The sequence below is a fragment of the Cupriavidus sp. GW821-FHT02F09 genome, from assembly GCF_059421605.1.
Map to the genome: position 1 here is coordinate 1 of NZ_JBWKVH010000003.1, position 55,951 is coordinate 55,951.

The 55,951-nt window shown below is 65.8% G+C and carries 50 protein-coding genes, 1 tRNA gene and 1 pseudogene; 21 read left to right on the forward strand and 31 right to left on the reverse strand.

From position 1 onward, the window contains the following. A partial coding sequence (locus AC07XB_RS04515) for a hypothetical protein (protein ID WP_494752786.1) occupies window positions 1-235 on the reverse strand: 235 nt, incomplete at its 3' end. 5 nt (window positions 236-240) lie between these two features. Continuing rightward, a complete protein-coding gene (locus AC07XB_RS04520; RefSeq protein WP_492826759.1) occupies window positions 241-2,301 on the reverse strand; it encodes a hypothetical protein in 2,061 nt (686 codons plus the stop codon). 294 nt (window positions 2,302-2,595) lie between these two features. Here AC07XB_RS04520 and AC07XB_RS04525 point away from each other — a divergent pair, with 294 nt between their 5' ends. After that, window positions 2,596-2,796: a DUF6566 family protein gene (locus AC07XB_RS04525; RefSeq protein WP_492371160.1), complete on the forward strand. Its 201-nt coding sequence runs from the start codon at window positions 2,596-2,598 to the stop codon at window positions 2,794-2,796. Between the two features lie 138 nt (window positions 2,797-2,934). Next, window positions 2,935-3,010: transfer RNA gene (locus AC07XB_RS04530), tRNA-Met, on the forward strand. 65 nt (window positions 3,011-3,075) lie between these two features. Here the strand turns inward: AC07XB_RS04530 and AC07XB_RS04535 are convergent. The 6 genes from AC07XB_RS04535 to AC07XB_RS04560 form a co-directional block, all read right to left on the reverse strand. Continuing rightward, entirely contained in the window at window positions 3,076-3,261 is a 186-nt protein-coding gene (locus AC07XB_RS04535; RefSeq protein WP_492371161.1) for a hypothetical protein, read from the reverse strand. 250 nt (window positions 3,262-3,511) lie between these two features. Continuing rightward, the gene (locus AC07XB_RS04540; protein ID WP_492826757.1) at window positions 3,512-4,837 is read right to left on the reverse strand and encodes a CsgG/HfaB family protein; all 1,326 of its coding nucleotides are present in this window, start codon (window positions 4,835-4,837) and stop codon (window positions 3,512-3,514) included. A 37-nt stretch (window positions 4,838-4,874) separates the two neighbouring features. Then, window positions 4,875-5,549, reverse strand: coding sequence for a hypothetical protein (locus tag AC07XB_RS04545; RefSeq protein WP_441631495.1), 675 nt, complete (start codon window positions 5,547-5,549; stop codon window positions 4,875-4,877). Window positions 5,550-5,629: 80 nt separating this feature from the next. Then, window positions 5,630-6,703: a hypothetical protein gene (locus AC07XB_RS04550; protein WP_441631497.1), complete on the reverse strand. Its 1,074-nt coding sequence runs from the start codon at window positions 6,701-6,703 to the stop codon at window positions 5,630-5,632. Beyond that, a complete protein-coding gene (locus AC07XB_RS04555; protein ID WP_492371163.1) occupies window positions 6,694-7,854 on the reverse strand; it encodes a hypothetical protein in 1,161 nt (386 codons plus the stop codon). Before AC07XB_RS04555 ends, AC07XB_RS04550 begins: the two co-directional genes overlap by 10 nt. 312 nt (window positions 7,855-8,166) lie before the next feature. Next, complete coding sequence (locus tag AC07XB_RS04560) at window positions 8,167-8,817, reverse strand: TetR/AcrR family transcriptional regulator (protein ID WP_492371164.1); 651 nt, start codon at window positions 8,815-8,817, stop codon at window positions 8,167-8,169. A 192-nt stretch (window positions 8,818-9,009) separates the two neighbouring features. Here AC07XB_RS04560 and AC07XB_RS04565 point away from each other — a divergent pair, with 192 nt between their 5' ends. Both AC07XB_RS04565 and AC07XB_RS04570 read left to right on the forward strand, forming a co-directional pair. Beyond that, window positions 9,010-10,581, forward strand: a complete 1,572-nt coding sequence (locus AC07XB_RS04565) for a flavin-containing monooxygenase (protein ID WP_492371165.1) — start codon at window positions 9,010-9,012, stop codon at window positions 10,579-10,581. Between the two features lie 66 nt (window positions 10,582-10,647). After that, the gene (locus tag AC07XB_RS04570) at window positions 10,648-11,586 is read left to right on the forward strand and encodes an alpha/beta fold hydrolase (protein ID WP_492371166.1); all 939 of its coding nucleotides are present in this window, start codon (window positions 10,648-10,650) and stop codon (window positions 11,584-11,586) included. A gap of 41 nt (window positions 11,587-11,627) precedes the next feature. On the opposite strand, the gene AC07XB_RS04575 is transcribed toward AC07XB_RS04570, so the two are convergent. Next, on the reverse strand, window positions 11,628-12,605 hold the full coding sequence (locus AC07XB_RS04575) for a tripartite tricarboxylate transporter substrate binding protein (protein ID WP_492371167.1): 978 nt from the start codon (window positions 12,603-12,605) through the stop codon (window positions 11,628-11,630). Between the two features lie 193 nt (window positions 12,606-12,798). Here AC07XB_RS04575 and AC07XB_RS04580 point away from each other — a divergent pair, with 193 nt between their 5' ends. Beyond that, window positions 12,799-13,056, forward strand: coding sequence for a hypothetical protein (locus AC07XB_RS04580; RefSeq protein WP_416052717.1), 258 nt, complete (start codon window positions 12,799-12,801; stop codon window positions 13,054-13,056). Between the two features lie 26 nt (window positions 13,057-13,082). Here the strand turns inward: AC07XB_RS04580 and AC07XB_RS04585 are convergent, their stop codons facing one another. The 4 genes from AC07XB_RS04585 to AC07XB_RS04600 all read right to left on the reverse strand — a co-directional run bounded on the left by AC07XB_RS04585 (window position 13,083) and on the right by AC07XB_RS04600 (window position 15,318). Continuing rightward, window positions 13,083-13,289, reverse strand: a complete 207-nt coding sequence (locus AC07XB_RS04585) for a hypothetical protein (protein WP_492371169.1) — start codon at window positions 13,287-13,289, stop codon at window positions 13,083-13,085. A gap of 187 nt (window positions 13,290-13,476) precedes the next feature. Continuing rightward, the gene (locus AC07XB_RS04590; RefSeq protein WP_492371170.1) at window positions 13,477-13,998 is read right to left on the reverse strand and encodes an MFS transporter; all 522 of its coding nucleotides are present in this window, start codon (window positions 13,996-13,998) and stop codon (window positions 13,477-13,479) included. A 132-nt stretch (window positions 13,999-14,130) separates the two neighbouring features. Then, window positions 14,131-14,886 carry a hypothetical protein gene (locus AC07XB_RS04595; RefSeq protein ID WP_492371171.1) on the reverse strand — a complete coding sequence of 252 codons (756 nt, stop codon included), beginning with the start codon at window positions 14,884-14,886 and terminating at the stop codon, window positions 14,131-14,133. Between the two features lie 255 nt (window positions 14,887-15,141). Next, entirely contained in the window at window positions 15,142-15,318 is a 177-nt protein-coding gene (locus tag AC07XB_RS04600; RefSeq protein WP_492811863.1) for a hypothetical protein, read from the reverse strand. A 312-nt stretch (window positions 15,319-15,630) separates the two neighbouring features. On the opposite strand from AC07XB_RS04600, the gene AC07XB_RS04605 reads away from it, so the two are divergent. After that, the gene (locus AC07XB_RS04605) at window positions 15,631-17,055 is read left to right on the forward strand and encodes a DUF1254 domain-containing protein (protein WP_492811865.1); all 1,425 of its coding nucleotides are present in this window, start codon (window positions 15,631-15,633) and stop codon (window positions 17,053-17,055) included. 74 nt (window positions 17,056-17,129) lie between these two features. Here AC07XB_RS04605 and AC07XB_RS04610 read toward each other — a convergent pair whose 3' ends face one another. Both AC07XB_RS04610 and metE read right to left on the reverse strand, forming a co-directional pair. Next, a complete protein-coding gene (locus tag AC07XB_RS04610) occupies window positions 17,130-19,238 on the reverse strand; it encodes a TonB-dependent receptor family protein (protein ID WP_492826753.1) in 2,109 nt (702 codons plus the stop codon). 258 nt (window positions 19,239-19,496) lie between these two features. Further along, window positions 19,497-21,884 (reverse strand): 5-methyltetrahydropteroyltriglutamate--homocysteine S-methyltransferase, encoded by a 2,388-nt coding sequence (metE, locus tag AC07XB_RS04615; RefSeq protein ID WP_492826751.1) that lies wholly within the window; start codon window positions 21,882-21,884, stop codon window positions 19,497-19,499. A 153-nt stretch (window positions 21,885-22,037) separates the two neighbouring features. Between metE and AC07XB_RS04620 the strand changes: the two genes are divergently transcribed. Further along, the gene (locus AC07XB_RS04620) at window positions 22,038-22,961 is read left to right on the forward strand and encodes a LysR family transcriptional regulator (protein ID WP_006156332.1); all 924 of its coding nucleotides are present in this window, start codon (window positions 22,038-22,040) and stop codon (window positions 22,959-22,961) included. A 10-nt stretch (window positions 22,962-22,971) separates the two neighbouring features. Here AC07XB_RS04620 and AC07XB_RS04625 read toward each other — a convergent pair whose 3' ends face one another. Both AC07XB_RS04625 and AC07XB_RS04630 read right to left on the reverse strand, forming a co-directional pair. Further along, window positions 22,972-23,901, reverse strand: a complete 930-nt coding sequence (locus AC07XB_RS04625) for a diacylglycerol kinase catalytic domain-containing protein (RefSeq protein ID WP_150984653.1) — start codon at window positions 23,899-23,901, stop codon at window positions 22,972-22,974. A gap of 80 nt (window positions 23,902-23,981) precedes the next feature. Further along, on the reverse strand, window positions 23,982-25,013 hold the full coding sequence (locus AC07XB_RS04630) for an SPFH domain-containing protein (protein ID WP_492826749.1): 1,032 nt from the start codon (window positions 25,011-25,013) through the stop codon (window positions 23,982-23,984). A gap of 227 nt (window positions 25,014-25,240) precedes the next feature. On the opposite strand from AC07XB_RS04630, the gene AC07XB_RS04635 reads away from it, so the two are divergent. After that, window positions 25,241-25,954: an NUDIX hydrolase gene (locus tag AC07XB_RS04635; protein ID WP_492826747.1), complete on the forward strand. Its 714-nt coding sequence runs from the start codon at window positions 25,241-25,243 to the stop codon at window positions 25,952-25,954. A 53-nt stretch (window positions 25,955-26,007) separates the two neighbouring features. Here the strand turns inward: AC07XB_RS04635 and AC07XB_RS04640 are convergent, their stop codons facing one another. Further along, window positions 26,008-26,328: a hypothetical protein gene (locus tag AC07XB_RS04640; protein WP_416052705.1), complete on the reverse strand. Its 321-nt coding sequence runs from the start codon at window positions 26,326-26,328 to the stop codon at window positions 26,008-26,010. A gap of 172 nt (window positions 26,329-26,500) precedes the next feature. On the opposite strand from AC07XB_RS04640, the gene AC07XB_RS04645 reads away from it, so the two are divergent. Beyond that, on the forward strand, window positions 26,501-26,971 hold the full coding sequence (locus tag AC07XB_RS04645; RefSeq protein WP_045240794.1) for an Lrp/AsnC family transcriptional regulator: 471 nt from the start codon (window positions 26,501-26,503) through the stop codon (window positions 26,969-26,971). 16 nt (window positions 26,972-26,987) lie between these two features. Here AC07XB_RS04645 and bluB read toward each other — a convergent pair whose 3' ends face one another. From bluB to AC07XB_RS04680, 7 genes and pseudogenes are all read right to left on the reverse strand, one after another. Next, a complete protein-coding gene (gene bluB / locus AC07XB_RS04650; protein ID WP_492371180.1) occupies window positions 26,988-27,665 on the reverse strand; it encodes a 5,6-dimethylbenzimidazole synthase in 678 nt (225 codons plus the stop codon). Window positions 27,666-27,786: 121 nt separating this feature from the next. Continuing rightward, window positions 27,787-28,206 (reverse strand): annotated as a pseudogene (locus AC07XB_RS04655) (type II toxin-antitoxin system VapC family toxin). Continuing rightward, the gene (locus tag AC07XB_RS04660) at window positions 28,203-28,448 is read right to left on the reverse strand and encodes a FitA-like ribbon-helix-helix domain-containing protein (protein WP_492371182.1); all 246 of its coding nucleotides are present in this window, start codon (window positions 28,446-28,448) and stop codon (window positions 28,203-28,205) included. Before AC07XB_RS04660 ends, AC07XB_RS04655 begins: the two are co-directional and overlap by 4 nt. Window positions 28,449-28,505: 57 nt before the next feature. Beyond that, on the reverse strand, window positions 28,506-29,723 hold the full coding sequence (metC, locus tag AC07XB_RS04665; protein WP_492826745.1) for a cystathionine beta-lyase: 1,218 nt from the start codon (window positions 29,721-29,723) through the stop codon (window positions 28,506-28,508). A gap of 105 nt (window positions 29,724-29,828) precedes the next feature. After that, a complete protein-coding gene (locus tag AC07XB_RS04670; RefSeq protein ID WP_492371184.1) occupies window positions 29,829-30,836 on the reverse strand; it encodes a Bug family tripartite tricarboxylate transporter substrate binding protein in 1,008 nt (335 codons plus the stop codon). Window positions 30,837-31,121: 285 nt separating this feature from the next. Beyond that, entirely contained in the window at window positions 31,122-32,762 is a 1,641-nt protein-coding gene (locus tag AC07XB_RS04675) for a rhodanese-like domain-containing protein (RefSeq protein WP_492826743.1), read from the reverse strand. A gap of 145 nt (window positions 32,763-32,907) precedes the next feature. Continuing rightward, the gene (locus AC07XB_RS04680) at window positions 32,908-33,495 is read right to left on the reverse strand and encodes a cysteine dioxygenase family protein (RefSeq protein ID WP_492826741.1); all 588 of its coding nucleotides are present in this window, start codon (window positions 33,493-33,495) and stop codon (window positions 32,908-32,910) included. Window positions 33,496-33,632: 137 nt separating this feature from the next. Between AC07XB_RS04680 and AC07XB_RS04685 the strand changes: the two genes are divergently transcribed. Further along, window positions 33,633-34,499 (forward strand): LysR substrate-binding domain-containing protein, encoded by an 867-nt coding sequence (locus AC07XB_RS04685; RefSeq protein WP_492826739.1) that lies wholly within the window; start codon window positions 33,633-33,635, stop codon window positions 34,497-34,499. A 50-nt stretch (window positions 34,500-34,549) separates the two neighbouring features. Here the strand turns inward: AC07XB_RS04685 and AC07XB_RS04690 are convergent, their stop codons facing one another. Next, window positions 34,550-36,106, reverse strand: coding sequence for a methyl-accepting chemotaxis protein (locus tag AC07XB_RS04690; RefSeq protein WP_492371274.1), 1,557 nt, complete (start codon window positions 36,104-36,106; stop codon window positions 34,550-34,552). 245 nt (window positions 36,107-36,351) lie between these two features. Here AC07XB_RS04690 and AC07XB_RS04695 point away from each other — a divergent pair, with 245 nt between their 5' ends. Then, the gene (locus AC07XB_RS04695) at window positions 36,352-37,893 is read left to right on the forward strand and encodes a methyl-accepting chemotaxis protein (RefSeq protein WP_492371188.1); all 1,542 of its coding nucleotides are present in this window, start codon (window positions 36,352-36,354) and stop codon (window positions 37,891-37,893) included. 264 nt (window positions 37,894-38,157) lie between these two features. Then, window positions 38,158-41,151 carry a transglycosylase domain-containing protein gene (locus tag AC07XB_RS04700; protein WP_492826737.1) on the forward strand — a complete coding sequence of 998 codons (2,994 nt, stop codon included), beginning with the start codon at window positions 38,158-38,160 and terminating at the stop codon, window positions 41,149-41,151. A 23-nt stretch (window positions 41,152-41,174) separates the two neighbouring features. Here the strand turns inward: AC07XB_RS04700 and AC07XB_RS04705 are convergent, their stop codons facing one another. The 3 genes from AC07XB_RS04705 to AC07XB_RS04715 all read right to left on the reverse strand — a co-directional run bounded on the left by AC07XB_RS04705 (window position 41,175) and on the right by AC07XB_RS04715 (window position 42,933). Beyond that, window positions 41,175-41,354, reverse strand: coding sequence for a hypothetical protein (locus AC07XB_RS04705; protein WP_492371190.1), 180 nt, complete (start codon window positions 41,352-41,354; stop codon window positions 41,175-41,177). Between the two features lie 123 nt (window positions 41,355-41,477). Beyond that, complete coding sequence (locus tag AC07XB_RS04710) at window positions 41,478-42,620, reverse strand: DUF1275 domain-containing transporter (protein ID WP_492371191.1); 1,143 nt, start codon at window positions 42,618-42,620, stop codon at window positions 41,478-41,480. Window positions 42,621-42,645: 25 nt separating this feature from the next. Further along, window positions 42,646-42,933 carry an HPr family phosphocarrier protein gene (locus tag AC07XB_RS04715; protein WP_494752787.1) on the reverse strand — a complete coding sequence of 96 codons (288 nt, stop codon included), beginning with the start codon at window positions 42,931-42,933 and terminating at the stop codon, window positions 42,646-42,648. A gap of 220 nt (window positions 42,934-43,153) precedes the next feature. Here AC07XB_RS04715 and AC07XB_RS04720 point away from each other — a divergent pair, with 220 nt between their 5' ends. Then, window positions 43,154-44,521: a M20/M25/M40 family metallo-hydrolase gene (locus AC07XB_RS04720; protein WP_492371193.1), complete on the forward strand. Its 1,368-nt coding sequence runs from the start codon at window positions 43,154-43,156 to the stop codon at window positions 44,519-44,521. A 41-nt stretch (window positions 44,522-44,562) separates the two neighbouring features. Here AC07XB_RS04720 and AC07XB_RS04725 read toward each other — a convergent pair whose 3' ends face one another. After that, entirely contained in the window at window positions 44,563-47,130 is a 2,568-nt protein-coding gene (locus tag AC07XB_RS04725) for a sensor domain-containing protein (RefSeq protein ID WP_492371194.1), read from the reverse strand. Between the two features lie 242 nt (window positions 47,131-47,372). Here AC07XB_RS04725 and AC07XB_RS04730 point away from each other — a divergent pair, with 242 nt between their 5' ends. The 8 genes from AC07XB_RS04730 (at window position 47,373) to AC07XB_RS04765 (ending at window position 54,961) form a co-directional block, all read left to right on the forward strand. Next, window positions 47,373-48,062 carry a cobalt-precorrin-7 (C(5))-methyltransferase gene (locus AC07XB_RS04730; protein WP_492371195.1) on the forward strand — a complete coding sequence of 230 codons (690 nt, stop codon included), beginning with the start codon at window positions 47,373-47,375 and terminating at the stop codon, window positions 48,060-48,062. A 164-nt stretch (window positions 48,063-48,226) separates the two neighbouring features. Beyond that, a complete protein-coding gene (locus AC07XB_RS04735; RefSeq protein ID WP_492826735.1) occupies window positions 48,227-49,078 on the forward strand; it encodes a universal stress protein in 852 nt (283 codons plus the stop codon). Window positions 49,079-49,174: 96 nt separating this feature from the next. Next, complete coding sequence (locus tag AC07XB_RS04740; RefSeq protein ID WP_492371197.1) at window positions 49,175-49,495, forward strand: metalloregulator ArsR/SmtB family transcription factor; 321 nt, start codon at window positions 49,175-49,177, stop codon at window positions 49,493-49,495. A gap of 14 nt (window positions 49,496-49,509) precedes the next feature. After that, window positions 49,510-49,944 (forward strand): YeeE/YedE family protein, encoded by a 435-nt coding sequence (locus AC07XB_RS04745; RefSeq protein ID WP_492371198.1) that lies wholly within the window; start codon window positions 49,510-49,512, stop codon window positions 49,942-49,944. A gap of 8 nt (window positions 49,945-49,952) precedes the next feature. Beyond that, complete coding sequence (locus AC07XB_RS04750; protein ID WP_492826733.1) at window positions 49,953-50,417, forward strand: DUF6691 family protein; 465 nt, start codon at window positions 49,953-49,955, stop codon at window positions 50,415-50,417. A 35-nt stretch (window positions 50,418-50,452) separates the two neighbouring features. Then, on the forward strand, window positions 50,453-51,403 hold the full coding sequence (locus tag AC07XB_RS04755) for a cation diffusion facilitator family transporter (protein WP_174425909.1): 951 nt from the start codon (window positions 50,453-50,455) through the stop codon (window positions 51,401-51,403). 151 nt (window positions 51,404-51,554) lie between these two features. Next, window positions 51,555-52,979, forward strand: a complete 1,425-nt coding sequence (locus AC07XB_RS04760; protein WP_492826731.1) for a DHA2 family efflux MFS transporter permease subunit — start codon at window positions 51,555-51,557, stop codon at window positions 52,977-52,979. A gap of 269 nt (window positions 52,980-53,248) precedes the next feature. Beyond that, on the forward strand, window positions 53,249-54,961 hold the full coding sequence (locus AC07XB_RS04765; RefSeq protein ID WP_492826729.1) for an ABC-F family ATP-binding cassette domain-containing protein: 1,713 nt from the start codon (window positions 53,249-53,251) through the stop codon (window positions 54,959-54,961). Between the two features lie 16 nt (window positions 54,962-54,977). Here AC07XB_RS04765 and AC07XB_RS04770 read toward each other — a convergent pair whose 3' ends face one another. Then, the gene (locus AC07XB_RS04770; protein WP_150984633.1) at window positions 54,978-55,922 is read right to left on the reverse strand and encodes a LysR substrate-binding domain-containing protein; all 945 of its coding nucleotides are present in this window, start codon (window positions 55,920-55,922) and stop codon (window positions 54,978-54,980) included. Window positions 55,923-55,951: the final 29 nt, after the last annotated feature.

Consider the following 55,951-nt stretch of genomic DNA (forward strand, 5'->3'; position numbering starts at 1 on the left):
CGTGTGAAAGTAGGTAATCGCCAGGCTCTCCCTTGAAACCCCTCAGTACGAAAGTACTGGGGGGTTTTGCTTTTGCGCGATCGAAAGTGTGACGGAAAGTGCGACGGAAATCGCGATGAATTGCCGAGATGGAGATATCCAGATCATTCCAGATCATTCGTGATGAAAAAGGCCGGCAAGCGCCGGCCTTTTTCCATGCGTAATCGCCGCTGACAATTGTCAGCGGCGATAGCATCTCAGTTACCGCACCGTACCAACAATACGCACGAACTTCTGCGTGTCGTCCGCGGTCGTGGATCGGATTTCGACAGTGCGCTGGTCGCCCGCCAGGCCGAATGCCGGGAATACCGCGGTGTTGCAGGGCGTCAGCTGCGCGCTCGATGCCGAATTGGTTGCACTGACCGTATCGCTGCGAGCGGACCGCGCGACAGGCAATCCCTGAATCAGCACGCGCTTTGGCAGTGGCAGCGCACTCTGCAGGGAGCCAAACGCCAGGGCGCGGTCGACCGTCTCCGCGTTTTGCGTCCAGCTGATCTGCGTGCCGGACTGCGCCGCAGTTTTGCTGCCCCCCGTGGTGACAAAGTCCAGGCTGCCTTCGTCGATGCTGTTCCAGGTCTGCCGCGCCAGTACCGACGGCGTGAGCACGCTGCCCGACGTAGTCACGTAGAACGTATCGTCAGCCGCTGCCAGGCTGGTTTTGTAGCTGGAGTTGAGGTTGCGGTTCCACACCTCGAACTTGTAGCGGCCATAGGCCGGAAGGCTCTCGATGGCGGAGTCCGACAGGGCTGCAGGCAGGTACGTGTTGCCGCCGGTGGATAGCCCGCCCCACTTTACTGCCTGGTTGCTATCGATTGCCGTGGCCGCCAGGACCACGGTGCTGCTCGATTGCCCGCTGTCGCCGATGATCTGGTTGGGCATCACAGGATCGTCTGTGGCGTAGGTCAGCGATCCGGCCAGATTTTGTACCACCAGATTGCTGTAGCTGCCGCAAACGCGAGAGCGCGAGAGGATAATGCCCACAGCCGGCAATCCCGGGCCCGTCACCCGTACCAGTTGCACATTCATACCTGCGCCCCGGGCGGGGTTGAACAGAAAACGCAGCGAACTCTCATAGCGCGATACGATCCCCTGCGCCGATAGCGGATTTAACTCAGTGACCTTGCTGATTCGCCGCGTGACCGCAGCTTCGTAGCTGCGCTGGTTGCCCGTCAACTGCCAGCCGGCGGGCGCACGGTTGGTGACAATGCGTGTGATGTGGTCGGTGGATTTGTCGGCGCGAACGAAGGGCAGGCGTACCAGCGCGGTTGCCTGGTTCTGGGCATTGGTCGAATTGAACAGGACAACTGGCGCCTCGAACTTCGCGCCCTTCATGTCGCTCGCTGCCAGCAGGGTGAACATGTCGTCGCGAGCGGTATAGCTGTTGTTCAGGTAATCGCTCGAGAATGCGGTGCTGCAAGCGCCAAGCACGCTGGTGCCATCCGCGCGGGCCGTGGGATCCAGCGCAAAACAAGCCTGAAGGGCAGCACGGATGCCTTCAAACGTCGCGGCATTGGTTTTGACTTCAGGCTTGGGCAACGCGGGCGGAGGCGATGTCAGCGAGTCCGCTGTCAGGATGACTTCGTGTGCGGCATTGTTGCCGGCGATCACGGAGCCGGTACTTGTCAGCTTTGCGCCACTCGTTGTCAGCGTGACCCGGATGACGTCGAGAACGCTATCGGCACCTTCCCCCTGTTTGCTGAGTGGCGTGGAAATCGGATCAAACGCGGCGGGGTCCAGTCCCGCATCGCTCGTGACATTGGCAAGCACGGAGCGCAGCAAGCTGACGAATTGCTGCACCTGGGCGCTGCTTGCTTTGCTGCCAAGCACCGACGGCTTCGTCAGGTCCAGGGGGTTGCCACCAACCAAGAGCGCAGCAACGGCAGTCGTCAGTGGCGTGACATTGACGGTTGCAGAGCCATTTGTTGGCTTGGTCGCCAGCACCGAGACATAGGTCTGCTGGTCGCCGCCGCTGCTGCCCGTTGCGACAACCGCAAACGGTGCACGGAAGGCGGTGACATCGAATTCAAAATGGCCACTGCCATCTGCCGTGTTGCTGCCCACGACTTTTCCGTCAGCGTCATAGACGGTGACCAGGGCATTGGCCATAAAGGCGCCGCTGGCTGCCGTGCCTTGCAGCGTTACCTTGGCAGCCTGGCTCGCCGGGGTCGTCGCCGTGCCGCCGTCTCCACCTCCGCCACACGCGCTCAATACGGCAAGCGTGATCGCTGCCACTGCGGGCGTTAGCAGGGTGCGGCGATTCATCCCCGACCTGGATTTCCCTCTAATACTCATTGGATTTTCCTTTCCTTATTATCTGTAGATACAGCGGGTTTTCGAGTCCCTGACCACGCTGCGCATGCAGATTACAGGAAGAGACGTCGAAGGCACCCCCCCCGGCGGTGGGGTGATTCGGCAATTTTGCAAAAAATGACAATTGGCATTTCGTGTCGGGGATACGCCGGTGCTGATGTGAATGAAAAACCCTGCGCGTGCTAGGATCCAGCGAGATTTCGACGAGAAGCATGCAGGGGAGCCAGGACACCGATGGAAAGCGGCATGACAGAGTACAAAGGGTACGTAGTCCACGTCTTCTGCAAGACGATCAAGGACGGTTTGCACATCGCGTCATGCGCGATCTGGGAGGACGGGGCGGTAGTGCAGGATTCCAAATCCATCGGCCGCAATCACGCCACCGCAGCCGACGCAAAAATCGCGGCTTACGAGTGGGCGAAGCAGTGGATAGATGGAAATAGCTGAGTGGCGCTGGCGCGGCTGCGTGCACTCGCGAGCGTACATGGAGCGGCCGCCGCACGCCAAAAGAATGGGCGCTAGCACTTTTCAGTTCTTTTTGTATTAAGGCTATCCAGATGCCGCCAATCCGCGTATATTCTCATTCGCGGGGTGGAGCAGTTGGCAGCTCGTCGGGCTCATAACCCGAAGGTCGCAGGTTCAAGTCCTGCCCCCGCAACCAAATTCCAAAAGCCCGTCCGGTTCAAGCCGCACGGGCTTTTTGCATTGTCGCCTTGCCGTTGTGCGCTAGGCGAAATCACCCGGCGGGTCGTCCGGGATGGTCCACTTGATCGGCTTTTCTTCAGTGGCCGGTGGCGGCTTCTGCGATCGCGAAAGGGGTTGGGGCGCAATCTGAGACAGGAGTTGAGCGGACGATACATTGACGGTTTCCTCATCGCCGTCTTCTGACCAATACCTGAGCGTCACTGACATGTTCCTCTCCGGTAAGTGACTCAAAGAACCCCAACTGCCAGTCGCGCAGGAGGGGGCCAACTCTTACCTTAGGACCATTTCGCGTGCTTGCCTGTCGTCAATGGCGATGGCGATGGCGATGGCGATGGCATGCGCAGGCGGCGCCCAGAATGGACAAAGCCGCACGCCAGGATGGCGTGCGGCTTTGTAGTGCGAGCCGTTCTTCAGCCCGGCTGGCGCTAAGGCTTCAACAGATCACCCGATCACCCGATCACCAGTTCGAGTCGCTCTTGGGCGGGCCCAGGGACTCTTCCTTGCGCGGTGCTGCCTTCTTCTTGGGCTTGGTATCAGCCGCCGGCGCAGGCGGAATTTCCGCGCGCAACTGCAGGGAGCCAGCTGGAACATCGTCAAGCTTTACCTTGACGTCTTCCAGATGCCCGTACGACAAGGAGGGCGTGACCCGGTCCACCACCACGGTGCAGCATTCCTGCTCGGTACGTCCGAGCGAGCGGCCGGTCTGCGGATCGCGCAGCTCGTTGCCCAGCATGACGACCTGATAGGCTGTGCCGCTGCTCACCGACTGGCCACCCTGGCTCAGCACCACGTTGTGGCCATCGCGGGAGGCTACGCTGACCGGGTAGAGGCGCACCAGGATGTCGGCTACCACCTTGGAGACGACGGCGCCTTCCATGGCTTCCACGCGCTCGCCTGCCGCGCGGCCGGCGTCGCCCTTGGCGGTATTGCTGAACAGGACTTCGCTGGTGGTCACGTTGACGAACTTCTGCGAGACCGACCAGTGCCCTGGCACGCTGCCCTCGCCATCTGCATTGGCGCGGCGTCCCGGCTCGAAGGCATTGACGCGGCCAAACCAGATCAGGTCCGCGCCGAGTCCCTGGCCGAGCTTGGCGAACTGGTCCGCCGAGGTCTGGCCGTTCGAGATGCGATCCATTTCGTCACCGAGCTCCGGCGCAACATCGCGCTCCAGCACGGTGAAGCGTCCGCTCTGCGTCAGCGCGTCCATAATGCGCTGGCGCAGCTCGGCGGCGATGCGCACGGTGTCGCCGCCGGCGCGGCTGTCCACGCGCAGCGGGGCGATGGCGATGCGCAGCTTGCCTTGGTCCGCCGGCGCCTTGTACTTGGCCACATTGGCTTCGATGGTGGCCTTGATCATGCGCTCGGTCAGGCCGGGCTCGCTGATCTCGATCACCTTGAAGTTGCTGATGGCGCCACGGCTGCTCTGGCTCACCAGCTCCGCGAAGCCGGCCGAGCTCAGCGTGAGCGGATCGCGTCCCACGGCCAGGCCCAGCACCGACTTGAACTGCGTCGACGACTGCTCGATGGTCATGCCATTGACCTGCATGACGGCCTGGCGCAGTGCCTGGTCGATGGCTTCGGCCGGCGTATGGCCAAGACCGGTGGTGGTGACCCGCACCTTTTCGACCTGGCCCACGTCGGGTGCGCCACTGCCGCTTGCCGCCGGCGCGGAAGCGCCGGCGGATGCGGCGGCAGGTGGCGGCTCTGCGTCACGGCCTTTGCAGCCAGCCACCGACACCGTCAATGCGAGGCCGCAGACGGCCAGCGCACGATGCCATTTCATGGGGAGTGTTCCGCTCTGGTTCACGATGGCAACAGGCTTAGAACTTGGCCGAGAGTGCCGCAGTGGCATCCTTCGGCACGGGGATTTCGTTGCTCTTCGCGTAGGCCGTGGCAGCCTGCAGCGTGCTGCCCAGGCGGGTCACGTGGCCCGGTGCTTCGCTAGCGATGTAGGTGCCCGTCGACAGCTTGTTGGTCAGCGTCAGCTTTTCCATCACCGATGCGCTGGTGAGTTGCGACTGTGCGGCATCCTTGAAGGCGATCAGGCTGGGACGCAGGCCCACATAGCGCAGCACGCCCAGGCCAAGGTGCTTCATGCCTTCGACGTACGATTGCTTGCCGGCGGCGTCGATCTTGGTGTTCGAGTCTTTCAGCTTGGCTTCGATGGCGGCCGAGGCTTCGCTCTGCAGCTTGTCGGAGTCTTCCAGGTTGCCCTTGGTGGCGCCGTCGGTCAACGCGTCAGCCGTTGCCTTTGCCTTGGCCGACAGTTCCTTCAGGCCAACCGCGTCCGCCAGGTGGGACTGGGCCACCAGCACTTCGCGGCCGGCAGCGACGTAGGCCTTGGACAACTGATCTTGCGCGCCGCTTGCGTCGGCGGTGGCGCCGCTGCTGGACGAGGACGAACCACCCGTCAGGCTGCCCAGCGAAGGCAGGGCGTGGGCCTGGCCAGCGGCCAGCAGGGACAGTGCAGCGATCGAGATGACTTTCTTCAACATGTTTGTTCTCCAGGGAAAGCAAAGGGGTAGGAAGGCCGGCCCTACGGCACCGTGACGCGCTTGCGCCGGCCTGGGAGCAATTAGCGGACCTTGGCGTTGTTCAGTTGCGCCGCCAGTTCGCGTGCCGCAGAATCGGCCGCGCGCTTGAGCGCGTTGGTCTGTGCCACGCTGGCGTCCGGGCCGGTGCCGGCGTACTGGACCGGGCCGACCGACGACACCGTGCGCGGGAAACGCGTGGTCACGTCAAGCAGCTTGGCCGTTACCGTCACGTACACGCGGGTCAGGCCGGTGACCGGGTCGCTGTCCTGCATGCCGATGTCGAGCGTGCCGAGCGCCAGGTAAGGGACCTGGGCGGTCTGCAGGCCCAGCACGGCCTCTCGCATGGTGGCGGGTTGCAGGTCGTTGCCGCTCTTGTAGTCGTTTTCCAGCGCGCTGATGCGCAGGTGCCCACCCGAGGAGGGCTCGACATAGGCGGCTTCCACCACCTGGAAGCCCGACTGCGCGAACACGCCGGTGAACACCGAGTTCAGGTTGCCCGACGGCACCAGGCGCCAGCTCACGTCATCCGCTTTGCGGGTGCGGCTGCCGCCAGTTTCGACGGAGACGGAGGCATTGGCCGAATAGCTGTTGCGGGTCGACTTCTCGTTGACGTTTTCTTTCATGTCCGCGCGCTTGTAGACGCGCGTATCGAAGGACTTGACGGAGTCCTGCTGGCGCGCCACGAACAGGAAGGTCAGCGGGGATTTCTGCGCGTCCGAGGCGGTGGCCACAGCCGCGCCGCCCTTGACCGCGTTGCGCAGCTTGGCGACGTTGATGTCGACGCGGACCACCACCGAATACTGGCTGGCGTCCTTCTTGTCTTCCTCGCTGATGATGGTCGCGCCCAGCACGAACTTGTCGAGGTTGGCCGCGACCTTGTCGCGGATGCTGTCGAAATTCTCGGCTTGCGACTCACCGCTCTCGGCGTAGTAGCGCTCGATGGCGTTGACCTGCGCGGTCTTGAAGGCGCGGTCCTTGTCCTCGGCGCTGGCCTTGCTCGAGAACACCGAGCTGTCGTACTTCACGTTTGCCATGCCCTTGGATGACACCACCTGTGCCGACGCCAGGCTGCACGCGAACAAAAACAGCCAACAGAGCTGACGGATTACTTGCATGACTTGACCACTCCTCTTGTGACATCTACTTGTTTACCAACGTTATCGCCCGACGATGCCGCAGCCAGCCAGTCGCTGTCCTGGCCGCCCAGCGAACTGGACAGCTTGGTGAACAGGCCTCGCAGGGAATCCGCGTATGCCGGGAAATCGTCGATCTCTGATTGCGTGACGGGGACGGCTTTCACTTCGCCGTTCTTGAAATCGGCGTCGAGGTACTGCTTGCCGGACATCGGCTCGCCCAGCTTGACGTGGCTGTACACCGCGTAGATGTAGCTGGTGCCGGCCGCGGAGCTGCCGTACTCGACCCGCTTGAAGCCCTTCAGGTCCACCTGGATGGTGTAGTCGGGCTCAGGCAGCTTGAGGTTGAAGACCTCGCCGTCGGCAAAGCGCATCGCCATCGCATTGCCAATGGCATAGCCTTTGGTGAACGGCAGGATCGGTACGCCAGCCTTATCCAGCAGGGCTTCGCCGAACATGTCGGCGAGCCAGCCTTCGGCCACGCCGGAGCCCGACTTCAGGCCTTCGGGCAACTGGGCCAGCGCTTCGGGCGCCACGTTGACTTGCGACACTTGCAGGTAGCGGGTGCCCGACGACGGCAGCTTCGCGCCCGACAGGACCTGAGCGTAACGATCGAACAGGCCCGGCTTGTCGCCGCCGAGCAGCAGGCGCTTGACGCGGTCGCGCTTCTCACGCTCGCTGGGCTGATGGTCGAGCACGTCGAGGTAGGTCACGTTGATCGGGTAGGCGCGCAGCACCGTCATGGCCTTGAAGTCGAACACCAGGGCTTGGCCACGCACGTTGGCCAGCACTTTGTACAGGCGGCCGAAGCGCTCGGACGAGATAGTCTCGCTGGTTACCACCAGTGCGGTGGCGAGAGCCTGGTCGCTATTCTTCAGGCTGGCCATGCCGTCGCTGGACAGCGTGAAATTGGCGGGCGGGCGCGCGGCCAGGGACCGGCTGATGGCCTTGTTCGGCGCGCTGCCGGAGGCGGTCAGCTCGGCCTCGACCTGTCGCGTAACCGGGAAGCGGGCCGCGATCTGCTGAGCGTCGCCGGCATAGGCAAAGCCAGCAAAGGCGACGCTGTCGGCAGCGGCTGCCTGGGTCGCCGCGAGGGCAGTAAACAGCAAAACGACAAGTCGGAAAGCTTGCATGGGCAGAGTCAAAAATGAAGGGAGGGCAGCGAGAGATGCAAGGTGCCGCGCATTCAAGCGAACGCGCTGGCCTATGAACATTGGCGGGTATTCGGAAATGTCTTAGGACTCAATCCGAAATGTCTTAGGACTCGCGCGCTCGCAAGGCCGGGATTCTACTGTAGAAAAACAGCAAAAATGACTTTAGTGGCTTTTTTTAGAAAAATTGAGAATTGCCTTATTGACTTCTGTGTGCCTTTAATGGCATGCCATGCTGGCGTTGGCAATTAGAGGGCGGTGGAGAATTGCCTCTCAAGGTCGCGGCGCGCTGCGTCAGCCTTCGCTTGGCTGGATATTCAGCAAGCCGGTGCCGGCCTGCGTGAGGAATGGCGAGAACAGGCTCATGACCTGCGACGCGCCCCAATTGATGTGTTCGCGCTTGATGGCATCGATGCCATGGCGTGACCGCAGGTAGTCGATCCAGTAGGTCGATACGATCCACGTGTTGACGACTAACTGGTCAAGTTGCTCGGGCGTGGCGCGCAGCAATCCTTGCGCTTGCATGGCGCCGAACACCCGACGGACATGGTGCTGTCCGTCGTTGGCCAGCGCTTCGGTGCGCAACCTCAGCGTTGGCGCCAGGCCGCGGATGGACGCCGCATCGCGATAGAAGAAGCGCCACTCCCACATCAGGTTGAACCAGCCGCTCAGGTAGCCCGCGAAACGGTTGGGGGCATCGCCTTGTGCCAGATCCGCAACCGAGGTGTCGCGCAGCGCCCTCTCGAAGTTGTCGAACAGGGCATCGAGGATCTGTTCCTTGCGGTGAAAGTGATAGTAGAGATTCCCTTCCTGTATGCCGACCGCCGAGGCGATCTCCGCGGTGGTTACGACGACTGGCCCGCGCTCGTTGAACAGGCTCAGGCAAGCGTCAAGGATGCGCTCGCGCGTTTTGGGGCGCCGGGCTGGCGCGATTTGCACCGTCATGGCTGGTAACTCCCTGCATATTCCGTTATCTGCATGTTTGCACGACAGATGGTTAGGGGTAAGCCCTAGTTTTGGCAATCTCGGTTGATTAATTAGGGTGAACACCCTAGTCTAGTCTGAATACAGCACGGATGCACCGTCAGAATTCGACGCGACAAGCGCCGGCTCGGTTTGGCCAACAGGAGACGATCAATGCTTTCAGGCAATGCGAAGCACCCGCATCCCGACGTTCACGACGGCACAGCGGCGCCGGAGCGCCAGGACGAGCAGGCGCCGGGGCAGGCAGCGGCGCAGCACATCGATGTGCTGGTAGTCGGGGCGGGGCTTTCCGGCATCTGCGCTGGCTACCATCTGCAGACCAGTTGCCCGGGCAAGACTTACGCGATCCTGGAAGGGCGCGACGCCATCGGCGGGACATGGGACCTGTTTCGCTACCCCGGCGTACGGTCCGATTCGGACATGTACACCCTGGGCTTCAGCTTTCGCCCATGGCGAAGCGAAAAATCCATTGCCGATGGTGACTCGATCCTCGAATACATCCGCGGCACGGCGAAGGAATTCGGCATCGAGCGGCACATCCGCTTTGGCCATCGCGTATCGCGTGCGTCGTGGTCGTCCGAGACCGCAAGGTGGACGGTCGATGCCACGGTAGGCCCGCAAGGCACGCCTGCCCGTTTTACCTGCAGTTTTCTCTACCTGTGCAGCGGCTACTACGACTATGCGGACGGCTATATGCCCGGGTGGCCGGGCATGGAGCGCTTCAATGGCCGTATGGTGCACCCCCAGCACTGGCCGGCGGACCTGGCGTACGACGGCAAGCGGGTGGTCGTGATCGGCAGCGGCGCCACGGCCGTCACGCTGCTGCCGGCGATGGCCGAGCGGGCGGCCCACGTGACCATGCTGCAGCGCTCGCCAACGTACATCGTGGCGCGCCCGTCCAGCGATCCTGTCTCCGCATGGTTGCAGCGGCGGCTGCCGGCGTCCATGGCGCATCGGGCCACGCGCTGGAAGAACGTGCTCCTGGGCATGTATTTCTACAATCTCTCGCGCAAGAAGCCGGACCTGGTCAAGAGCAAGATCCTCAAGGGGGTGCGCGCGCAACTTGGTCCGGACTACGATATCGACAAGCATTTCACGCCGTCTTACAAGCCATGGGATCAGCGGCTCTGCCTGGTGCCCGACTCGGATCTGTTCAAGTCCATCCGCTCAGGCAAGGCTTCGGTGGTCACAGACCAGATCGAGTCGTTCACCGAGACTGGCCTGCTGCTGCGCTCCGGCGAGCGGCTCGACGCGGATGTCATCATCACGGCTACCGGGCTTCAGTTGAAGGTGGCCGGGGGGATGAAGATCGAGGTGGACGGCACCCCGATGAACCCGGCGCAGGCCTTCATGTACAAGGGCATGATGTATAGCGACATGCCGAACCTGGCGGTAGCCATGGGCTATGTCAACGCTTCCTGGACGCTGAAGGCCGAGCTCTCGTCGACCTACGTGTGCCGCCTGATCAATCATATGGACGCGAAGGGCCATGCCTGGTGCGCGCCGCGCCGCACAGATCCGGCATCCGATGAGGAGCCTTCGCTCTCGCTGAGCTCCGGCTATGTCCAGCGGGCCAGCAACATCTTGCCCAAGCAGGGCTCCAGGCGGCCGTGGAAGGTGCATCAAAACTACCTGTTCGACCTGATGGCCCTGAAGTTCGGCAAGGTGGAAGACAGCGAGATGGCCTTCGGCCGCGCGGGCACGGCTGCCTCGGTGGATGGCTAATGGATAATGCTTGAACGTCAAGGTTGAACGTCAAGGTTGAATTTCAAGGGTGAAGGTACATACACAATGACCATATTGATTGCCTGCGTCGCCGTGGGCGCCGTCGTTCTGTTTGGGTTGGTGGCATTCTCCGGCCTGATTGCGCGCAAGGTGGAAAATGCGCTGCCGCCCAAGGGGAAGTTCATCGAGATCGATGGCGCCCGCCTCCATTACATCGACAAGGGCGAGGGCCCGGCCATCGTGATGGTTCACGGGCTGGGGGGGCAGACCGGCAATTTTTCCTACGCGCTGCTTGAAAAACTGACCGGCCGGTTCCGTGTGATCCTGGTCGACCGGCCCGGCTCGGGCCATTCGACCCGGCCATCGGCGATGTCGGCCCGCCTGAGCGTGCAGAGCACCGTCGTGGCCAAGTTCATCCGTGCGCTAGACCTGCAGAATCCGCTGTTGGTCGGGCACTCCCTGGGTGGCGCGGTGGCGCTTGGCGTCGCGCTCGATCATCCCGGCACGGTCGGCGGACTGGCGTTGATTGCACCGCTGACGCATCCGGTGGAGGGCGTGCCGCCCATGTTCCGTACGCTGTCGATTTCCTCAGCCACCATGCGCCGTGTGATCGCGTGGACGTGGGCGATCCCACGATCTATCTTGCGCGGCAAGACCATGGTTGAACTGGTCTTCAGCCCCGACCGGCCGCCGCAGGATTTCGGCACCGTAGGCGGCGGCCTTCTCAGCCTGAGGCCGCGCAGCTTCTATGCCACATCGACGGATATGGTCAGCGTGGAGGAGGACCTGCCATCCATGGCGCAGCGCTATGCCTCGCTGGCCTTGCCGATCAGCATCCTGTACGGGACCGGGGATGCCGTGCTCGACTGGCAGGCGCAGGGCAAGGCGATGAAGGACAAGCTGCCGGCGCTGGATCTCGAACTTGTCCCTGGCGGCCATATGTTGCCGGTCACATTTCCCGACCAGACCGCGGCCTGGCTCACGGCGGCTGCCGCGCGGCTCTGACGCGGCACCGACGGGGCGCACGGCAGTCGCCGCGCTGCCGGTCAAGCGTCGATGGTGAATCCGATCTCCTTGATGAACTCGCCCCAGCGCAGGTAGTCCGCCTTGACCTGCGCGGCGAAGGCGGGCGGCGTGATGGCCTGCGGCGGTAGCACGCCGACCGCGAACAGCCGCTTGTGATAGGCCGGGTCGGCGAGCACCTTCTGGATCGCCGCCGAGACCGCGCCAACCACGTCCGCCGGCATGGCCTTGGGGCCGAACAGCGCGAAGTAGCCGCTCAATTGCTCCATGCCCGGAAACCCCAGTTCGCGGAACGAGGCGACGCCCGGCGCCATGTCGGAGCGTTCGGGCGTGGTGATGGCCAGCGCCTTGGTCTTGCCCGACTGATAGAGCGGCACGGCGGTGGTCAGCCCGTCGATCATTACCGGCACCACGCCACCCACCAGGTCTTGCGTGGCAGGAGCCGAACCCTTGTACAACACCGGCTCGAGCCGGCTGCCAGATAGCTTGTTCAGCAGCAGCGGGCCAAAGTGCGACGATGTGCCCGGACCATACGAGGCCGAATGCAGCGGCGACTTCGCGCTCTTGGAGTAGGTGATCATCTCCGCCAGCGTGGAGAAGGGCGCGTTCCTGGTGGCGACCAGTAGGACGGGTGCCCGTGCGGCTTCGGCCAGCGCGGTCAGGTCGGTGAGCGGGTCGTAGGGAACCTTGTTGATATGGGCACCCGAAGTGGCCGAGGAGCCGAGCGTCATCAGCAGCGTGTGGCCGTCCGGCTTGGCGCGGATCACGTCGAGCGTCGCGGGAATCGTCGCGCCGCCCGGCTTGTTCTCGACCACGACCGATTGGCCAAGGGCCTTGCCAAGGAAGTCCGCGAACAGCCGCGCGACCACATCGGTGCCGCCGCCAGCAGGGTAGGCCACGACCAGGCGCAGTGGGCGGCTTGGCCAGCCATTGGCAAAGGCGGGGGCTGCGCCGAGCGCGGCGGCTGCAACCGCGGTGGTAAGGAAATGACGACGATCCATGCTTTTGTCTCCTGGCGGTGATGCACATTCATGTGCTCTTTAGTGCGCAAGGAAGATACTCATGGAAGAGGGGATGGTCATGGAATCGGGCGATACCCTTCCCATGACGGCGTGCATGGACGCCGATTGTGCATCTCGATCGCGCGGAGTCGCTCATGCTACGATCCAGCCTCCGAATCAACGTGAGCTAACGATGTCGACAGCCTTCCTGATACTCAATCCGGCCCCGTCCGACGATGGCGAGCAAATCGGTTTTTCCATTGTGGCAAACGGCGTGGACAGCAGCGGCTTTGTTTCGCGCTCGGCGCTGGATGAACTGGCTCAGGGCCAGATTGGCAGCCACCTGGATATTTTCGAGCGTAATCTCGACCGCATCCAGGAAGTGGCCTTGCAGAAGTGGTCTGCGGACCCGTCTATTAACCCCGTCATGCTGGGGGACCACGATTTCTGATTGGGTCACGCGGCCCGCCGCACGCGCTACGCCTGCGAGAACGAGCGGACCAGCTTGGATTTCAGGGGCCAGGGGCGTGAGGCGAGAATCCAGATGCACAGCAGCGGCCCGATGAACGGCAGCAGCGCCAGATACGCGTAGAGGGGACCAAAATGGGCAGCCTTGAATACCTTCCTGAACGGGAAGAACCACAAGGCTTCGAAGAATAGGAATCCGAGTAGATAAAGCGTCATGGTTGTGCTTCCTGTGCGGCTCGCCTGGCGAAGCGTATGCCCCGCGCAGCCGCATTGTAGAACCCATTCGTTCGCTCACAATCCCGCCACTTCGGGGGATTTTTGCCGGTCCGGCATCCATACTTACGTCGCAATTCCGTGCGCCGCTGAGTCCTCCGCCCCCTCCCGCCACCTTCTTTGAAGCGGCTTAGCGCAGCGCGCGCTGCGCTAAGCCCATGCCCAGCAATATGACGGTCACCCAATCCATGCCGCCGGCGTTGAAGCCCAGGAAGAGGGGCCGGCGCTCTTCACGGGCGGCTGCCAGCTGGATGATGATGCGCGACGCGGTGAACAGGCCACCCGCGCCAAGACCCTGCACCGCGCGCGCCAGGCTCAGTTCGAGCGGTGTATTGCAGACGGCGCAAAGCGCGGCGCCCACGGTGGCGATGAGCAGGCCGAGCAGGGTAAATCCGCGATAGCTGATGTCCTGCGCGATGCGCCGCAGCACCAGGTTGGCAACGGTGGCCGCGGCGGCATAGGAGGTGAGGCTCCAGAGAAAGTCCTCAGGCGAGGCGTGAATGCCACCCCGGATATGGGTGCCCGCGACGCCCATCATGGACGACGCCACGAAGTCCACGCCGGTGGTGCAGCCCAGGGTAAAGGCGAAGAGATAAACCTGCGCAGCCGACAGGTCAGGGTGCTTGCCCAGCATCGCACTGCCAGTTGCCATGACGGTCCCATCGATCGCGTAGATGCAATTCGCAGTCTGGCGCCGCTGGGGCGACGACCCGCTTACCCAGTATCGGCGAAATGATCCGGGCGCCCAAGCGGAACCGATGGGGGATGACAGGAGGGCGTGGCTTCAGGCCCGCGGCCTGGTGTGCTGGAACGCGTCAAGCAGCCGGTCGCGCAACGCGCGCCACGCGCGCGGCACCGTGCTGAGCCCGGCGGTCAGGCCGGGATCATAATAGTGGACGATCAATGAGCGGCGCTCGCCCGCCTCGGCATGCAGGTTGGCATGCAGCGTGACGAAGCCGTTGAACGCATAGACATTGCCCGGCACACAGGCGATGCGGTCGCACTGGTGCTCGGCAAGATGGCGGAAGGTCTGCGCGCGGCGGATGACGAACGGCAGGTTACGCAACAGAATCAGCCGGATCTTCGCAACGATATTCGACATGGCCGTCACCGCATGGCGCTGGCGCCGGTAGATGATCAGGTCCCCGTTTTCCTGGGTGGCCTGCGCCTCTTGCAGCGGAATCAGCAGCGTCAGGATATGGGAGTCGTAATGCCGCAGATGGCTCTGGGCGGGCAAGCCGCTATTGACACAGCGCAGCACGCACAGTGGCGGCTCGCCGTTGAGCTCCCAGCCGGCCTTGCGTGCCCATCGTCTTGAGATCTCGCAGGCCTGCCGTTCCGCCAGTTGAAAGCCTTCGTTTTGCCGCAGCATGTCTGCAAACTGCACGGCTGCCTGCGTGGCGCGGCGGCCATCCGCCGGCCGCCACGTTTCCCGGCTGGCGTCGATTGCCGCATTGATCTCGTCGAGCAGATGTCGAGTCACGACGCCTTCGAATACCTGGAGCCCGGGCGGCTCCGCGTCGATGTCGTAGTCATGCATCGCATGTTGCTCCGCTTCCCGCTCCACTCCGGCCAGTGCAAGGGCCGGGAAGGGGGCGATATGTTGCGGCCGGCCACAAATGGCCCGCCGCTACCGGACGAGGCGCGGCTCGCGTTGCCGGCCTTCCTCCTGATGATCTTGCGCAGGCCGCCGCTGGCATCGATTGGCGTTGCCAGGGAAGAAAACGCGGGCGGTCCCATGTCCGGTGTTATGAATCTACGGCTTCCGAGCGTTACCGAACGGACAAAACTACTTTCAGATCCGCCAGACGACACAATCCGAGTCGCTTCGCTTGTGCGCTTTGTCATGCACTTCTGGATGTTGCGCGTACGGGTGCGCGCCGCAGCCCCACGCGCTCAGGCTCCGGCTTTGCCGGGCAGCGATCCAGGCCGAATATGTTGGGAAAATAATGGATTCCAGGGGCTTGGTCATATTAATTTCATCAGACGGCTCTTATCGGTAAGATAATCATCAAGGTAATCGCCAAGGTAATTTCCAAGATAAGCGCAGCCGTAATGAGAGGCTGCACCGGACCATCAGCTTTCCAGTCAAATGCATTGCTTGGGGGCAGCGTTGGTGGGCGTTGGTGCGTTTGCCCTCACTGCTTACCGTTGTTCAATTGACAACTCCGGTTGCCGGGAACATCATCGCTCGGGAAAATAGACGCGCCTCTGTGCAACGATGTCGCCCGTTCGTCGGCGAAAATTGCATGGAAGGTAGCCATTCCGACGAGGAACCGGGGTCATGATTATTTCGCTACGCCGAATTGCGAGCGCGCTTGCGCTCGGTCTGCTGTTGTCTGCCTGCGCCGCGGGCCCGCAAACTTCCGCGGCGCCGCAGCCAGCTTCGCCGCCGTCCGATGGGGCGATCAAGGCTTTATCTGCCCGGATTTTTGTCTACGCCTATCCGCTGGTGCTGATGGATGTCACGCGTGAGGTCATGAGTGCCCGCGTGCCGGCCAATACCTTTTCGCATAAGCGCAGTTTCCCGGATGCCACCTTCACCGACGTGGTCAGCCCGAATGCCGATACGCTCTATTCGACGGCATGGCTGGACTTGTCCGGCGGCCCGGTGATCCTCTCGCTGCCCGACACGCACGGGCGTTATTACCTGATGCCGCTGATGGACGCCTGGACCAACGTCTTCGCGTCGCCGGGCAAGCGCACCGCGGGCACCAAAAAAGCGGTCTACGCCGTAACGGGGCCGATGTGGAACGGCACCTTGCCGCCAGGGGTCACTGAAATCCGCTCGCCGACCGAGATGGTGTGGCTGATCGGCCGTACGCAAACCAATGGCAAGCAGGATTACGCAGCGGTCCGCCGCCTGCAGGACCAATATCGCCTGGCGCCGCTCTCCGCCTTGCAGCGTAGCGGCAAGGCGCGGCCCAAGCCCGCCGAGGCGATGCTGCCCGAAGCGGTTCCGGTGGATGTGGAAACGCCGCCCGTTGAGCAGGTGGCGGCGATGGACGCGCAGGCGTTCTTCACCCGTTTCGCCGAACTGCTGCCGGCCAATCCTCCGGCCGCGGCCGATGCGGCCATGGTGGAATCGATCAAGCAGTTCGGGATCGTTTCGGGCATGCCCTTCTCCGTGACCGCGCTGGAGCCATCGACGGCCCGCGCGGTGCAGGAGGGCGCCACCGCTGCCCTGGCGGGTATCGTGGCCATGGCCAAGCGCGGTGGCGGCGAAGGGGACGGCAAATGGACCGTGCACCGGGATCTCGGCAACTACGGCACGGCCTACGGCAAGCGCGCGCTGGTGGCCTGGGTTGGGCTTGGCGCCAACCTGCCGGCGGACGCGCTGTATCCCAGCACGCGGGTCGACGCCGCCGGCAAGCCGTTGAACGGGGCAAACCGCTACGTGATGCATTTCAACAAGGGCCAGATGCCGCCGAGCATGGCCTTCTGGTCACTGACGCTCTATAACGACAAGCAGGCGTTTGTCGCCAATCCGCTCAACCGCTATGCCATTGGGGACCGCGACCGGCTGCGGTACAACCGTGACGGCTCGCTCGATATCTATATTCAGAATGCGCGCCCAGCGGGCAAGCGGGTGGTCAACTGGCTGCCGGCGCCGCCTGATGGCTTCAACCTGATGATGCGGGTGTATTGGCCCCGGCAGGTGATGCTGGACGGCACTTGGAGCGCGCCGCCGGTGATGCGGGTGGAGTGATTGCGGGCCCCAAGCCGCGCGCTGAGATGAAAAAAACCCGCCGAGGCGGGTTTTTTTCATGACAAGGCGCAGGCTCAGAACTTGTATTTGACGCCGGCATAGAGCGCGCGGCCTGAACCGGGATAGAACACCGCGGTGTTGGCTGTCCGCGCATCGGCCACGGTGCTGAAGTCGCTCACATAGCGCTTGTTGCCGAGATTGCGCGCATCCAGGAACACCGTCACGCCGCGCTGGAATTCGTAGCTGGCCTGCAGGCCAAACAGCACGTAGCCAGGCGTACGCAGCGTGTTGGCGTAGTCGACATAGGCGCCGCCCGGCACCCAGTCGATGGTGCCGGCAACGCGCAGCCCGGCCGCGCGGCTGTAGGCAACGGTAGTGCGCAGCACGTGCTCGGGTATGCCGGCGATGCGGTTGTTGCCGTACTGCGGATCATTGTCGAAGCGGAAGTCGCTGTAGTTCCACAGTTGCGACAGCGTGAGCTTGTCGCCGGAGCCGAACAGGTTCTGCAGCACGTCGCCGCTGACGCCGAGCTCCACGCCTTGCAGCGTGGTGCGGTTGGCGTTGAAGGTAGCGGCCGGGATGTTCGGGTTGGTGGTGTATTGCAGCAACTGGTCGCGCACCAGCGAGCGATAGGCCGTCACGTCCCAGGAGAACCGCTCGCGCGTGCCCCGCGTGCCCAGCTCAAGCGTCCAGCCGCGCTGCGCGCTTAGTGGCACAAAGCGGGTGGTGGTGGCCATGGTCTGGCTCAGGTCGGTAAAGTCGGGTACGTCCGCGCTGCGCGTGATGTCGGCAAATGCCTGCACGTCAGGCACCGGCTCCCACAGCACGCCGAATTTCGGGTTCACGCCGCTGTAGGTGGCGCTATCGGACTTGGCCGTGGGATTGGCCGGCAGGCCACCGTAGTCCTGATAGCGGCGGACATTGCGGTAGGCCTTGGCACCGGCCATTAGCGCGATGGTGGGGGTCACGTAAAGGCGGTCTTCGAGATAGGCCTCGTAGTTGTACGCATCCTGCGCGGCGTTAAGCGTCTGCGCGCCGCGGTTGCCGGCGTTGTTGACGTACTGGCGCGCATCGTTGTTGCCGCCGAAGAAGCGCGCGCCGACGATGAGCTGGTTGCGCAGGCCGCCGATGGTCTGGGTGCCGGTGTAGCGCGGCGCGAAGCCATAGGTCCAGTAGTCCTGGTCGATGACCTGGAAGATCGGGTGGTACAGGCTCTTGTGGATGACCCAGGTGCTGAAATCGAGCTGTCCGCTGTCGAGCTTGACGGTGGTGACGTTGGCCACGCGCTCGGTGCGCGTGTTGCGCGCCTGGTCGCCGGACAGCGCGGCTGGCGCGGCCTTCTTCGGATTGTTCAGCGCATCGGTGAGCGACAGCGCGCCGGGCAACTGCTGGTCGACGATATAGGCGCCCAGGTAAAAACGGGTTTCCACCGCCGGGCTGAACCGATAGCCGAAGTTGGCGTTGAACTGCTCGTACTGGCCGCGCTCGTGCGCACGGAATCCGTCTGAGTGGTTGACGCTCAGGTTGGCGAGAAAGTCGAAGGCGCCGATCTGGCGCGAGACCTGGCCGCTGGCGCGCGCCGTGCCGAAGCTGCCGCCATCGACGCGCACCTGGTTGGGCGCATCGGCGGTGAGCGCGGTGGGCGTGGTGAAGTTGATTGCACCGCCCAGCGTGGTGGTGCCGTAGGCCAGCCCGTTGCCGCCCTTGTAGATCTCCGCCGCGCTCAGGCCGAGCGGGTCGATCTGGTAGTAGTCGCCGCTGCCGTCGGCAAAGTTGGTGGGCACGCCATCTTGCAGGAGATCCAGGCCACGCGCGTGATAGCCGCGCGCAACGCCCGAGCCGCGGATCGACAGGCGCAGTTCCTGGCCGTAGCGCTCCTGCACGTACACGCCGGGTGCATCCTTGAGCACGTCGCGCAGATTGCTGGCGTAGGTGTCGCTGTAGGACACGGCGTCGACAAAGCCGACCGAGCCGGCCGTCTGATCCAGTGCCTGTTGTTGCTGCTGCACGTTCGGCGCGGTGAGCGAGCCCGGGGCCTTGGCCGTGACGGTCGCCGCAGGTAACGTGACAACTGCATCGGGTGTGGCGGGCGCGCTGGCCTGTGCGAGCGCGGCGGTGGTGAATGTGGTGAAGGCGGCGGCGGGCAGGGCGGCGCGCTGCTTCCAGTGTCTGGCTCGTTTCATGATTTCCCTTGTGGCGCCAAGCCTGCTTTGGGCCGCGCCTTTTAACCGTGCTTGGATAGCCGCGTACGATACGGAGGGAAGCCTGGTGTGCGCTATGTGACACAGTGCCGCAACGTGCGCCCGGGGCAGTCTGTCCGTCGCGGTGCGGCGTTTTGCCGCTTTGCGTGCAAGAGAAAGTAAGACGGCCAACGGGCCGGCATGCGAGGCATGCCGGCCCGTTGGCTTGGTAGGACTTGATCGGACCCGACTGGGCGCGGATCAGGCTGCCTGGTTAGCGCAATCGACGCAACCCGCTGCGTGCGCGGCGCCCTGGTGTGCCGCGTGCCCGCCCAGCCCGGTGCGGCGGGTGGCGCGCTGCCACTTGGTCGCGCTGTCCTTGCCGATCTGCTCGCGCAGGCTGCGCGCGGCGGCGACCATATTGGCCAGCGCGGCTTCGGTTTCGGGCCAGGCGCGCGTCTTCAGTCCGCAGTCCGGATTGACCCACAGCCGTTGCGGCGGAATCACCTCGCAGGCGCGCTCCAGCAGGTGCGTGATGGCTTCCACGCTAGGCACGCGCGGCGAGTGGATGTCGTATACGCCCGGTCCGATCTCGTTGGGGTAGTCGAACTCGCCGAAGCCTTCGAGCAGCTCCATGGCGGAGCGCGAGGTTTCGATGGTGATCACGTCGGCGTCCAGCGCGGCAATGGCGGGCAGGATGTCGTTGAACTCGGCGTAGCACATGTGGGTGTGGATCTGCGTTTGATCCGCCACCGAGGCGGCCGAGATCTTGAACGCATGCACGGCCCAGTCCAGGTACGCGGCCCAGTCGCCCTTGCGCAGCGGCAAGCCTTCGCGCAGCGCGGGCTCGTCGATCTGGATGATGCGGATGCCGGCTTGTTCCAGGTCCGAGACCTCGTCGCGGATCGCCAGCGCGAGTTGCAGCGTGGTGGTGGCGCGCGGCTGGTCGTCGCGCACGAAGGACCATTGCAGCATGGTGACGGGGCCGGTGAGCATGCCCTTCATCGGACGCTCGGTGAGCGATTGCGCATAGCGCGTGGTTTCCACCGTCATCGGCTCGGGGCGATACACATCGCCGTAGATCACCGGCGGCTTGACGCAGCGCGAGCCATAGCTTTGCACCCAGCCGTTTTCGGTGAAGGTGTAGCCGCACAGCTGCTCGCCGAAATACTCGACCATGTCGTTGCGCTCGGCTTCACCATGCACCAGCACGTCCAGGCCGAGCGCTTCTTGCTTGCGCACGGCGGTCTCGATTTCACCGCGGATGCGCTGCAGGTATTCCAGCGCGCCGATCTCGCCGCGGCGGTAGGCGGCACGGGTCTGGCGGATTGCCGGCGTTTGCGGGAAGGAGCCGATGGTGGTGGTCGGCAGTGCCGGCAGCTGCAGCGCGGCGCGCTGGCGTTCGATGCGGGTCTGGAACGGGCTCTTGCGCTGGGCCATGGCAGCGGTGACTGCCGCGACGCGTGCCTGCACCTGCTGATTGACCACGCGGCGCGAGCTGCGGCGCGAGGCCAGCGCGGCATCGGCTGCGGCCAGCTCGGGGGCGACCGCTGCCTCGCCTTCGTTCAGGGCGCGGGCCAGCACGCTGACCTCGGCCAGCTTCTCGGTGGCGAAGGCCAGCCAGGTCTTGATTTCCGCATCGAGCTTGCGCTCGGCCTCTAGCGAGACCGGCACGTGCAGCAGCGAGCAAGACGGCGCGACCCACAGGCGCTCGCCCAGTTCGGCATGCAGCGGTGCCAGCGCGGCCAGCGCGCGGCGCAGGTCGGTGCGCCAGATGTTGCGGCCGTCGATGACGCCGGCGGACAGCACCGCGCCGGCCGGCAGCACCTTGCGCCAGGCGTCGAGCTGCTGCGGTGCGCGCACCAGGTCGATGTGGAAGCCTTGCACCGGCAGGGCGGCGGCGCGTGCGGCGTGGTCGGCGGCGCTGTCGAAGTAGGTGGCCAGCAGCAGCTTGGCGCCGGACTTGGCCAGTTCGGCATAGGCGCCGTCATAGGCATCGAGCCATGCCGGCTCCAGGTCCAGGCACAGTGCGGGCTCGTCGATCTGTACCCATTCGATGCCGCGTTCGCGCAGGCGGGCCAGGATGCGGCCATAGGCGGCCACCAGGCTGGGCAGCAGGCTCAGGCGGTCGAAACCGTCCACGTGGGTCTTGGACAGCCACAGGTAGGTGACCGGCCCGATCAGCACCGGCTTGGCCTTGAGGCCCAGCGCCAGCGCTTCTTCCACTTCGTCGAAGAACCAGTCCACGCCGCCGTCGAAACGGGTGTCGGGGCCGAGTTCCGGGACCAGGTAGTGATAGTTGGTATCGAACCACTTGGTCATTTCCATGGCCGGCTGGCCTTTGTTGCCACGGGCCAGCTCAAAATACTGGGCCAGGCTCAGCTGCTTCGGGTCGAAGCCGAAACGCGCGGGCAGGGCGCCGAGCAAGGCGCTCAGGCCCAGCACCTGGTCGTAGTAGGCGAAGTCGCCCACCGCCACGCTGTCCAGCCCGGCTTGCGCCTGCGACTGCCAGTGGCGCTGGCGCAGGCCGGCTGCTACCTGGCGCAGGCTGGCCTCGTCCGTTTCGCCGCGCCAGAACGCCTCCTGGGCGAATTTCAGTTCGCGCTGGGCGCCGATGCGCGGAAATCCAGCGATATGAGTGCGTGCCATGCAGTGCTCCGTATTGGGATATTGGGAATGTGACGATGGCGCACAGTGTGGAATCCAGCGTAAAATGAATCAAGCGATAAGATTTAATCAACGTATGAATCAATTTCATATCTTGCCATCCAGGCGCCATTCCTTACATTCCAGGAGCAAGCCGTGATCGAAGTCAGGCACCTGCGCTCGCTGGTAGCGATTGCCGAATCCGGCAAGCTCGCCACGGCCGCCGAGCGCGTGCACGTCAGCCAATCGGCGCTGTCCCATCAGATCAAAGGCATCGAGGCACACTACGGCCTGCCGCTGTTCGACCGCACCCGCCAGGGCCTGCGTTTCACGCCGGCCGGCGACCGGCTGCTGGCGCTGGCGCGCGAGACGCTGGCGGCCATCAGCACGGCCGAGCGTGACCTGGCCCGGCTCAAGGGCGACACGCGCGGCGAGTTGCGCATCGTGCTGGAGTGCCATACCTGCTTTGACTGGCTGATGCCCGTGATGGACGAATTCCGCCGGCGCTGGCCGGAGGTAGAGGTGGACCTGGTGGCGGGCTTCCACGCCGATCCCCTGGCGCTGTTGGCCGAGGGCCGCACGGACATGGTGATCGGCTCGATGCCGCCGGCCAAGCGCGGCCTGGCGGTGGCGCCGCTGTTCCGCTTCGAGATCCTCGCGGTGATCGCCAACGAGCACCGGCTGCGCAACAAGCGCCGGATCGAGGCGGCCGACCTGGACGGCGAAACGCTGATCACCTACCCGGTGCCGGAGCAGCGCATCGACCTGATCCGCGAAGTGCTGGAGCCCGCCGGCATCAAGCTGCAGCGGCGCACGGCGGAGCTGACGGTGGCCGTGCTGCAGCTGGTGGCCAGCCGCCGCGGCGTGGCAGCGCTGCCCAACTGGGGCGTGAAGAACTACGTCGACCACGATTACGTGCTGGCCAAGCGCATCGGCGCCAAGGGTTTGTGGAGCGAGCTCTATGCCACCACGCCGGCGCCGCTTGCGCAGCGCCCTTATGTGCGCGACTTTGTCTCCATCGTGCGCGATACCTGCGCGGCCGAGCTGGATGGGATCGAACTGCTGCCGGAGGGCGAATAAGGGGGCGGCCCTACTGCACGAGCTGCCCGCTACGCTCGGCCACGCCAATGCGGGCCTCGGTGCCCGCGTTGAATTGCAGGAAATCCGCTTCGATACCGTCGCTGAAGATCACGCCGGTTTCCGGCATCAGCGAGCGCAGCACGATCTGCTCGCCGCGCGGCACGTTGCCGTAGACCAGCGTGGCCTGGCTGGCGCGGCTCGGAAAGGGCTCACGCACCGCAAACACCAGCCGGTCGGTATCCCATGGCAAGGGTTGATACGCGGCTTCGGCGCCACCGTCTGGCTGCGCAATGGCGCGCGCGCCGGTGACGATGCTCTTGAGCCAGGCAGTGGACCCAAGTCCCGTGGAGACAATGACGCCGCTCGACGACTGCACCTCGCTGCGCGCGCCGAGCTGGATCTCGTAGCGCGCCGAGGTGTGGCTGCGCGGCCCGATAAAGAAGTCGTTGACCGCGTACAGTACCTGCTGGTCCGATAGTTCGGCACGCGCCATGGTGACCGGGCGCGCGGGGCGGCGGTCCTGCATGGCTTCGGCCAGCACGCGCGCCAGGTCGCCCACCTTGAATGGCAGCAGCACACCGTCGTGGCGCGCCGGATCCGGGTTCACGCCGATTAGCGGCTGGCCGTTCAGGTATTTCATGGTGTTGGCAACCAGGCCGTCCTGGCCCAGCGCCACCACGATGTCTTCCGGGCCGAACAGGAAGTTGGGCAGGAACTGGCGGTCCACCACCTGCCGGCGCAGGTAGCGCGACAGCACGGCTGCCACCTGTTCGCGCGCGGCAAGATAGGTGTCGTGCTCACGCTGGTAATCGGTAATGTCCGCGCCCAGGTGTTCGAGGTAGAAGCGTGCCTGCGCCAGCGAGTGGTAGCGCGCCAGCAGCTCTTCCAGCCGTGTCTTGCGCGTCACCAGCACTACCTTGCGATCGGCGGTTGCGCTCATTGTTCTGGCTCCTTTTTCATTTAACTGCTTAATCCCGCTTGAAGCGTCTTAAAGCGTCTTGAAGCTGCGCGGATCTTCGGTTATTTTGCGCGGCCGCTGCTCTGTGGTGCCAGCAGCGACTGAAGCAGTTCCGGCGACATATTCAGCTGCCCGATCTTCTCGGCCTTGTCGGCAATCCCGCCGAAGGCCTGCGCGATCAACTGGCCCGGCGCCATGCCCGATGCGGCCAGCGCCTGCACGATGCGCGCGTCGGCGCCCTGCAGGGCCTGCATCACGGCGCCCAGACGGTGTGCCTCGGCCTCGGCGGTGGTGCGCGTGTTGTCGGCCTCCAGGCCCACGAACTCCTTGCGGCGTGCCTCCAGCGTGATCTGTGCCTCCATGGTGCTGGCCTCCAGTTCCGCCTGTTTCTTCTGCACCGCGGCTTTGGCTTCCATCTGGGTTTCTCGGATCGTGCGCTGCTTGAGTTCCACCGCGACTTCGGTGTCGAGCTCGCTTTCCTTGATGGCGCGTTCGTTTTCCACTGCCGCGTTGCGGCGCGCGTAGATGGCGTCGTCGGCCGCCTTCAGGATCTGTTCGCGGACCTCGGCTTCGAGCGCCCGCGCGGTTTCGGCGCGCGGCTTGACGGCCACCATCGAGAACGACAGGATTTCCAGGCCAAGGGCCAGCACGTCTGGATGCGCCTTGAGCGCGCCTTCGACCTGGCAGGCCATGCGGTCGGACGCCTGCAGCGCGGAGCGCAGCGTTTCGGCGCTCACGGCCTGCTGCACCAGTACCTCCACCACGCCCTCCACGCGGGTGCGCAGGTTCTGCGGATCCTCGGAGATGTAGTTGCGGCCGTCCGGCTTGAGCGCGAAATTGAGCATGGCGGCCGTCTTGCGCGGCTCGGTGATGCGGTAGGAGAGGTTGCCTTGCACGGTGACGGACTGGAAGTCGGTCGTGATCAGCTCGAAGATATACGGCAGGATCTGGCTGCCCACGGGTACCGCAACGAGGGATGTGGTGGGCGCGTAGTAGTAGAACGACTGGCCGCTGCCTTCGCGGATGATCTTGCCGCTCTTCATCTGCATCAGATAGGTGGTGGGATCTGCCTTGATGAATCGGATGCCGAACATGGTGGTCCTTTCCGGTGGTGGTGTTGGATTCGCCCGCGCCGGGCGCCTGGCATTAAGTGTGTCTGTGCCACTAATATAAGTGTGGCTGAGACACTTGTCAATCTATAATGCTGCGTGAATCGCTTCAATCGCTTCAATCGCTTCAATCGCTTCAATCGCTTCAATCGCTTGAGCCGCTTGAGCCGCTTGAGCCGCTTGAACCGCCTCCTTCCAGGAACGCCCGCCCGATGACGAAACCCACCACTGCCGCATTCCCGCGCCCGCTGACCACCGTCGACGTGGTCATCCTGACGATCCGTGCGGGGGCGCTGCAGGTCCTGCTCGTGCAGCGGCCGCAACAGTCCGGCGAGCCATTTCCTGGCCAATGGGCCTTGCCGGGCGGCTTTGTCGATACCGAACGCGACCAGGATCTGCAGGGCTGCGCGTTGCGCAAGCTGGCGGAGAAGACCGGGGTCAATAGTCCCTACCTGGAACAGGTAGGTAGTTGGGGCAGTGCCACGCGCGATCCGCGCGGATGGTCCACCACCCATGTCTACGTTGCCTTGCTGGCGGATGACACGCTGGCTCTGCAGAAGGGCGGCAACGCCGCCGACTTGCGCTGGGCGCCGGTGGAGGGCGATGGCGTGGGGATGGCGCTGGCCTTTGATCACGCCACGCTGCTGAGCGCCGCGCTCGGGCGCGTGCGGGGCAAGACCGAGTACACGTCGCTGCCCGCGCATTTGCTGCCGGCCGCGTTCACGTTAGGCGAACTGCAGCATGTCTACGAGATCGTGCTGGGCCGCCCTCTCGAAAAAAAGGCTTTCCGCACCCGCATGCTCGCGGCGGACTTGCTGGAAGACCTGGGCGCGCAAAAGGAGACCGGGCGCCGCCCGGCCTCCTTGTACCGCTTGCGCGAGCAGGCCGGCCTGGTCTACTTCACGCGCAGCTTCGAGCAGCGCTGAATCAGGTGGGCGCGGTGCCGGGCTGCGTACCGGGACCCGTTCTTTGGCAACGGCTAGGCCAATGCTAGTGAAGGTTCCACCTCGTCACGCCGCGCCTCGACGTGCGCCGGCGCCTCGGCAGCACGTTTGCCCGGCGCCGCGATCTCGAAGACCTCCAGCACGTCCACACCGTTTTCCAGGCGCCTGACGAACAGGTCCAGCCGGTCCGCATCGTCCGCACCGACCGACAGCGTGAGCTGGTAGGGCGCGGCTGCTTGCCCGAAGCACAGGTCGATCAGGTGCAGGCCGGTGCGGCGGGCGTTGGCCAGCGTCCATTCGACGGCGCCGAAGAGGTCAGTGCGGTCCAGCCGCAGGGCGAGGTTCAAGGTTGACATGGTATCGGCGGCAGTTTTAGTGGGGTTTGTGGCCGGGAAGGCATGCGACAAATTTACCAGCGCCACCCCAGAATGGGTTTCTTTATTGCCTCCTGTTTTGATTAATTTGAAGATGAATTATCTATGAGTGGTAGAGTTGATGGTGATTCCTTCCTTATCGTAGGCAGAAGACATGGCAACCTCCCCAAAACTGGACGAAACCGACCGCCGCATCCTGCGCGCGCTGCGGCGCGACGGCAGGCTCTCCAACCTCAAGCTGGCCGAGCAGGTTGGCTTGTCGCCCACGCCGTGTTGGAACCGCGTGCGCGCTTTGGAAGAAAGCGGTGTGATCGAGGGCTATGCGGCCCTGCTGAACCAGAAGGCGCTCGGCCTGCCCGACACAGTGCTGATCGAGGTCACGCTGGACCGGCACGACGACGACATGCTGGATCGCTTCGGCGAAGCGCTGGCCGAATTGCCGGAAGTGATGGAGGCGTACCTGCTCACCGGCGAATATGATTACCTGATCAAGGTAGCGGTGGCGGGCACGGAAGGGTATGAGGAATTCCTGCGCCACAAGCTCTACAAGCTGCCGGGCTTGCGGCACAGCCATTCCACTTTCGTGCTGCGCTGCATGAAGCGGGAGCCGTCAGTGGCGCCTTGAGTGGCCAGATGGGGCTTCAGGCGTCCGGCCGGTCCCAGGTGTCCGTGGACATCAGGTCCGCGAGCGGGCGGCCCTGGCGCCAGCCTTCCAGCTCCAGCATCGGCGCGGGGTAGAAGGCCTGCACGGGGCCGAGGCAGAGAATGGCGATAGGCTGGCCACCCGGGGGCAACCGCAACAGCGCCGCCAGCGCGTCGGGCGCGAACATCGAGACCCAGCCCAGCCCGAGGTTCTCCACGCGCGCCGCCAGCCAGAGGTTTTCAATGGCGCAGGCCGCCGAGCACAGCGCCATCTCGCGCGGCATGGTGCGCCGGCCAAACACGGTGCCGTCATCCGGTGCCATCGCCACCACCAACAGCTCGGCGCACTCGCGCACGCCTTCCACCTTCAGCCGCAGGAATTCGCCATCGCGCTCGCCCAGTGCCACGGCGGTCTTTTGCCGTTCGGCCTCGACCAGCGCGGCGATCTCTTCCCGCAAGGCGGCATCGGCGACGCGGATAAAGCGCCACGGCTGCATCAGCCCCACCGAGGGCGCACTGTGCGCGGCCCGCAGCAGGCGCATCAGGACAGCCTCATCGACCGACGCGCCCGCAATGAAATGCCGCATGTCGCGCCGCGACGCGATGAGACGGTAGAAGCTCTCCTGTTCCTCGGGCGAGAAAACGGCGGAGTAGCTTTCGGTCAGGGGTGCAGGCATCGCGGGGCGCAAGGGCAAAAGCCGGCATTGTATGCCTGTGCGAAGCGGCGGATCGCAAGGTGGGCTTGCGAGGGCCACGGTCAGGACGTAGCGTTGAGTCTTTGCGCTGACACGCTTGATGTTACTCGAGCCAAGGATTCACCAAGCTCAGGCCTATTCCTTCGAAGTCCTTGCCGTTGCGAGTGGCAAGCACGGCGCCGTGGTGACGGCAAATAGCTGCAATCTGCGCATCTGCCATGCTGACGGGCCGTCCAGATCGCTCCCGCTGAGCTACGACTGCGGCGTAATGGGGGGCGGTATGTTCGTCGAATGGAAGCACCATGCCCGCGAATTCGTCTGCGATCATTTGGAGTGCCGCTTACTGGACCCCGCTTTTCCTGCGCCCTTCGGGCAAACGGGCAATGCCATATAGAAGTTCAGCAACAGTCACCGCCGTAATCGCGTATTCATGTTGTGAGTGCAGGTCGAGCCAACGTATTACCGCTGGCTCAGGCTGGCCTCGCATGAATTCGGATAGCACATTGGTATCAAGTACGATCATTCGGGTAAATCCGCGGCTCGCGGTTGGTCGTCGCGCGGGGGAAGCTCGAGCCCTGGATCGGACAGGCTTGCGAAGCGCTGGCGCAGTCGACTTCCAAATGCGCCGGGGCCAGGGGGTTTGTTCAGCGCACGCCGCAGAATGGCGCGAACTTCCTCTTCCATCGAGTGGCCGTGCTGCGCGGCCTCCATGCGCAAACGTGCCTTGAGTTCCTCATCAAGATTCCGGATGGTCAATGTCGCCATGTCAATCTCCTGTGCTAGCAATGCATGCAATGCTAGCAAAGGGCGCAGATTGGTTCACTACGCCATATCCAGGCGCGCCTCCAACGCCTGCCCGGCAACCCGGCCGGCGCCAATCACCTCGAACCCCCGCGCCAGATCCACCAGCAGGTCGTCCACATCCTCCAGCCCGATATGCAGCCGGATCACCTGGCCGCGCTTGGACCAGTCGGTGACGCTGCGCGCGCCGCGCATGTCGGCGATCACGGCGAGGCTTTCGAAGCCTCCCCAGGAGGCGCCGATGCCGAACAGTGCAAGGCTGTCGATAAAGCGTTCGGCGGCGTCCGGTGCTGCTGCGCGCAGCGAGAACGACAGCAGGCCGTTGGTGCCGCGGCAATCGCGCTGCCATAGTGCGTGGCCGGGGTCACCGGGTAGGGCGGGGCAAAAGACCTCCGCCACTTCGGGACGGGTGCGCAGCCAGCGTGCGACCGCCAGCGCGCTGCGCTCGTGCTGGGACAGGCGCGCGCCGAGGGAGCGCATGCCGCGCTGGACCAGGTAGGCGTCGTCCGGGCTGACGCTGATGCCGAAGGCGTCGGCCACTGCGGCGAGTGCCGGCCAGGCGGCTTCCAGGGTGCAGACGGTGCCCATCATCACGTCCGAATGCCCGGACAGGTATTTGGTCGCGGCCATCAGGGAGATATCGGCGCCCAGCGCAAGGGGCTGGTACAGCAGGCCGGAGCCCCAGGTGTTGTCAGCCGCCACCAGCGCGCCGTGCCGGTGGGCGATGTCGGCGATGGCCGGCAGGTCGCACATTTCATAGGCCAGCGATCCGGGCGCCTCCACGTACACCAGCCGGGTTTCGCGCCGCAGCCTGGCTTGCAGGTCGTGGCCATCGGCCGCGTAGAAGCTGGCGGCGATGCCGTGCTGCGCCAGGAAACCTTCGGCCAGCTTGCGCACCGGCTCGTACACGCAATCGGGCAGCAGCACGTGCTGGCCGGGGCGCAGGTAGGCCAGCAGCGTCATCGCAGCGGCTGCCAGCCCGCTGGGAAACAGGCGCGTGCGGTAGCCGCCTTCCAGCTCGGTGACCATGTCTTCGAGCGCAAATGCCGTGGGATTGCCGCGCGCGCCGTAGGTAAACAGGCGTTCGCTGCCGCGCCGCGAGCGCATCTCGCGCATCTGTGCCACCGAGTCGAACAACACGGTGCTGGCGCGCACCACGGGCGGGTTGACGGGCTGTCCGCCATCCACGGCGCTGGCGCGGCCGGCGTGCGCGAGGTGGGTAAGGATGCTGGGCTTCATGGCTTGGCCTGGTGGGGTGCCGCGCCAGGGTGGCGCGGCTGGTATGACAACTTGTGGTGGCAGGCAGCAGCAAGAGCCATGCCGCCTGCACCGGCTGCGCCCGGATCAGTCCACGCGGGCGCCGGAAAGCTTGACGATCTGCGACCAGCGCGCGATGTCGCCCTTGAGCTGTGCGGCGAATGCCTCCGGCTTGCTGCCCACCACGTCGCTGCCGCCTTCGTTGATCAGCTTCACCACCTCTGGCATCTGCAGTACCTGCAGGATGGCGCGGTTCAGGTAGGCCACGCGCTCGGGCGAGGTGCCGGCGGGGGCGAATACGCCGTACCAGTCCTCGAAACGGGCATTGCGGTAGCCCAGCTCCTCCAGCGTCGGCACCTTGGCGAACACGCCCAGGCGGCGCGGGCTGGTGACCGCCAGCGCGCGCATGCGGCCGGCCTGGATAAAGCCCGCCACCGAGGAGGTCGAGGTGATCAGCACGTTCACCTGCCCGCCCAGCAGGTCATTGATGGCCGGGCCGGCGCCTTTGTAGGGCACGTGCTGCAAGGCGATGCCGCCATCCTTGTCCAGCACCACGCCGACCAGGTGCGAGAGCGTGCCGTTGCCGGGCGTGGCAAAGGTGATCTTTTGCGGCTGGGCCTTGGCCTGCGTGGCCAGTTCGGCAAATGTCTGCCACGGCGCGTTGGCTGCCACCACGATGGCCAGCGGCGCGGCATTGATTTGCGTGACCGGCATGAAGTTCTTGATCGGGTCGAAGCCAGGCGCGCTGTACAGCGTCGGGTTCACGGCCATGACCGACACCTGCGAAGTCAGCAGGGTGTAGCCGTCCGGCTTGGCCTCGGCGACGAAGCGCGTGCCGATATTGCCGCCGGCGCCGCCGCGGTTGTCGGTGACGGCGGTCTGCCCCAGCACTTCGCCGAGCCGCGTGGTGACGATGCGCGTGACGGCATCGTTGCCGCCGCCGGCAGGAAACGGCGAGACGAAGCGCAGCGGCTGCGAGGGAAAGCCGCCGACCGGCGCCATCGGCTGTGCGCTGGCGGGGGCGCCGGCCATGGCGAGGGTGACGGTGGCGACGGTGGCAAAGGTGCTGGTCAGGACTTGCTTGATGCGTGACATGAAAAACCCCTGTGTATGTAGAGAGATGTCAGAGCGAAGGGCGGCTGGGCAGGCTTCTTTGGCCCCGCTGGCCGCTGTGGCGTACCGGCTGTTGCCTCTTGCCCCTGTGTCCCCGGAGTGCCGGGGCGTCCCCTTGGCGCTGCACCGTCGAGCCGGATGGGAATCAATGCCTTGCGACTCGCCTTGCCAGCCATGCGTACCGTTGCCCGCCGCGAGAGGCGTGAGGTGGCTGCGTGACGGGCTCGGTCGCTGATGGCGGGTCATGTTGAAAGGACGCTGTGCGGATCAGGCGAAGCGGAAAGTGGCCAGTTCCTGGGCGTCGAGCTGGCCGATCAGGTTGGTTTCCCAGGCCAGGTAGCGGCGAGCGGCCTCCTTGTTGCCGTCGTGACGGTCGTGGACGAAGAACAGGAAATCGATGCAGCGCGCGTCGGGCAGGCTGCTTGCTGCATCGCCATCCCCGGCATCGCTTGCCAGCGCATGGCCTGCCGCCTGCCAGGCGCCTGTGCCACCGGCGAGCAGCCTGATGTCGCTGTAGCCCAGTGCGGCCAGTTCGCCGGCGGCCAGCGTGGCCACACCCGGTTGATCGTCATCGCCGATGAGCGCGATCGGCGTGTCGCGCGGCACACCAGCGAGGTCGCGGGCAAACACCGGGCGGATCGACCAGCGGCTGCCCGGCACGTGCCCGGCGCGATACGCCATGCTGGCGCGCACGTCGAGCGCCAGCAGCTGCCGCCCGGCCAGGCCCGCCGCCAGCGAGCTGGCATCGATGCCCGGCAAGGCACGGGAGGGCGCCACGGGGCCGGCGGGCGCGGCGAGGCCACCGGCAAGCGCAGCCGCAAGCCCGCCTTCGAGCACCACGGCGTCATGGCCCATCTGGCGCAGCCAGCTCGCCACCACCGTGGCGCGCACGCCATCGGCATCGATCAGCACGAGGCGCGCGCGGCGCACACCCACGTATTGGTCGGTAGCCTGCATCAACTGGCCGCCCGGCGCGTTCTGGGCGCCGGGCACTGAGCCGGCGCCGTATTCCTCCGGCGTGCGCACGTCGCACAGGAAAGTGGTACGCGAGCGGTCGTTCAGCCACACGCCCGCTTCGGCGGCATCGATGCGCGGCACCGCAAAGCGCACCGCCATTGTCTGCGCCGCGGCCTGGGCGGCATCCAGCCCGGCAGGCGCGGCGCTGTCGGGATAGCGCCGGGTGCCGCCGTGCTCCAGCTTGTAGTCGTTCAGGTACCAGCCCTGAGTGCCGTTTTCCAGCGCGAACACGGGGTTGGGCACGCCGAAGTTGATCAGGGTTTGCGCGCCGATAATGCTGCGCGTGCGGCCTGCGCAGTTGATCACGATGGGCGTGGCCGGATCCGGCACCAGGTCGCGCAGCCGGTAAGCCAGCTCGCCGTTGGGGCAGCAGATGGCACCGGGAATATTCATCTTGCGGAATTCCGAGACGGGCCGGCCATCAAGCACCACCGGAGCAGGCTCGCCTGCCTGCATGGCCGCCAGCTCCGCGGCCGAGACGCGCGGCGTGCCGTAATGGTGCTCGGCCAGCTCGCCGAAGGTCTTGGAGGGCACGTTGACGCCAGCGAACAAGGCGTAGCCGGCGGCCTGCCAGCCCGGCACGCCGCCGTCCAGCACGAACAGGCGGGTGTAGCCGAGGATGGACAGGGCCTGCGCGGCGCGCGCCGCCACGCCGTCGGCGTTGTCCGCCAGCACGATGCGCGCCGCGGTGTTGGGGGCCAGGCGGCCGATATCCAGTTCCAGCCGGCTAAAGGGGAGCGGCACTGCGTAGAACGGATGGCCTTCGCCATACTGGCCATGCTCGCGGATATCGAACAGGGCGATCTCGTCCTGGTCGTGCAGCCAGGCCTTGAGGGTGACCGGGTCGACCTGGGTGTAGCGGGTGTCGGGCGTGTTCAGGATGGCGGGCATGCGTTTGTTCAGGCAATAAGGGGGCCAGGCCTCCTGGCCGCACGCGGGCGGGAGGCAACTGGAAATGCGTTGGATATGGGCTTCGGCTGAAGCCGGGAGGTGGGTGTTGTCGGGGGTGGTTAGCGCCGCACCTCCAGGGTGCCGCTTAGCGGCGCGTCTTGACGCCCACGCTCATGGCCTGGCAGCGGCCAGTCTCGAGGTCGTAGGCAGTGCGCCCGGTCAGGGTTTCCAGCGCGCGGCCGTACATGTGCAGGTGGCGGATCACGGATTCGCCGCGGATCTCCACCGAGTGGATGTCGTCAGGCAGCAGCGCGATGCCCGACCCCGGGCCCACTTCCACCGTGTGCGAGTGCTTCAGCGTGCCGACGCCCGGTTCGCTGCCATCGTCGGTGCGCAGGTAGACGTCGTTGTACTCGGTGCCCACCACGCCGGCCACGCAGGCCCAGGTGGTGTGGTCGTGCGGGGGAATGCGCTTGCCGGGGCGCATCACGTTGAGGTACAGCGCGAAGGTCTGGTCGGGATCTTCTGCGATCAGGTAGCGGGCCTGGCGTTCGCCTTCCTCCGGTGGGGCGAATTCGCTCTGCGCCCACAGGTACGGCTTGGCCGCGAGCTGCTCCACCTGGCCCAGCACGCTGGCCAGCGATTCCCGGGTGACGCCACCGCTAGCTACGATTTCCTTGATGGATTGAATTGTGTCCCCGACGGCGGCCTGGCGTTGTTGTGCGATCGACATGTCTCTAGAATCCTTGCTGAGTCTTAATGGTTCTTCGTTTGCGGGGTGGTACATCACCTTGCATGGTTTCACTGTAATGAAGGCTGGCACCTGAAACCACTTAATCACTCATGAAAATACTTAAGCAAGTCTAATGAATGCGTAATCTCGATCTGGACCTGTTGCGCACCTTGGTGGCCATTGCCGATCACGGCACCTTTGCCGCCGCGGCGCAGCGGCTGCACCGCACCCAGTCCGCCGTCACCCAGCAGATGCAGCGGCTGGAGGAGCAGGTGGCGCTGGCGCTGTTCGAGCGGCAGGGGCGTGGCAAGCAGCTCACGCGGCACGGCAACAAGCTGGTGGAATACGCGCGGCAATTGCTGAACCTGAACGACGAGGCGCTGCGCGTGCTGCGCGAGGGCGACCTGACAGGCTCGTTGCGGATCGGGGCGCCGCACGATGTGGCCGACACGATCCTGCCGCCGCTGCTGTCGCATATCGCGCGAGCGTCGCCCGCCCTGCGGCTGGAGATCCATGTGGGGCGCAGCCCCTTCCTGATGGAATCGTTGCGGCGGGGGGAGATCGACCTGACCGTTTCCACCCGGGAAGACACCAGCCTGGACGGCCTGGTCTTGCGCACCTCACCCACGATCTGGGTTTGCGCGGCGGATTTCGCCTATGAGAGCGGCAGCACGGTGCCGCTGATCCTGGCTGACGAGCCCAGCCTGTTTCGCAAGCTGGCGCTGGATGCACTGAAGGAGGCTGGCGTGCCCTGGCGCGCGGCGTATTTCGCGCCGAGCCTGATCGGCATCAAGGCGGCGATCCGCGCCGGGCTGGGGATCACGGCGCGCAGCATCGACCTGCTGGGCGCCGACATGCGGGTGCTGGGCGACAAGGACGGGCTGCCGCGCTTGCCCGATGTGACGTACTACTTGTGGGCGCGGCCCAATGCGGCCAACCCGGTGGCGCGGCAGGTGTTTTCCATGCTCAAGACCACCTTGCAGCGCGGCATCACGGCCGTGTGAAGGTGGCTTGAGGTTGGCTTGAGCTTGGCCTTGGGGGGCGCCGCGGTCCCTCAGGCTGCGGGCGCGAGCCGGAAGGCACCTACCGCCTCGGCAAGCTGGCGCGCCTGCGCTTCCAGCGATCCGGCCGCGGCGGCTGCCTGCTCAACCAGCGCCGCGTTCTGCTGGGTGACGGCTTCCATCTGCGTCACCGCCTGGCTGACCTGCACGATGCCGGCACTTTGTTCCAGCGACGCCGACGAGATGTCTTCCATGATCCGCGCCAGGCGGCCCACGGCATCCACGGTCTCGCTCATGGTCTGGCCGGCCTGGGCGACGAGCGCGTTGCCGGCGCCCACCTTGCTGGCCGAGTCGTCGATCAGCGACTTGATCTCCCGTGCCGCGTTGGCGCTGCGCTGCGCCAGCGCGCGCACCTCGCCCGCCACCACGGCAAAGCCGCGGCCCGCCTCGCCCGCGCGCGCCGCTTCCACGGCGGCGTTGAGCGCCAGGATATTGGTCTGGAAGGCAATGCCGTCGATCACGCCGATGATGTCGGCGATCCGTTGCGAACTGCTGCTGATGTCGCCCATGGTCTGCACCACGCCGCGCACGTCGTCGCCGCCGCGCGTAGCCAGCCGCGCCGCTTCGGCGGCCAGCGCGCTGGCCTGGCGCGCGCTTTCCGTGTTGTTGCTCACCGTGGAGGTGAGTTCTTCCATGCTGGCGGCGGTTTGCTCGAGCGACGCGGATTGCTGTTCGGTGCGCGAGGACAGGTCGGTATTACCGGCGGCGATCTCGCGTGCGCCGATGTTGACCGAGTCCGAACTGGATCGTACCTGGCTGACAGTGCGCGTTAGCGCCACCTGCATGCGCGCCACGGCGGCGAGCACGCGGCCCACCTCGTTGTTGCCGGCGGCCGCGGCGGGATGGCTCAGGTCGCCCTGCGCCACACGGTCGAGGTGCTCGGCGGCCGTGGCCAGAGGTGCCACGATGGCCGCGCGCAGTCCGAGGTGCACCGCCACGATCAGGCCCAGCGCGGCGGTGATGCCAACCACCACGAGCCGCACCACCCACTGGTAGCGCGCGCTGCTGGTCTCGGTTTCCTGCCGCGCCAACTGGCTCGCTTGCTCCTGGAAGCGCTCGACGCCCACCGAATACTCGGCCCCGGAGGCGGTGATGTCGCGGTCGTTGATCGCCGCGTAGGCGGCGGGGTCTCCCGCGCGCAAGGCGGCCAGGGCTCGCTCGACCGTGCCGGCATGCCGGCGAGCGGCATCCGCGACCTGTCGGCGCTGGGCATCGTCCTGGCCTTCCTGCGCGGGCGCGGCCTCAAAGCGCTGCAACGCCTCGGCTGAGTGCTTGAGCGATTTGCCGGCGGCATCGAGCGCGCTGGCGTTGACTTCAGTGCTGCCCTCGCGGGCCGAAGCGTAGGCGCGCGCGAGCGCCGAGCGCGCACGGGTCATGTCCTTGTACGCATCGTTGAGCAGCAGGGCGCTGGCGGAGAGTTGCTCCACGCGCCCGGTCGCCTGGTCCGCGGCGCGCAGCGCGAGCACGCCAACGCCCGCGCCGAACACGATCATGCAGGCAAAGGTCACCAGGACTGCCAGCAAGGCAGTGCGCACGCTCAGGTTTTTCATCATCGTCTGGAACAGGGGTTTGAGATCACTGGGCTAACGGACGGCTTTGGCCGGACTTGACCGAAGCCGGCGCGCGGACGCATGAAAGTTTGCGCAAAATCAATCGCGGTGTCTGAATTCGCCCTTCAGGTGCCGTCTTGCGCACAACCGATGGCGCGGCCTCAAGTTGTTGTTGCACCTCACCGATAGACAGGTTTTCCGCCCAGCGCGCCATTTCAGCCTTTCACTATCCGGGCCTCTTTCACATGCTTGCCAGCCTTACCATCCGCGCCCGCCTCATTGCCACCGTCTCCCTGCTGTTCCTGCTTGCGCTTGGTGTGGGCGTGGCCGGCTTGCTTGGCTTGCGCGCCGCCAACGACGCCCATGAGTCTACTTACTCGAACCAGCTTGCCTCTGCCCTGGCGCTGGGCGAGGCGGACCTGAGCCTCACCCGGGCGCGTACCGCGCTGGACCGCGCCATGCTATACCCGGACAGCCCGGAAGCCCCGGGCCTGCTGGAGCGCACCGAAGAGCTCACGCGGCGCTCTGACGAGGCCTGGAAGCGTTTCATGGCCCTGCCGCGCGACAGCGAGGAAGACCAGCTCGCGGTGGCCGTGTCGGCCAAGCGGGAGGCCGCCAACCGCGAAGGCATCGCCGCCATCATCGCCGCGCTGCGCGCCAAGGACCGCGCGCTGGCCGACCAGATCATGGATGGCAAGCTGTCCCGGCTGTTTCGGGACGCCAACGACAGCAGCCTGAAGCTGAGCCAGTTCCAGCTCAAGATGGCGGCAGGTAATTTCGAGGCGTCGCAGGTGGCGTACCGGGTTTTCCGCCATGGCGTGATTGCCGCGATCGTGCTGGCACTGCTGGTCGCGGCCGCCTGCGCGGTGTTCCTGCTGCGTGCCATCGTTGGGCCGCTGGAGCAGGCGCTGACACAATTCGACCGCATCGCGGCCGGCGATCTGAGCCACCCGGTGCAGGTCACCCGCCGCGATGAAATGGGCCGCTTGCTGGAGGGCCTCGCGCGCATGCAGGCCAGCCTTGCGCTGACCGTGGGGCGGGTGCGCCGGGGCTCGGATGCGATCACGTCGGCCACCCGGCAGATCGCCGCAGGCAACTCGGATTTGTCCAGCCGAACGGAAGCGCAGGCTGCCTCGCTTGAGGAAACCGCCTCTAGCATGGAGCAGATGACCTCCACCGTGCGCCAGAACGCAGACAACGCGCGCCAGGCCAGCCAGCTTGCTGTCAGCGCGGTCGAGGTGGCTAGCCAGGGCGGCGCGGTGGTGGGCGATGTGCTGGCCACCATGGGCGATATCAGCACGGCGGCCAGGACGGTCGCGGAGATCATCGGCGTGGTCGACGGCATCGCCTTCCAGACCAATATCCTGGCGCTCAACGCCGCCGTGGAAGCTGCCCGCGCCGGCGAGCAGGGGCGCGGGTTCGCGGTGGTTGCGGGCGAAGTGCGCGGCTTGGCCCAGCGCAGCGCCGGGGCGGCCCGCGAGATCAAGTCCATGATCGAGACGTCGCTGGCGCATGTGGCTTTGGGCAGTGGCCAGGCCGGGCGCGCGGCCAGCACCATGGAGGAGGTGGTTGCGGCGATCCGCCGGGTGACCGACATCATGAGCGAGATTGCGGCGGCTTCAGTCGAGCAGAGCAGCGGCATCGAGCAGGTCAATCAGGCGGTGGCGTCGATGGACCAGTCCACCCAGCAGAACGCGGCGCTGGTCGAGGAGGCTGCTGCTGCCGCCGCGTCGCTGGAGGACCAGGCGCGCCAGCTTAACCAGGCTATCGCGGCGTTCCGCGTATAGGCGGACCAGGAGCGCTGGGAGCGCCGGGAGCGGCGGCGCGTGGCAGGAAATGGCGGGAAGACAGCAGGAAACGCCGGGATGGCGCACGCGCACTTTGTGCGTTAGGCCCCATTGGACTAGGGTATACGTTGTGACGAGAGTGGTGGAATAGTGCCATCGTTGCCAGCAGGCGCCCGGCATAGGCCGACGCGCCTGGAAAAGCCCCGGTTTCCTCGCAAATGGACCTGAATCGTGCGTCGACGTGTCTGGCCCAGGCTCCTGGTATTGGCTCTGCTCGTAGGGGGCGGTTACCTCCTTTGCGCCGTCGTTGCCGAGGAACTTGCCACCTCGCGGTTGCAGGCGCGCTACTTTGCCGGGCGGGCGAAAGACGTCGCCTTCGCGGTAAAGGACGGCCCGAGCGAACGCATCCGCTTTCCGGACGACGGCCCCTATGACCTGCGCTTCGGCTATAGCCGGATGCCGCAGTTCACCGAATTGCTGGAAGCGCGGGGCTTTCGGCGCGAACGCCAGGCGCAGTGGTCCGACCGCATGCTGGAACTGACGGACTCCGGCCTGTTCGCGCCCTATCACGAGAAAACCCAGGCCGGCCTGGACCTGCTTGACTGCAATGACCTGCCATTTGGCGCCAGGCGCACACCGCCTCGTACCTACGCCAGCTTCGAGGACATTCCGGCCCTGCTCGTGAACGCGCTGCTCTTCATCGAGAACCGCGATCTGCTCGATCCCGAATTTCCCACGCGCAATCCCGCGCTGGACGTGCGGCGCTTCACGCGTGCCGCATTGGATCAGGGCGTGCATTTCTTCAACGATAAGCACGACGCCGCTGGCGGCAGCACGCTCGCTACCCAGATCGAGAAATACCGGCATTCGCGCGCCGGCCGCACTGGTTCGCCCAAGGAAAAGCTGCGCCAGATGGCCAGCGCATCGATGCGCGCCTACCTGGACGGCCCGAACACCGTGGCCGCCAGGGAGCGCATCCTGCTGGATTACCTCAACACCGTGCCACTCTCGGCCCGGGCCGGCCTGGGCGAGGTCAACGGACTGGGCGATGGCCTGTGGGCCTGGTACGGGCAGGACTTCGACGAGGCCAACCGCTTGCTGGCGAATGCCGCCGGGCCGGGACCCGGCGCGGGACAGGGCGAGGGCGAACTCGGCCAGCGGCAGGCGCGGGTGTTCAAGCAAGCGCTCTCGCTGATCATTGCGCAGCGCGGGCCATCGCATTTCCTGCGGCGCGATACAGCCACGCTGGTAGAACTGACCGACAGCTATATCCGCTTGCTCTCGGCCGCCGGCGCCATTCCGCCCTGGCTGCGCGACGCTTCGCTGGCCCAGTCCTTGACGCTGGGCGCCCCGGCGCTGGACCGGCCGGAGGTGTCATTTATCTCGCGCAAGGCCATCAGCGGGGTGCGCACCGATTTGCTGCGCTATCTTGACCTTGGCAGCAGCTACGAGCTGGACCGGCTCGACCTGACTGCCCACAGCACCATCAATACGGGCCTGCAACGGGTGGTCACCGAGGCGCTGCTGCGGGCGGGCACGCGTGACGGCGCGCATGGTTTCGGGATGTACGGCCACAACCTGCTGCGCGAGGGCGACGACCCGGGCAAGCTGGCGATCAGCTTCACGCTCTACGAGAAGGTCGACGGCGCCAACCTGCTGCGCGTGCAAGCCGACAACCTGGACCTGCCGTTCGACCTGAACCGCGGCGCGCGGCTGAACCTGGGCTCCACCGCCAAGCTGCGCACGCTGGTGACCTATCTGGAAATCCTCTCCGAGCTCCACGAGAAATATGCCGGCATGTCCACCGCCGAGCTGCGCGAAATCAAGCCGGCCAAGCTGGATGCGCTGACCCAGTGGGTACTGAGCTACCTGCTCGCCGCACCCGACAAGAGCCGCCGCGCCATGCTGGAAGCCGCCATGCTGCGCCGCTATTCCGGCAGCGCGGGAGAGGCCTTCTTTACCGGGGGCGGGCTGCAGACATTCACCAACTTCGAGCGCTGGGAAAACATGAAGATCATGACCGTGCGCGAAGCGTTCGAGCACTCGGTGAACCTGGTCTTTATCCGCCTGATGCGCGATATCGTGCGCTACGAAACCTATCGCTTGCATCCCGATGCCGACGACTGGCTGAACAATCCGGCCGCGCCGCAACGCCGCGCCTACCTGGTGCGCTTTGCCGACAAGGAGGGCAGCGACTACCTGCGTGCCTTCTACGGGAAGTATCGCGGCATGAGCCAGCAGGAAGCGGCCAGGCGCGTGCTCCAGAACCGCCACTTCTCGCCGGTGGGGCTGGCGGTGACGCTGCGCAGCATCGATCCCGACATCGATCCGGCGCAGTTCAACAAGGTCATGCTCGCCACCCTGCCCAAGGCGGGGCTGACCGATGAGAAGCTGGCCAAGCTGTACAGCAAATACGGACCGACCAGTTTTTCGCTGAATGACCGGGGCTACCTGGCGCGCGTGCATCCGCTTGAGCTATGGCTGCTCAATTACCTGCGCCAGCGCCCCGATGCCAGCCTGGATGAAGCCTTGCGCGACAGCACCGAGCAACGCCAGGAGGTGTATGCGTGGCTGTTCAAGACCCGCCATCCCGGCGGCCAGACGCGCCGCATCCGCAGCCAGCTGGAGCGCCAGGCCTTTGTTGAGATTGCACGCCGGTGGCAGCGCCTGGGCTATCCGTTCAGCGCGATCACGGCGTCCTATGCCTCGGCGATCGGCGCGGCGGGGGACCGGCCGGCTGCGTTGGCCGAGCTGGTCGGCATCGTGCAGGGCAATGGCGTGCGCCAGCAGGCCACGGCGCTGCGCAGCCTGGAATTTGCGGCGGGCACGCCGTACGCGACTGACTTTGGCTTGGGGCAGAAGGGCACGCGCTTGCTGAGCGAGGATATCACCGAGGTGGTGCGTGCCGCGCTGATCGGCGTGGTGGATTCGGGCACGGCGGGCATGCTGAAGTCGGCGCTGGTTGGCAGCGGCATCGTGGCGGGCGGCAAGACCGGCACGGGCGATCATCGCTACGAAGTCTACGGGCCAGGCGGCAGGCTGATTTCCTCACGCGTGGTCAGCCGCTCGGCCACCTTCGTGTTTTTCCTTGGCGACCGTTACTTCGGCAACGTCACGGCGTACGTGCAAGAGCCCTATGCCGCGCGCTATGCCTTCACCAGCGCGCTGTCCGTGCAGTTGCTCAAATCGCTGGCGCCAACCATCCTGCCACTGGTGCGCGACGGCGGCGTGCGTTCACCGCTGGCATGCAAGCACTGAGCGGCAGCGCTGCCGGGGCGAGTCTAATCCCAGCTATGTCGTCGGGCGCAGTACTCGTCTTCGGAGGTGCGGGCGTGCCGTTCGTACTCGGCAATGACCTGCAAGGTGGCGGACTGGAGCAGGGAGCCTGCGGTGAGCAGGGCCGCGAGATCGCGCAGGCCCTGCAGGCAGGTCACGGTGGGGGGTAAGGCTTGGTCCTGCATGATGCGTTGCTGGCTCGGTGATGGGCGGGATGTGCCTCCCGACAATTCGATTGTAGGTAGCACCGGCCGTGCCAAATGCAAACCAATGTGTCCGCGCGTACCTTCAGGGCCTGGAATCGCAAATCAGTTGCTTCGGAGCCACGGAACATAGCGCGCGAGCAGCGCAGCCATCACAAGCGTGCCCCCAATCCACAGCACGATGATGACCGCGGCCGCCACGCGGCTGCTTGGGCGTTGCCCGGCCGCAACGGCGGCGGCCCGGTGCTCGCGCATGAGGTCCGGCGGGATCATCCGGATGGCCAGCATGACCCCGAGCGGCACCAGCACGACATCGTCCAGGTAGCCGAGCACCGGGATGAAGTCGGGGATCAGGTCGATGGGCGACAGCGCGTAGCCCGCCACCAGCAGGGCCACGGCTTTTGCGTACCACGGGGTGCGCGGGTCGCGCGCGGCCAGCCACAGGGCATGGACATCGCGCAATACCTCGCGCGCCCATTTGCGCCCGTAGGCGGTCAGCCGCGCGCCATGGGCCCGCACATCGTCCACCACCGGCACGAACGCCAGCACCAGCAGCAACGCCGCCAGCGCCAGCGTGGCGCTGAATCCCAGATGCTTGAAGCCCAGCGCGCCGACGACGCCGCCGAAGAAGAACAGCGCCACCAGCATGGCCAGCATGCGCAGCCGGGACCGGTTGGCCAGCACCGGCGGCCTGGCCTCGTCGGATTTGGCGAGGTTCCAGTAGAACAGCTTGCCAAGCTCGATGCCAATATCGGTCACCATCCCGGTGATATGGGTAGTGCGGATCTCGGCGTGGGAAATCTTGGTGATCATGGCGTTTTGCAGGCCCATGATGAAGCACAGCACCATCACCGTGGCGGGTATGAACAGCCATTGGTGATTGCCAAGGTTGCCGCCGAGCAAGCCAAAGCACAGCAACAAGAAGGCCTCCAGCATCAGCGGCAGGGCATATTCGCTGTTCAGGTGCTCGCGCCGTGCCCAGTTGATGAGCACGGCGGAAGTGGCCGCGCCCGCCAGGAAGGACAGCAGCGCGCCAAGTCCCTCCAGGATCAGCCCGACCTGCCCCAGCGCCAGGTGGTCCGCCATGGCCGAGACGATGCCCGTCATGTGGGAGGTGTACTGCTGCACGGCAAGGAAGCCGCCGGCGTTGGTGGCGCCGGCCACAAAGCTGAGATAGCCGGCAAGCTGCCGGTTGGCGTGCGGGCTGCGTACCCGTCCGGTGAGGTTGCGCAGGTAGGTGATGGGCATGGTCGCTGACTGCCGGGCCGGCCGCTTAGTCGGTCAGCAAGGCGCAGATGACGCGCAGCGCCACCGACTCGTCCGGGCCGCTGGCCTGGATGTGCAAACGCAGGCCGGCGCGCGCCGACAAGCGCATGACCTCGGACACATTCTTGGCGTCCGCCGCGCAGTCGTTGCTGCTTAGCTGGATGTTGCACTCGAACTGGCTGGCCGTGGCGGTCAGCCGTGTGGCCCTGCGGCCCTGCAGGCCGTGAGGACTGGACATCTCAATAGTTGCTTCTACCACATCACCCTCGGTAAAACCGCTATGCAGCGTGGACACCGGGCAAGCCGGAAGGCGGGCAACTGGCGCGGCATGGCCTGCCGCCAGGTATTGAATGGTAATCCAATTACCTTGCCTGGCACATGGATGCCTCATGCAGCCCACTTCTTGCAGCCCACTATCTCCCGCCTCGCTGGCAGAATATGGCTTCGCCCGGCCACAACCGATGCCTGTGCCGTTCGCCATGCCGCCATGTCCTTTCCGGAGCCATCGCCCCACCATGCAAGCACGCCCCCAATCCGTTGCCGTCCCGTTCCGTCCGCTTTCCCTGATGCTCGCGGGGCTTGCCCTGGCAGGCACCCACGCGGTTGCGCAGACCATCCCCGTGCCTGCGGTCTCGCCCGTGGTGGAGCGCACCTACGCCACACTCGAAGCCGCCCCGCTAGTCAAGAAGGTGCTGGCCGACGTGAAGGCGGATGACGCGCGCTCGCTGGGCGATCTCAAGACGCTGACCGAGATCCCCGCGCCGCCGTTCAAGGAGAAGGCACGGGCCGAGCATTTCCTCTCCCGGCTCAAGGCGCTTGGCCTTGCCGATGCGCATATCGATGCCGAGGGCAATGCCATCGGCATCCGCAAGGGCAGCGGGAACGGCCCCAAGCTGCTGATCTCGGCGCACCTGGACACGGTCTTTCCCGAAGGCACCGATGTCACGGTCAAGCCGCGCGACGGCCGCCTCTATGCGCCAGGCATCTCGGATGACACGCGCGGGCTGACAGTCCTGTTGTCATGGCTCAAGGTGCTCAACGACAACCAGGTGCGCACCGTGGGCGACCTGGTGTTCGTTGGCAACGTGGGCGAGGAAGAGCTGGGCAACCTGCGCGGCATGAAGGCCGTGTTTCGCGACCACCCGGATATCGACGGCATGGTCGGGCTGGAGCCGGGCGTGGGCGACCGGGTGCTGTCGCTCGGCACCGGCAGCCATCGCTATGAGGTGACGTTCCGTGGCCCGGGCGGCCACAGCTTCGGCGCCTTCGGCCTGCCCAGCGCCATCCACGCGATGGGACGGGCCATTGCCAAGGTGAGCGACGTGCGCCCGCCCGAGGATCCCAAGACCACATTCACGGTGGGCACGGTGGGCGGCGGCACGTCGGTCAACGCGATTGCGGGCGATGCGCGCATGGCGGTGGATATCCGCTCCAACGCTACGCCATCGCTGCTGGAAACCGAGAAGCAGATCATGGCGGCCATCGAGGCCGGGGTTGCCGAGGAAAACCGCCGCTGGCATCCGGCCGACGCTGCCAGCCAGATCACCTACCAGGTCAAGCTGATCGGCGACCGTCCGGCGGGCCGCACGCCGCCAGACGCCACCATCGTGCAGGCAGCGGTGCGCGCCATCAAGGGCTACGGCAAGGGCACGCCCAGCCTGCGCGGCGGCAGCACCGACGCCAATGTGCCGATGTCGCTTGGCATTCCCGCCATCATCATCGGCAGCGGTGGCAAGACCGGCGGCTTCCATGCCCGCGATGAGTGGTACGACCCGACCAACGCCTGGGAAGGCGCCCAGGTCGGGCTAACCACCGTGCTCGGGCTGGTGGGCGTGCAGGGCGTGAGCCAGCCGTTGCTGGAAAAGCGCGCCGCCGCCAGGTAGCCAGCGGGCGGCGCCGGCCTAAGCCGCCACCGCCTCTTCATTCAACGCCGGGAATGCCGCTCCCCATGTTCCGCCGGCTGCCGCTCGACCGCCTGCGGCGCGGCGATCCATTTCGCCACCGCCAAGGCATCCAGCGGGCGCGAGAACAGATAGCCTTGCCCCATATGGCATCCCTGCGATAGCAGGAAGCGCCGCTGGGCTTCGTTTTCCACGCCTTCGGCGATCACCGCGAGCTTCAGGCTGTCGCCAATGCGGATGACGGCGCTGGCCAGCTCGCGGGCGGCGGCATCGCTTTCCAGGTCGATCACAAAGCTCTTGTCCAGCTTGAGCTGGTGCACGGGCAACTGCCTGAGGTAGCCCAGGCTGGAATACCCCGTGCCGAAGTCGTCCATGGACAAGCGCACGCCTTGTGCGTGGATGGCGGCAACGGTGGCGGCGAGGCCCGCGTCGTCTTCCATCAGCAGCCCTTCGGTCATCTCCAGCACCAGCGCCTGGGCGGGCAGCCCATGGCGGGCCAGGGTCTCGGCCACTTGCGCAGGCAGCCCCGGGTCGCGGAAGCTGGCGGGCGAGATATTGACGGAGATCGTGGGTACGGAAAGCCCTTCCCGGCGCCAGGCAGCTAGCTGCGCGCACGATTGCTCCAGCACCCAGCGGTCCAGCGTGCCAATCAGGCCGCTGTCTTCGGCCAGTGGCACGAAGCGGTCCGGCGACACCATCCCAAAGTGCGGGTGGTGCCAGCGCACCAGCACCTCCAAGCCATAGAGGCGCCCATCACGCAGGAACACCTGGGGCTGGAAGTTGAGATGAAGCTCCTCGGCCAGCAGGGCGTCGCGCAGCGCGGACTCCAGCGCCAGGCGCTCCTGGGCGGCCCAGTTCATCTCGATGCTGAAGAAGCGGAACAAGTTGCGCCCCGCGGCCTTGGCGTCGTACATGGCCATCTCGGCGCAGTGCAGCAGGTAGTCCAGCGCATCGCCGTCGGCCGGGAACATGCTGATGCCGATGCTGGCCGAGGGCGCAATGCTGGCGTGGTCGATGCGCAGCGGCTGGCGCAGCGCGGCCAGGATGCGCTTGCCCGCAGCAATGGTCTGGGTGCGGTCGCAGTCGGGGAGCACCAGCGCGAATTCGTCGCCCGACAGCCGCGCCACCAGCGCGGTATCCCCGGCGTGCGCGCTAAGGCGTTGCGCAACCTCGCGCAGCAGCTTGTCGCCGCCGACGTGGCCGAGCGAGTCGTTGATATGCTTGAAGCGGTCCAGGTCGACGAACAGCACGCTGAGCGTGGTGCCGGCCGAGCGCGCCGCGAGCAGCAGGGTGCCGGCCTGCATCTGCAGCAGGCTGCGGTTGGGCAAGCCGGTCAGTGAATCGTAGTGGTCGAGCTGCAGGATCCGCTCGGCGGCTTCCTCGCGCTCGAACGCGAGCTTGCACAGCGAGGCGCATACCTCGGCCAGCTGCTGGTGGAAGGCGTCGGGCTGGCGGACGGTGCGGCAGTAGAAGGCCAGCGTGGCAAGCACGCGGCCATCGCTTGCCTTGATCGGATAGGACCAGCATGCCGCCAGGCCGAGGGGTAGGGCAAGATCACGAAAATCCGCCCATAGCGGATCGTTGGCAATATCGCTGACCATCACCGGCTCGCCCAGCCAGGCGGCCGTGCCGCAGGAGCCCACGGATGGCCCGATGGTCAGGCCGTCCAGCGCGGCCGAATACTCGGGCGGCAGGCCAGGCGCGGCCAGCGGGTGCAGGCGCCCATCGGCGGCCACCCGCAGCACGGACGCGATCACGGCGGGTGCCACGCGTTGTACTTCTTCGCAGATCAATTCCATCACGGCGGGCAGCGGCTGCTCCATCACCATGGCTTGCAGTACCTTTCGCTGCAGCATCTCGTAGGTCCGCTGCTGGGTGATGTCGGAGAGGATGACGATGGCGTGATGCCGGTCGCCGGTCGCGCTGACCAGATGGCGCACGGTGGCGCTGACCCAGAGTGCGCTGCCGTCGCGCGCATACACCAGAGCCTCGTGGCGCTCGCCGCCCGGGGATGAGCGCTGGGCATGCAAGCGTTGCATCACGCCGGGATCGGTGAACTCGCCGGCCAGTATCTCGCGCGGGGTCTTACCCCTCAGCTCGCAGGGCTTGTAGCCCAGCATGCGCGTGAGCCCGGCGTTGCCGTACACGATGTGCCAGTCGGCATCGACCACCAGCACGGCACTGTCGATCTCGTCGGCAATGACGGATAGCAACGGGTGATGGTCGCGGCTGGCATCCGGGTGGTTGGCCACCTTTACCAGCAGCGTGCGCAGTGTCACGTCGCCCAGGCGGGTGCTGGATTCCGCGACATGGCCAAAGCGAAGTTCGCCATCCGGCCTCAGTATCCGGACGGCGGGCAAGGGCTGGGCGCGCTGCGCGTCGGCATCCGGCAGTTTTTGCACGAGCGCCTCCACGTTCATGCCGAAGACTTGCGTACGGGATGCGCCATAGAGTGCCTCCGCAGCAGCGTTCAGGAAGATCACCTTGTTGTCCGTGTTCAGGATGAAGACGGCATCGGTGGCTTGCTCGAGCGAATTGCGGAACAACTGATGGGGGTCGGCTATGCTGAGCGCTTTGTCTCTATCTGGCATGAGTGAGGTAAACGTCGCTAACGACCGAGGGTGCCTGCCTTGCCCGGTGGGGGCTCGCGGGACATTGACTCGGCTCTGAAGCAGCTATCGGCATCCAGTGCCGGATCCTGAAGTACTTTTTTTTGCGCCAGGCGTTCCTCGGCGCAGGCCTCGCGCTCCGATGGCTTGGCATAATTGCGCCCTGTCTTGACGGGGCGATGCGCGCGCCGTCCCCTTTTGCATCGATCGAACCGGGATTCTTCATGATCATCTGCGCCGGCGTTGGCCCCGGGCACCTCGACTTCCTGACCCACGGCGTGGCGGAACTGGTCCGTGGCGCCGACATCGTGGCCGGCTTCGACACGGTCATCGACGTCATCCGCCCGCTGGTGCCGCCGGCGGCCCAGGTGGTCACCATGGGATACCAGGACCAGGTGGAGCGGCTTGCCTGGGTTGCCGCCGAGCACCATGGCGGCCGGCGCTGCGTGGTGCTGTTCATGGGCGACATGCACTTCAGCGGTTTCCAGTACCTGGAGCGGGTCGAGCGGGCATGCGGCCATCCGGTGGATACCGTGCCCGGCATCTCTTCGGCCCAGGTGCTGGCTGCGCGCGGCAAGGTTTGCTTCGACGAGACCACCTTCCTGACCTTTCACCGGCGCGGAGACCTGGAGCCGTTCAAGCGCCATCTGGTGCACGTGCTGGCGGACCAGCGCAACGCCATCGTGATTCCGCGCCCATGGGATTTCATGCCCAGCGATATCGCCGCCTGGCTGGTGGCGCAGGGCGTGCCGCCCGAGCATCCGGTCGAGGTCTGGGAGAACCTGACGCTGGCCGATGCGGACTGGCGTGGCACGCTGGCCAGTTGCACGCTGGCGTTCACCGATATGAGCATCATGCTGATCCGTGCGCTGGCGCCAATGGCCAGCCAGATCGAGCTGGCGCCGCTTGCGTAGTCCCGCGCGCCGGCCGCGCGGGGCAGGCTTTCGGCATTGATCTGCCGCAATTCGCCCGCATTGCCCGCTTGCGCTGCCCCGCGCACGGAGTAGAGTCCATTTTCGGATAGTCGGAAAAACGTCTGCAACCGTGTGCAGGGGTCTCCGGATCGGAGGAAAACATCATGGATTTCAAGACCGTGCTGGTCGAACTCGGCGCCGACCCCGGCTGTGCGGATCGCGTCAACCTGGCTGCGGAACTGGCGCAGCGCTCGGCCGGCCATGTGATCGGGGTGACGGCCACCGGCATGCGGCTGGAGCCGTTCCGGGGCGCGGGCGACGAGGCGGGATACTACGCGGAACTGGCCCGGCGCCAGTTGCTGGCGCAGGGCGCCGAAGCCAGCGCCGCATTTCATCGGGCCATGAGCGAAGCGGCGCCCGGCGTGGGCTTCACCCACCGGGTCATCGAGGACGACGTGGGCTGGGCGCTGGTCCAGCAGGGGCGGGTGGCGGACGTGGTCGTCCTGGCCCGCTTGCCCGGGCCGGAATCCATTCCCGTGCTGGTGGCACAGACCCCGGAATATGTGTTGCTCAACACCGGCCGCCCGGTGCTGCTGGTGCCGCCGGGCGTGCGGCATCTACCCTGCGAACATGTCGCCATCGCATGGGATGGTGGGCGGGAAGCCGCCCGGGCCGTGGCCGATGCGATGCCTCTGCTGCGCCTGGCCAAGCGTGTCACCGTGGTGTCGGCGTCCAGCGCGCATGACGGCTCGGCGACCCACGGCATGCCCGATGTGCCCGGTGCGCACGCCGGCCTGCGAGATCACCTGGCGCGCCAGGGCATCACCAGCGTCATGCACGCCGTGCAAGGCAGCCATAGGATTGGCCAACTACTGCTGGAGGCGGTGCGGCACTTGCAGGCCGACCTGCTGGTGGCGGGTGGCTATGGGCACGCCCGGCTGCGCGAGCTGGTCACTGGCGGCACCACCCGCACCCTGATGCGCCACGCCGACATACCGGTGTTGATGTCGCATTGAAGGTCGGTCTCGACTGGCATCAATATACATTTTAATATAATATTAAACCGTATATTGATTAGCAGGCCGGGGTCTCGCCCGGCCTTTGCCGAACCCATGCAAGCGGCTTCTCCCTCCCTGAGCCTGGACACGATGCGCGCCGCCGCGGGCGACGCCACCGCCATGTTGCGCGCCCTCGCCAATGAAGACAGGCTGCTGCTGCTTTGCCAGCTTAGCCAGGGCGAGATGTCGGTGGGCGAGCTCGAAGCGCTGCTTGGCATCCATCAACCCACCTTGTCGCAACAGCTTGGTGTGCTGCGCGCGGAAGGGCTGGTCAACACGCGGCGCGACGGCAAGCGGATTTTTTACGCGGTTGCCGATGCGCGGGCGCTGGCCGTGCTCGAAACGCTTTACGCCCTGTATTGCCCCACTGAATGAAGGAGCCACTGGCCATGATCATCGACTGGACACACTTCACGCCCTGGTCCGCGCTGGGCGGGGGCCTGCTGATTGGACTGGCCGCCGCCGCGCTCGTGCTGTTCAACGGGCGCATCGCGGGCATCAGCGGCATCGTTGGTGGCTTGCTGCGGCCAACGCGCGCGGAAGCCGGCTGGCGTATCGCCTTTGTGCTTGGCCTGCTGGCGGCACCGCTGCTCTGGCGCCTGTTCGGCGCGCTGCCGGAGATCCGGGTCCATGCCGGCGCTGGCCTGCTGGTCGTAGCCGGCTTGCTGGTGGGATTGGGTACCCGCTACGGCGCGGGCTGCACCAGCGGGCATGGCGTTTGCGGGCTGTCGCGGCTCTCTCCGCGCTCGCTGGCGGCCACCGCGGCCTTCATGGGGGCCGGTTTTGCGACGGTCTTTGTCGCACGGCACCTGCTCGGCGCATGAGGAGCGACATGAACCGCCTTTCTTCCTTGCTGATCTCGCTGGCCTCTGGCCTGGTGTTCGGCCTCGGGCTGATCCTGGCCGGCATGGCCAATCCACAGAAGGTGCTCGGATTTCTCGACCTTGCCGGGCGCTGGGATCCCTCGCTGGCGCTGGTGATGGGCGGCGCGATCGCGGTGGGCGTAGTGGCGTTCGGTATCGCCCGGCGGCGTGCCGTCTCGCTGCTGGGCTTGCCCATGCAGCTGCCGGCGTCGCGCCGGATTGACCGGCGCTTGCTTGGTGGTGGCCTGTTGTTCGGCGTGGGCTGGGGGCTGGCGGGGATCTGCCCGGGGCCCGCGCTGGTGCTGCTGGGCGCGGGCGCATGGCAAGGCGCAGTCTTTGCGCTGGCCATGCTGGCCGGCATGGCGCTGTTCGAGTGGCTAGAATGGCTGGGGCGCGGCCGCGCTTTACCCGGCAAGGCATTAACCGGACATTAACCGGACATTAACCGGACAACAGGAGTCATCCATCGATGCGAACTGATGAGGTCATCGACGAGGCCGAGGTAGAAACGCCCGCCAGAGCCCAGGCGGCGCGGCGCAGCACCTGGGTGAGCGTGGCCGTGAATATCCTGCTGACCTGCATGCAACTGGTGGCGGGCGTGGTGGCCGGCTCCCAGGCGTTGATCGCGGATGCCATTCACTCGCTCTCCGACCTGGTCTCGGACTTTGTGGTGCTGTTCGCCAGTCACCATAGCCGCAAGGGCGCGGATGCCGACCACCAATACGGCCACCAGCGTTTCGAGACCGCCGCCTCGCTGGCAATCGGCCTGCTGCTGCTTGCGGTCGGCGTCGGCATGCTGTGGTCGGCCGTGCAAAAGCTGGAGCATCCCGAGTTGATCCAGCCGGTCAAGGGTGTCGCGCTGTGGGTGGCATTGGGCGCGCTGGCGGCAAAGGAATCGTTGTTCCGCTACATGCTCGCCGTGGCCGAGCGCGTGCGCTCCAGCATGCTGGTTGCCAACGCATGGCATGCGCGCTCGGATGCGGCATCGTCGCTGGTGGTCGCCGTGGGCATCGGCGGCAACCTGCTTGGCTACCACATGCTTGATCCAGTGGCCGCCCTGGTGGTCGGCCTGATGGTGACCAGGATGGGCTGGAAGTTCTCCTGGGATGCCCTGCATGACCTGATGGACCGCGCCGTGGATGCGCAGAGCATCGAGGCGATCCGGCAGGCCATGCTGGCCACGCCAGGCGTGCTGGGCCTGCATGACCTGAAGACCCGCAAGATGGGCGACGCGATCCTGGTCGACGTGCATCTGGAGATCGATGGCGCAATGACGGTCGAGGCGGGGCACCGTATTGCGGTGGAGGCGCGCCTCGCCGCCATGCAGATTCAGGACGTGCTGAATGTGATGACCCATGTCGACCCGGTGCGCGTGCCGCAGCGCCAGGCGGAAGACCCGGCGCGCGCAGGCGCGGCATGATGGACTGGCCAAAGCGTGGGCCGGGCGGGGCAAACGTCCTTTGCCGATGCCCGGTATGATTGCCATCCTGGCTTGAAATGGCTTTCCCGGTGGCAAAAAGCGGTCCGCCCGCTTCGCCGCGCAGACACGCACCCCCCGCACCCGCCGCTCCATGGACCACACGCAAACCCAGTCATCGTCGATGAGATTCCTGCCGTATCTCGTCGCGGCTACCTTCTTCATGGAGTACCTCGATACCACCGTGCTCGCCACTGCGTTGCCGCAGATGGCGCGGTCGTTCGGGGTCGGGCCGAATGACCTGAGCCTGGGCATGACGGCCTATATGCTGGCGCTGGCGGTGTTTATCCCGATCAGCGGATGGATCGCTGATCGCTTCGGGTCAAGGACGGTGTTCGGCGGGGCGATCGTTGTTTTCACGGTGGCCTCGGTGCTGTGCGGCGCATCGAACGGGTTATTCGCGTTCACCGCGGCGCGCGTGCTGCAAGGCATTGGCGGCGCGATGATGGTGCCGGTCGGGCGGCTGATCGTGGTGCGCAACACGGATAAGCGCCAGTTGATCAAGGCCATCTCCACCATCACCTGGCCGGCCATCGTGGCGCCTGTGGTGGGGCCGCCCATTGGCGGGTTCATCACCACCTACGCCTCCTGGCGCTGGATCTTCCTGCTCAACGTGCCATTCGGCATCGCCGCGCTGATCGCCACCTTCACGATGATCCGCAACGAACGCGCGAGCGAGCCCAAGCCGCTTGATATCGTCGGCTTCCTGCTCAGCGGCGCCACGCTCACCTTCGTGCTGTACGGCACGGAGCTGGCCAGCCAGCAAGGCTCCAGCCTGGCAACGGCGGGCGCGTTCGTGGCCGCCGGCCTCGCCCTGGGCGTGCTCGCCGTGCGCCATGCAGCGGGCCGCGAGCATCCGCTGCTCGATTTCACGACGCTGCGCGTGCCGACGTTCTCGGTCACCGTGATCACCGGGTCCGTCACCCGCATCGGCATCGGGGCGGTGCCGTATTTGATGCCGCTGCTGTTCCAGGTTGGCTTCGGGCTGTCCGCGTTCCGCTCCGGGCTGTTGCTGCTCGCCAGCGCGCTCGGCAACCTCGGCATGAAGGCCTTGACCACGCGCGTGCTGCAACACTACGGCTTTCGCGCCACCGCGATCGTCGACGTGGCTTTCGCCAGCGTGTTCATCGTCGCGTGCGGCTTGCTCACGCCCGAGACGCCGCTCGCCATCGTGCTGTTCGTGGTGTTTATCTACGGCGTGACGCGCTCGATGCAGTTCTCCACGCTCGCCACGCTGGCCTACGCCGATATCCCGCAAAACCAGATGAGCAGCGCCAATACGCTATGGAATGCTGCCCAGCAGATGTCGATCGGCCTTGGCATTGCGTTTGGCTCGCTGTCGCTGAGGATTGCCGCATCGCTGCGCGGCGAGGCCAGCGACGTGCCGCACTTTACGCTCGGTGATTTTCGCTGGGCGTTTCTCTTCGCGGGCGCGCTGACGCTGGTGTCGTTGATCGGGTATGTCCGGCTCGCGCCGGATGCGGGGCGGCATCTGTCGAGCCGGCGGGCGGCTGGATGACGGGTTCCTCCCGATATGAAGTGAGTGGCGGGCGAGCGTGAGCCGGGCGAACGCTGCGCAATGCTCGCCCGCTGCGGGCTACACAAACTGAACGGAACTCGGCAGGGGCCTGACCGGTCACACCATCCGCATCCACCGGAGTCAACGCAAAATGATCCTGTAAGCCCACTTCAAACCTGTTCGCGCTTGTTGAACCCTTGTTAACCCTTGTTGTGCCCTCGTTGAGCACTTGGGTTCCAGGCTCGCTACCTGTCTTGTCTGGAGCTTGCATGGCTGACTTCACATCGATTCCGTTCGCGGTTTTCTCCGCGCCGCAGTCCGGCGGTAATTCTGGTGCCACCCCCCTGGATTCCCACTCAGCTTCGCAGCCGGCGTTCTGGATTTCTTTGCGCCACGTCACCGTGGCGCTGCCCGATGGGCGGGTGCTTCTGGACGACCTGAGCGACACCTTCCCACCCCGGCGCATCGGCCTGGTTGGCCGCAACGGCACCGGCAAGAGCGTGCTGGCAAAGGTGCTGGCGGGCCTGGTCACGCCGGATGCCGGGCGCGTCGTCAGGCATGCCACCGTTGCCTATGTGCCGCAAGACGGCAGGCTGGCAGCTGGCGCGACGCTGGCGGATGTCGCCGGCCTGACGCCGGCTTTCGATGCGCTCGCCCGGGTGGAGCGGGGCGAGCCGGAGGGGGCGGACTTCGACCTGCTGGAAGGGCGGTGGGACCTGCGCGGCCAGCTGCGGCTGGCCTGCGAGGCGGCTGGCCTGGGGCATCTGGAGCCGGAGCGGCTCGCCGCCAGCCTCAGCGGTGGCGAACTCACGCGCGTGGCGCTGGTGGGGGCCTTTCTTTCCAGCGCAGATGGACTGGTGCTCGACGAACCCACCAATCACCTCGACTTCGTCGCCCGGCAATGGCTGCGCGCTCAGTTGCGGCAATGGCGTGGCGGCGTGGTGGTGGTCAGCCACGACCGCGAATTGCTGGAAGACATGGACCATATCGCCGCGCTGACGCCGGATGGCTTGCGCCACTACGGCGGCAACTACACGCTGTATGCGGTGCAGCGCGATGCCGAAGCCGCCGCCGCGCAAGCCGCGCTGGATCACGCGCGGACCAGCCGTAACTCGGCCTTGCGCGACTTGCGGCGCCAGCACGATGCCCATCAGCGCCGTGCCGCGCGCAACGACCGCGTGGGCACGATGGCCAACCTGCCCGGCATCCACCTCGGCCGGCTGAAGGACGGTGCGCAGGGGTATTCCGGCCGCGAGCAGCGGCGCCAGCAGGAAACCCGCGCGACGCTGGACGATGCCGTGCGGCAAGCCGCGCAGCGCATCGAGGCCGGCCCGCCGGTGGCGTTGATGCTGCCTGGCGCGGTGGTCGCCGCGGGCAAGCGCGTGGTGCACGCGCAAGATGCGATCCTGCCGTTTGCGGCCGGCGCAAAGCCGCTCAGCCTGACGCTGGCGGGGCCGGTGCGCGTTGCCGTGACCGGGCCGAACGGCTGCGGTAAAACCACGTTGCTCAAGCTGCTGGCCGGCGTCGAGAACCCGGTGTCCGGGACCTGCTCGGCAGGTGTTCCCAATGCCTGGCTCGATCAGCAGGCGGCGACCCTGCTGCCGCCGGCGATGTCCGTGCTGGAGCGGCTGCGCGAACTGGACAGCCCCTTGCCGGAGGGCGTGCTGCGCAGTCATTTGTCGTTGCTCGGGCTGGGTGCGGCGCTGGTGCGGCAGCCTTCCGGCGAATTGAGCGGGGGCGAGCGCCTGAAGGCGGCGCTTGCCTGCGCTTTATGGGCCGCGCAGCCTGCCCAAATGCTCTTGCTCGATGAGCCTACCAATCACCTCGACCTGGATTCGGTGCGCGCGCTGGAGCAGGCCTTGAGCGCCTATCCCGGCGCCATCCTGGTGGCGTCGCACGACCGGCGCTTCCTCGACGCGCTGGATTTGACCCACGTGCTGGCGTGGCAAGGCGGGGACTGGGAACTGGCGGCTTGCAGGTAAGCCGCGCGGGCTGGTGTCACCCGTGCGTGTCGTCGGGGATTTCATCGACCGAGCGCACCGCCGCGCGCCGCAGGGCGTCCAGCGCGGCACTGACCGCGATACGGCCAAAGCCGTCGTCGCGCCAGTACATGGATACCGAGCCAAAGCCCGCCAGCCGCAGCGGCAGGATGCGCAGGGCGCCGAGATGCTCCAGGCGCCGCGCGGTCCGGTGCGAGGCCACGCCGATCATGTTGCTGTGGTTGAGCAAGGTCAGGTTGAGGATGACCGAGTTCGACTCCACGCAATCGGCCGGCATGCCCTGGCCAGCCGCGTTCAGCGCCGACTCCAGCGTGTTGCGGATGGGCGTGCCGCGTGGCCACACGATCCACCGGTATGCCTGCAGGTCGCTCCAGCCCGGTTCGGCCAGCTCAAACAGCGGATGCCGCGGGCGCGTGACGAAATGGATCGGCTCCATGTAGAGCGCCTCGGCGCGCATTTGCCCGTCCTGCAGTTCCGGCGCGGAGCGGCCCACCACGATATCGACCTCGCCCCGGGCCAGTTGCGCCATCAACAGGTTCATGGTGCTTTCCACCAGCCGGACATGGGCTTTCGGCAGGCGCTGCAACAGCGAGGTGACGGCTAGCGGCACGGTATCGGCAGCCGACGCGCCGGAGGCGCCGATCACCACCAGACCGCTGCCGCCTTCGCGCATGGCCTGCATGTCGTCGCGGGCGGTATCCAGGTGCGCCTCGATGCGCCTGGCATGGGCAATCATCGATTCGCCATAGGGAGTGGGGCGCAGGCCGCGCGCGTGGCGCTCGAACAGCGGCAGCCCGATGTCGTCTTCGAGTTCCTTGAGCCATTTCGACAAGGCGGGCTGCGTAGTGCTGAGCGCCGCGGCTGTCTGGCTCATGTTTCCGGTCTGCGCCAGGCTAAGCAGCATCTGCAAGTTGCGCAGCCGGAGCCGCTGGGTCCAATCCATCAGGGTATTCCCTTTGAGGTATATCCATA

Excerpts from the sequence above, each read along its gene's own strand:
- AC07XB_RS04520 (WP_492826759.1), bottom strand. The coding sequence starts at position 2,301 with ATGAATCGCCGCACCCTGCTAACGCCCGCAGTGGCAGCGATCACGCTT.
- AC07XB_RS04525 (WP_492371160.1), top strand. The coding sequence starts at position 2,596 with ATGACAGAGTACAAAGGGTACGTAGTCCACGTCTTCTGCAAGACGATC.
- AC07XB_RS04535 (WP_492371161.1), bottom strand. The coding sequence starts at position 3,261 with ATGTCAGTGACGCTCAGGTATTGGTCAGAAGACGGCGATGAGGAAACC.
- AC07XB_RS04540 (WP_492826757.1), bottom strand. The coding sequence starts at position 4,837 with ATGAAATGGCATCGTGCGCTGGCCGTCTGCGGCCTCGCATTGACGGTG.
- AC07XB_RS04545 (WP_441631495.1), bottom strand. The coding sequence starts at position 5,549 with ATGTTGAAGAAAGTCATCTCGATCGCTGCACTGTCCCTGCTGGCCGCT.
- AC07XB_RS04550 (WP_441631497.1), bottom strand. The coding sequence starts at position 6,703 with ATGCAAGTAATCCGTCAGCTCTGTTGGCTGTTTTTGTTCGCGTGCAGC.
- AC07XB_RS04555 (WP_492371163.1), bottom strand. The coding sequence starts at position 7,854 with ATGCAAGCTTTCCGACTTGTCGTTTTGCTGTTTACTGCCCTCGCGGCG.
- AC07XB_RS04560 (WP_492371164.1), bottom strand. The coding sequence starts at position 8,817 with ATGACGGTGCAAATCGCGCCAGCCCGGCGCCCCAAAACGCGCGAGCGC.
- AC07XB_RS04565 (WP_492371165.1), top strand. The coding sequence starts at position 9,010 with ATGCTTTCAGGCAATGCGAAGCACCCGCATCCCGACGTTCACGACGGC.
- AC07XB_RS04570 (WP_492371166.1), top strand. The coding sequence starts at position 10,648 with ATGACCATATTGATTGCCTGCGTCGCCGTGGGCGCCGTCGTTCTGTTT.
- AC07XB_RS04575 (WP_492371167.1), bottom strand. The coding sequence starts at position 12,605 with ATGGATCGTCGTCATTTCCTTACCACCGCGGTTGCAGCCGCCGCGCTC.
- AC07XB_RS04580 (WP_416052717.1), top strand. The coding sequence starts at position 12,799 with ATGTCGACAGCCTTCCTGATACTCAATCCGGCCCCGTCCGACGATGGC.
- AC07XB_RS04585 (WP_492371169.1), bottom strand. The coding sequence starts at position 13,289 with ATGACGCTTTATCTACTCGGATTCCTATTCTTCGAAGCCTTGTGGTTC.
- AC07XB_RS04590 (WP_492371170.1), bottom strand. The coding sequence starts at position 13,998 with ATGGCAACTGGCAGTGCGATGCTGGGCAAGCACCCTGACCTGTCGGCT.
- AC07XB_RS04595 (WP_492371171.1), bottom strand. The coding sequence starts at position 14,886 with ATGCATGACTACGACATCGACGCGGAGCCGCCCGGGCTCCAGGTATTC.
- AC07XB_RS04600 (WP_492811863.1), bottom strand. The coding sequence starts at position 15,318 with ATGACCAAGCCCCTGGAATCCATTATTTTCCCAACATATTCGGCCTGG.
- AC07XB_RS04605 (WP_492811865.1), top strand. The coding sequence starts at position 15,631 with ATGATTATTTCGCTACGCCGAATTGCGAGCGCGCTTGCGCTCGGTCTG.
- AC07XB_RS04610 (WP_492826753.1), bottom strand. The coding sequence starts at position 19,238 with ATGAAACGAGCCAGACACTGGAAGCAGCGCGCCGCCCTGCCCGCCGCC.
- metE (WP_492826751.1), bottom strand. The coding sequence starts at position 21,884 with ATGGCACGCACTCATATCGCTGGATTTCCGCGCATCGGCGCCCAGCGC.
- AC07XB_RS04625 (WP_150984653.1), bottom strand. The coding sequence starts at position 23,901 with ATGAGCGCAACCGCCGATCGCAAGGTAGTGCTGGTGACGCGCAAGACA.
- AC07XB_RS04630 (WP_492826749.1), bottom strand. The coding sequence starts at position 25,013 with ATGTTCGGCATCCGATTCATCAAGGCAGATCCCACCACCTATCTGATG.
- AC07XB_RS04635 (WP_492826747.1), top strand. The coding sequence starts at position 25,241 with ATGACGAAACCCACCACTGCCGCATTCCCGCGCCCGCTGACCACCGTC.
- AC07XB_RS04640 (WP_416052705.1), bottom strand. The coding sequence starts at position 26,328 with ATGTCAACCTTGAACCTCGCCCTGCGGCTGGACCGCACTGACCTCTTC.
- AC07XB_RS04645 (WP_045240794.1), top strand. The coding sequence starts at position 26,501 with ATGGCAACCTCCCCAAAACTGGACGAAACCGACCGCCGCATCCTGCGC.
- bluB (WP_492371180.1), bottom strand. The coding sequence starts at position 27,665 with ATGCCTGCACCCCTGACCGAAAGCTACTCCGCCGTTTTCTCGCCCGAG.
- AC07XB_RS04660 (WP_492371182.1), bottom strand. The coding sequence starts at position 28,448 with ATGGCGACATTGACCATCCGGAATCTTGATGAGGAACTCAAGGCACGT.
- metC (WP_492826745.1), bottom strand. The coding sequence starts at position 29,723 with ATGAAGCCCAGCATCCTTACCCACCTCGCGCACGCCGGCCGCGCCAGC.
- AC07XB_RS04670 (WP_492371184.1), bottom strand. The coding sequence starts at position 30,836 with ATGTCACGCATCAAGCAAGTCCTGACCAGCACCTTTGCCACCGTCGCC.
- AC07XB_RS04675 (WP_492826743.1), bottom strand. The coding sequence starts at position 32,762 with ATGCCCGCCATCCTGAACACGCCCGACACCCGCTACACCCAGGTCGAC.
- AC07XB_RS04680 (WP_492826741.1), bottom strand. The coding sequence starts at position 33,495 with ATGTCGATCGCACAACAACGCCAGGCCGCCGTCGGGGACACAATTCAA.
- AC07XB_RS04685 (WP_492826739.1), top strand. The coding sequence starts at position 33,633 with ATGCGTAATCTCGATCTGGACCTGTTGCGCACCTTGGTGGCCATTGCC.
- AC07XB_RS04690 (WP_492371274.1), bottom strand. The coding sequence starts at position 36,106 with ATGAAAAACCTGAGCGTGCGCACTGCCTTGCTGGCAGTCCTGGTGACC.
- AC07XB_RS04695 (WP_492371188.1), top strand. The coding sequence starts at position 36,352 with ATGCTTGCCAGCCTTACCATCCGCGCCCGCCTCATTGCCACCGTCTCC.
- AC07XB_RS04705 (WP_492371190.1), bottom strand. The coding sequence starts at position 41,354 with ATGCAGGACCAAGCCTTACCCCCCACCGTGACCTGCCTGCAGGGCCTG.
- AC07XB_RS04710 (WP_492371191.1), bottom strand. The coding sequence starts at position 42,620 with ATGCCCATCACCTACCTGCGCAACCTCACCGGACGGGTACGCAGCCCG.
- AC07XB_RS04720 (WP_492371193.1), top strand. The coding sequence starts at position 43,154 with ATGCAAGCACGCCCCCAATCCGTTGCCGTCCCGTTCCGTCCGCTTTCC.
- AC07XB_RS04725 (WP_492371194.1), bottom strand. The coding sequence starts at position 47,130 with ATGCCAGATAGAGACAAAGCGCTCAGCATAGCCGACCCCCATCAGTTG.
- AC07XB_RS04730 (WP_492371195.1), top strand. The coding sequence starts at position 47,373 with ATGATCATCTGCGCCGGCGTTGGCCCCGGGCACCTCGACTTCCTGACC.
- AC07XB_RS04735 (WP_492826735.1), top strand. The coding sequence starts at position 48,227 with ATGGATTTCAAGACCGTGCTGGTCGAACTCGGCGCCGACCCCGGCTGT.
- AC07XB_RS04740 (WP_492371197.1), top strand. The coding sequence starts at position 49,175 with ATGCAAGCGGCTTCTCCCTCCCTGAGCCTGGACACGATGCGCGCCGCC.
- AC07XB_RS04745 (WP_492371198.1), top strand. The coding sequence starts at position 49,510 with ATGATCATCGACTGGACACACTTCACGCCCTGGTCCGCGCTGGGCGGG.
- AC07XB_RS04750 (WP_492826733.1), top strand. The coding sequence starts at position 49,953 with ATGAACCGCCTTTCTTCCTTGCTGATCTCGCTGGCCTCTGGCCTGGTG.
- AC07XB_RS04755 (WP_174425909.1), top strand. The coding sequence starts at position 50,453 with ATGCGAACTGATGAGGTCATCGACGAGGCCGAGGTAGAAACGCCCGCC.
- AC07XB_RS04760 (WP_492826731.1), top strand. The coding sequence starts at position 51,555 with ATGGACCACACGCAAACCCAGTCATCGTCGATGAGATTCCTGCCGTAT.
- AC07XB_RS04765 (WP_492826729.1), top strand. The coding sequence starts at position 53,249 with ATGGCTGACTTCACATCGATTCCGTTCGCGGTTTTCTCCGCGCCGCAG.
- AC07XB_RS04770 (WP_150984633.1), bottom strand. The coding sequence starts at position 55,922 with ATGGATTGGACCCAGCGGCTCCGGCTGCGCAACTTGCAGATGCTGCTT.